The following is a 57671-nucleotide window of genomic DNA, read 5'->3' as shown; positions in this document are numbered from 1 at the left end:
CATGCCCTGGCCGATGAACGGCGGGGTGAGGTGGGCGGCATCGCCGAGCAAGAAGATCCGGCCCGCGCGCCAGCGGTCAGCGAGCTGTGCGCGGAAGGTGTAGTCGGCTATCCGGACCAGTTCCAGTTCCGCGATCGGAACGGTGCCGGTCCACGGGCGGATCAGTCCGTGCAGCCGATCGATGTCGCGGTAGTCGTCAGCGGTTTCACCCGGACGAAGCCGGAATTCCCATCGGTGCCTGGTCTTTCCGATGCGCATGTAGGTGGCGGCGCGAACCGGGTCGCAGACCTGATGTACGCCTTCCCACTGCCCGAGTTCGACGCTGGTGGCCACGTCGACGACCAGCCACCGCTGCTCGAAGTTCAGGTCCCGCATGGTGGCGCCGATCGAGGATCGGACCAGGCTGTTGGCGCCGTCGCAGCCCAGGACGTACCGCGCCAGGACGGATTCCGCCGCGCCGGTCGTCCGGTCGGTGAAGTCGACGGTCACGCCGTCGGTTTCCTGCGTCACCGCGGTGACCTCGACGTCGCCGCGGACGGTGACCGCCGCGTTCCGCCGCACAGCGGAACGGAGGATCGCCTCTAGCTCCGGTTGGTCGAACATGTTCGCGTCCGGATACCCGTTGCGGCCGCGCGCCGGATCGCGGTGGAATTCGGCCAGCACCCGCATGTTCCGGTCCAGCAGACGCAGGCCGAGGGCCGGCCGGGATATGGCGTCGAATTCGTCACTGACGCCCAACCGGTCCAGAATCCGGCGGATCTCACCGTCCAAGTGCACCGCGCGCGGCTGCGGGTAGACGCCCTCCCACCGCTCCAGCACCAAGGACTCGACACCGTACTGGGCGAGCAACGTGGCCGCGGTGAGGCCGGTCGGGCCCGCGCCGACGATCACCACCGGGACATGCGCGGAACGCATCACACCGCTCCCAACACGGTCATCAGGTAGCCGACCGCGATCAGTCCGGTGACAACGGCAGGCGCGAATTGTCGCACCGCGTCACCGGTACGCCGATGAATGACGACGGCTCCGGTCATCAGCAGCACCAGCCCGATTCCGGCCGCCACGCCGACGGGCCACCAGACGATGCCGATCAGAAGACCAAGTGCGGCCGCTATCTCGAGACCGCCGATCTTCCGGTAGGCGGAGACGGAGAACCCGGCATGCGCGGCACGCTCTCGCATCGACCCGACCGCCGACACCTTCGACACCCCGACCAGCAGGAAGAACGCCGCCAGCACGACAGCGAGCACGATCGACGCGACATTCATCGGCGCACCGCGATTCGCCACTCGATCGGGTACCGGGCGAGGATGGCGGCTACGGCGGTCTCGTCACCGATGTCGTCGAGTTCGACGGTCGCGACGATCGCACCGTCCTCGACAGCCGCGCCGATGCTGTGCACTCCGGTGATGCCGGTCAGGGCGTCGAGGAGTTCCCGGCGGGTGGCGTCGGCGCGTAACCCGAGTTTGTAGGGTTTGCCGACGTCGGTGACCGGCAGCGCGTCGAGGACCGTGACCGTCTTCGGCGCGGCCGCGCGTTCGGGTACGTGCTGGTTGGCCCAGTCGAGCAGAACGGCTTCGGTGACGTCGGCGCCGGGTGCGAGTGTCACGTAGGCGACGGGCACTTCACCGGCGTGGAGATCAGGGCGGCCGACCGCGCCTGCCGCGGTGACCTGGGGATGGGCGAGCAGGGCGTCTTCGATGGTCGCGGGGTCGATGTTGTGCCCGCCGCGAATGATGAGGTCCTTGGCGCGGCCGTGGAGATGGACGAAGCCGTCGGAGTCGATGTGGGCGAGGTCGCCGGTGTCGAGCCAGCCGTCGACGAGTTTGCCCATACCGTCGAGGACATACCGCTGATCGGCGCGGTCGGTCACATAGCCTGCGAAGACAGTCGGGCCGCTGATGGCCAGGACACCGGTGGCACCGGCGGGTAGGTCGGTCCAGGTGCCCTCCTCGTCGATGCGCACCGTTTTCACCTGCTGGTAGGGCATCCGCTGGCCGACCGATCCCGGTCGCGGCAGGTCGGGGAAGCTGCGCGCGCTGGCGCAGGTCGCTTCGGTGAGGCCGTAGCCCTCGACCAGGGTGATTCCGGTGTGCGTCTGAAAGTTGTCCCGGACGGCGGCGGGCAGTGGCGAGGCGCCCACCATGGCGTACCGGAGGCTGGAGATGTCGGCGTCGACCGGGCATTGCGCCAGCACCGCGTACACCGTCGGCACCGCGCTCATCGCGGCGATCCGGTAATGGGCGACGATTTTCCAGAACTCGCCATAGATCGCGAAGTCCCGGTATCCGAGCGGTCCGGCCCAGACCACGGATTGGCCCTTGAACAACGGCGCGAGCAGCGTGACGACCAGGGCGTTGACGTGGAACAGCGGCAGGGCCGCGAACACCACGGCATCGTTGTCGAGCAGGGAGTTCACGGCGATCATCCACGCGTTGGCGACTTCGTTGGCGTGGGTGTGCGCGGCCAGCTTCGGCACACCGGTGGTGCCCCCGGTATGGAACAGCGCGGCAAGATCGGACGCGCGCGGCGGCTGCCCGGCGAATGCGGCCGGATCGTGGGCCGCGGCCAGTTGGTCGAGGTAGCCGACGCGCACACCATCGAGCGGTGCCAGCGGCTGCGGCTCCCCAGCTGCGGTCGGGCGCAGCACCAGCACCGCGTCCAGCAGGCCGTCGGCGGCCAGCGCCCGCGCGGAATCCCACATGGGCTCAGCCAATTCGGGCCCGGCGGTGATGAGGACGCGCGCGCCGGTGCGTTGGAGCAGTTCGGCGATGTGCCGCCGGGACAGGCCCCCGTTGACCGGGGCGGCGATCCCGGCCAGCTGGGCGGCGAGGGTCGCCGCGATCAGCTCGGCGCAGTTGGGTGCGATCAGGGCCACCGCGTCGCCGCGCCGAACACCGAGCTCGTGCAGCAGGTTCGCGTACCGGTGTACCTGTGCCAGCAGCTGGGCAAAGGTGTGCCGCAGGGGTTCTCGCCACCGCGCCGCCTCCGGCAAGACCGTGACGGCGGTGCGCTCCTGCCACGACTGCGCGGCTCGTACCAGCAGGGCATAGGTCGATTCCGGCAGTCCGCGCCGCGCCAGCGGCACCGATTCGATCTCGGCCAGATCGCTCGGCTGCGCGTAGCGCGGCCATAGCAGCTCCTCGGCCGGGGTGCTGATCGTCAGGTTGTCGGTCACCGGTACCTCACCGTGGTGCGCTGGCGGCCCAAGTCGATGGCGCCGTCATTGGTGGCGATCGTGGCCTCGATGACGTCGCCGTCGTGCAGATACTTCGGGTTCTTGGCCTGGCCTTTGAAAAAGAGGTTCCACTTCACCGTCGCAGGGAGCAGATTCGCCATGAACTGGACCGGTTTCGGCGGAGCGCTCAACGCGGTGCCGATCGGTGTTCCGGTGAGCAGGAGATCACCGACGGCCATGTGCTGGAATCGGGTCAACGCCCGCAAGGTCTCCAGCGGCCGGTAGATCATGTCCGCAACCGTCATGTCCTGGCGCACCTCCCCGTTGACCCACAATCGCAATCGCAGGTCGGTGAACCGCTTCAGCTCATCGGCTTCCAACAGCACCAGCGCGGGACCGACCGGGGTGAACGTCGGATACGACTTCGCTTCGTAGAACTGGGTTTTCGGCAATTGCACATCACGCGCGGAGATGTCGTTGGTGACGACGAGACCGGCGATGTAGTCGGCGAGGTTGTCCGGGGTGATCTCCGATCCGACCGGCATTTCCCGGCCGAACACCAGGCCGATCTCCACCTCGTAATCCAGCAGCCGCACATGCGCGGGCCGGATGACGTCGTCGTGCGGACCGCTGATCGACCCCGACGCCTTCCGGAAGAACGTCAGCGGCACCGTCTCCGGGTCCATGCCCGAATCCTCGACGTGCGAGGCGAAATTCGTCATCTGCGCGACCACCCGGCAGGGCGCGGTCACGGGCGAGACGAGCGACAGCGCATCGACCGGCACGACCTCGCCGCTCGTGGCGGCCGCGACGACCGCATGACGGTCTGCGAGCAGCTGTGCTGTGGTGGTCGCCGCGGTGTCGACCTTCGCGGCGCCCGCGGGTGTGGCCACCCACCAGGCGTCGCTGGTACGGAGAACGGAAATGCTCATGAACTGGCTACTTTCAACAGGCCGCGCAGGCGACGGAGATCGAATTCGTTGTCTTCGCGCAGCGCGTCGACCAGCGCGCGCAGCTCGCGAAGCGATTCCCGGCCCGGTTTCAGGCCGAGGAAGTCTCTGCTGGCCGGCGGCCCCCACTGGGCCAGGCCGGAGGCGGTGAACGGCGCCCAGCCGGGTTCCAGCGTGCAGTCGAACATGTCGCCGTCGCTGAAGTGCTCGACCAGGAACCCGTCCGGGTCACGCCAGTAGTCGAAGATCTGGCTGCCCTGGATGTGCCTGCCGATCCCCCACGACCGGAAATAACCGTGGTCACGCAGATATTCGCCACCCGCGGCCAGCGCGTCGAGGTCGGCGACCTGATAGGCCGAGTGCACATACCGGTTGGCCGGGCCGAGCACCAACGCCAGTGTGTGATGGTCGGCGGGCGTCCGGCCGCGGTCGCAGCGGATGAAGCTCATCACCGGCCCGCGCTCCCGCTGCCCCGGGTAGTAGAGGAAGTCGCTGACGATCAGACCCAAATGCCGCAGATACCAGTCGAGGGTTTCTCGGTACTTGGTGGTCTGCACCACCACATGTCCCAGACGTTGCACCCGCGCCGGTTCGCGGGGCGGCCGCTGCGTGGCGTTTACCCGGGCCACGCCGTGTCCGCAGTTGAGGGTGTGCGGAACCTGTTCGGGCAAGGCGGTCAACGTGTGGGTGTCGGCGACGACCCGCACACGCAAGCCGCTCGGATCGGTCAGATCGACGGCCGACCCGCCCAGGCTGTCGGGCAAGCGCACCACAGTGCTTCCACCGGCCTCCGCCAACCGGAGCAGGTCGGCGGTGTCCGCCGCCCGGAAGGCCGGGCCGACGAACCTCGATCGCGGTCCCCGCCGGATGAGCACGCATGGCGCTTCGGCCTCGGTGCCTCGCAGGTGCAGTTCGGTCGGCGTGCGCAGCGACGTCGCGAAGCCGAAGGCGTGGGCGAAGACCTCGGCGCGCTCGAGGGCCGGTTTCTCGAACTCCAGCCACGCCAGATCGTGCACCTTCACGATCGGATCGGGCGCTCGCCCCGGATGTTCGCCGGCCAGGGCGCCGTGCTCACTGTGCAGGCCGGTGTGCGGGTCGTGATGGTCGATCATCGACCACTCCCTCCATGTGACTGACGATATCGTCATATACGACGCAATGTTCAGTCAAGTGGTTCTGAAGAATTCGTCATCACTGAAGTGCGGCGTTACCATGTGCGGGGACGACCAGGGAGAGGTGAGCAGGCATGACCGAACAGGCCGGCGCGGAACCCAACCGGCTGGAGCGCCGCAAGGCACGCACTCGCGCCGCCCTGCTCAGCGCGGCCCAGTCGTTCATCGCGGCCGGGAAACTGAACGCGCCGATCTTGGAGATCACCCAGGCCGCCGATGTCGGCATGGGGTCGTTCTACAACCACTTCCAAAGCCGAGAGGACCTGTTCCGGGCCGCGGTCGAAGAGGCGCTCGACCAGCACGGCGCCGTGCTCGACACCCTCATGGAGGGCATGGACGACCCGGCCCGGATCTTCGCGCAGAGCTTCCGGCTGACCGGGCGCATGCATCGGCGAAACCCCATCCTCAGCAAGGTTCTGCTCAACAACGGAATCGCCCTGACCGCCTCGGACAGGGGGTTGGCACCGCGCGCTCGCCGTGACATCGAGGCCGCCGCCCGCGCAGGTCGATTCCACGTCAGCGACCCGGAACTGGCCATGACGATCGTGGCCGGCGCCGCGCTGTGCCTGGGGCAATTACTGCACGATCAACCAGAACGAGACGATGCCGCAGCGTCCGACCAGGTCACCGAGGACCTTTTGCGGATGTTCGGCATCCCGGCCGATGAGGCGCGCGAGATCTGTCATCTCCCGCTGCCTTCCCTCGGCATCGAGCCGCGCGGCGACAGCGCCGCATAACTGATAAAGGGCGTCAACTCACGCGTGCGCGGCCTCGCGCGTGAACTCGTACTCCAGTTCCGCGCCCTCGATGTCGAGATCCGGCACATAACGTCCGAACCAGCGCGGGTGGTACCACATACCACTTCCGACCAGGGCCATGACGGCGGGCACCAGCGTGAGCCGGACGACGAAGGCATCGAGGACGACGCCGACCGCCAGCGTGAACGCCAGTGGCTTGACGATCGGATTGTCGACCCAGGTGAAGGCCACGAAGACGGCCCACATGATCAGCGCGGCGGCACTCACCACCCGGGCCGAATGCGCGACCCCGTTCTGCACCGACCCGACTGCATCCCCGGTACGGCTGTATTCCTCCTTGATCCGGGATACCACGAAGATCTGGTAATCGCTGGAGAGCCCGAAGATGATCGCGAGGATGACGATGGGCAGGAAGCTCAGCGTCGGCGCCTCGGTCACGTCGAAAAGGGCCGCTCCCCAACCCCATTGGAAAACCGCGACCTGAATGCCGAGCGCGGCGAAGACCGAGAGGATGAATCCGACGATCGAGGACAACGGCACCAGCACGGTGCGGAAGGCAATGGTCAACAGCACAAGCGCCAAGCCGACCACGACCAACAGGAAGATCGGCAGCGCGTCGGCCAGTCGGTCGGAGGTGTCGATGTTCGCGGCGGTGGTGCCGCCGATCAGGAAGGTGGCCCCCGTGTTCGCCGTGATGCGGTCGCGGTTGTCCCGCAGCCGGGTGACCAGATCCGAGGTGGCCTGATCGGCCGGACCGGTCTTCGGCACGGCCTGGATCAGCAGCAGCCGGTCACCGCTGCCAGCGGGCTGGACCGCGGCGACGTCGGGTTCGGCTTGCAACCGTTGCGTCAACGTCTGGCCCACGTCCGGACCGGTAGCGTTGGACAGGTCGGTCACCACCAGCAGCGGGCCGTTGAAACCAGGACCGAATGAGCGGCTGACCAGGTCGTAGGCCTTGCGGGCAGTGCTCGACTCCGGTTGCGACTCGCCACTGGGCAGCCCGAGATCCATCCGAGTGACCGGAGCCGCCAGGGCGACCAACGCCGCGATCCCGAGGACGAGTAGCGGCACCCGGAAGCGCGTGAGGAATCGGCCCCAGGCGTGCCCCATCGTCTGCTCCGGTTCGTAGGCGGCGATCCGCGCCACCTCTTCCGGTCGTCCCGGATGCAGCGGGGGCGAAATGAATCGAGCGACCGTGGCACCGGCGAATCCGAGCAGCGCGGGCAGCAGTGTCAGGGCGACCAGCATCGCCACCAGCACGGCGCCAGCCGCCGTCAACCCCATGACCGTCAGGAACGGAATACCGGCGACCGAAAGCCCGCACAGCGCGATGATCACGGTCACCGCCGCGAACACGACCGAGCTTCCCGCCGTTCCGACCGCCAGCGGTATCGACTCCTCCGCGGGCATTCCGAGCACGATGTTGTGCCGATGCCGGGACAGGATGAACAGCGCGTAGTCGATCCCGCACGACAGCCCCAGCATCAACGCCAGCGACGTCGCCGCCGCGGGCACGTCGACGAAGGCCGCCACACCGAGGATTCCGGTCAGCCCGATGGCCACGCCCACCAACGCCGTGACGATCGGCAGTCCTGCGGCGACAACCGCCCCGAACGTGACGAGCAGGATGACGAAGGCCGCGACGATACCGAAGAGCTCCGGCGTTTCCGGTACCTCAGCGGTGAAGCCGGGGTACACCGCTCCGGAGAATTCCACATCCATGCCCGCGTCCCGCGCCGGGGCGGCGATGCGGTCCACCTGGTCCAGCGTCTCCTCGGTGACATCCCCCGCCGCCACCGCGAACTGCACGCTGCCCAACGCGACCCGCTGATCGGGCGCGACCGCCTTGGCCTCGAACGGGTCGACCACCGTGGCAACCTGCGGCAACCCCCGCAGCCCGGCCACGACCTGCTCCATCTCAGCGCTCGCCTGCGGGTCGGTGACCTTCGCCAGACCCGGTGTGGCGAACACCACCTGCATCTGGGCTCCGCCGTACGCGGGCATCCGCTGCTTCAACAGGGAAACCGCATCCTGCGACTCGGTGTTCGGGATGGTGAAGTCGTCGGTGGTCTTGCCGCCCGTCACCGCGGCGAATCCGATCGCACACGCGAGCAGCACCAGCCACACCGCCAGCACCCACCAGCGCCGAAGGGCCACCAGGCGACCAAGAGCGAACAGATACCGAGACATGCGGGTCCTCTCATCGAGCAACCAACGACACATCGGCGAAACCGGATCACGACCGCTGCGACCACGATAAATGCCCTCGCCAGACGGTACGGCCACAACGCTCGAATCGTGCTCCCGACCGGGATCACCGTGGACCGACGTGGCCCGACGACCCGCTGACCTCGCTTGCCGATCCGATCACCGACAACCGCGGCACCCTGCCGTTTTGACCATGTCAACCGCGAGAAGGTACCGTTTTCCAGGCGTCTGTGCGCGCCGACCCGTGACGAACGGTGACGGGGCCTTAGCTCAATTGGCAGAGCACTGCCTTTGCAAGGCAGGGGTTAGGGGTTCGATTCCCCTAGGCTCCACCAATGGGAGGCGAGTGCTCGTGAAGAGCACTCGCCTTTTTTGGTTCCGCGTGTTTGTGGGGGTGCAAACCCCACGCCCCGCCCGGAGGGCTTCGCCCCCGGACCCCCAGGCTTGTGGTTGCGTTGGGCGGTCGTGGTGGAAAGCCGCCGCTCACCGTGCCAGTGGGGCTCCGCCCGGGGCCGATTCCGGACACCACGAACATCAGGTCGACCGCGACGCTGGAGGCATGTTGGGCCATTTCTGCGCTGTCCGCGAGCGGACGCAGTATGGCGGTAGTGATCACCACCGCGCTGCACAGCAAATGTGATCGGACACGACCGGCCGTCTCCATTGGACGCCGACTGACACGTGCTCGGCGACGGCTGGATCCCCTGGCTCGCATATCCGGCAGCGAAGACACTTCAATAGCCGATGCGCGCGCCGGGAGCCCTTTCGGTAATTCCCGATAGGGCTGGCGTTGCCGCGTACACGGCAACCTCATACATCCGGCCCCGGAAATACGTTGGCCCACAGTTTTTCACAACGATCGTTCTATCGATGGCCTCGCCTTGGGTCCCCGGACGCGATCGCCTCAGCCACCCCTGCCCTCCTGCTGAACCCCCATCCCAAGCGCCATCCCAAGCCCCCTTATCAACCCTTCCAATCGACCAATGGTCCGGCATCCCCGGCTCGTCACTATGCCCAGGGGCCGGAATAGCTTGCCGGACTCGGGCTCGATATCGGATGCGGCTGAGAGCGTTCTTATGCCATATCCATGAATACCGGCATGAGCGTTGGAGTGAAAACCGACCGTTTGAATCTAAAAAGGTAAGCGAAATACCCATGGACATCGAAACTTCGGAGCGCGAAGATATTCATGATGCCGTTTGTCGGGGAAACGGTCAACCTGTAAATCGGCAGGATGATTGGAAGTCCAATGATAATCAGAAAGTTGGTGGCGACCGCACTCATAGCCATCGCATCCACCGGGATCGCTACCGTTACGGCTCAGGGACAAGGCCGAGTGGCAGGAGAGGATATCACTGCCACTTTGTCGGACGGCCCCATCGCCTACACCACGACGCTGGCGGCTGACCACTCGAGCGCCACGATCAATCTGGCGTCCGGGAAGTTCGTCCCGGCTCCCGACGCGATCAATGTGATCGCGGATAACGGTGCACTCGTCGGCTCGATCCCGACGACACTGCGCATGGAGACCGGGCAAGCCTTCGCCCTCACGCCGACGCTCGACAGCACGGGCACGGTCCTTACGATGACACCGGCGAGTGGCGCACCGTCACCCGCGGCGGTCAACATGCCACCTGAGGTGCAGAGCCTGGTGCAGGATGCCCTGTTCGTCGGGCTCTTCGTGGGCGCGGCAATCGGCTGCGCGATCGGCGTTCTCATCGGAATCTGGTTCTTCCTGGTGGGCGCCGTGATCGGTTGCGCGATCGGCGCTGCCATTGGTGCAACGATCGGCTTCTTCTTCTTCCCGATCTGAGTGATCTGAGGAGGAATCGAATCGAGGTGGTCAACACGGCCGAGCGGTCGACGAGATCGCTCGGCCTTCGTATGCCCGCACCGCTCCCGGGCAGTCACCCCTACTGGCGCTGAGTCGCGGGAAGGGCGGTGTCGGGGTGCCCGAGAATCAGAACAGGTGCGTGGCCGAGCCGCCCGCCGGGCGCGCGGTGAGTTCCGATCATGGACGGAAGACCGCCCGGATGCAGCCGTCCTGCTTGTTCTTGAAGATGTCGTAGCCGTGGACGGCGTCCTCGAGCGGCATGTCGTGGGTGATGAGGTAGGAGGGGTCGAGGTCGCCTTGCTGGATGTAGTCGAACATGCGTGGCACGTACCGTTGGCCGTGTTGCTGCGCGGTGCGGATGGTGAGGCCCTTGTTGGTCACCACACCCATCGGAAACTTGTCGGTCAAGCCGTAGACGCCGAGCACCGCGACGATCCCGCCTTTCCGGCAGGCGAGAATCGCCTGGCGTAGCGGGATGGCTCGGTCGGTTTCGAGCCGGAGGAGTTGTTTGGTGCGATCGTAGAGCTGCTGCAGCCCGGTGCCGTGTGCTTCCATGCCGACTGCCTCGATGCAGGCGTCCGGGCCGCGGCCACCGGTCATCTCACGCAGCGTCTCCTGGACGCTGTCGACCGCGGTGTAGTCGAGCGTCTCCGCCCCGAACTGCTTGCGCGCCATTGCCAATCGTTCCGGGAACCGATCGATGACGATGACCCGTTCGGCGCCGAGAAGCCGCGCGGTGTGCCCGGCCATCAAACCGACGGCTCCGCTGCCCCACACCGCGATGGTGTCGCCGGGTGAGATGTCGCAGAAATCGGCGCCCATCAGGCCGGTCGGTACGGCGTCGGACAGGAACAGAGCCTGCTCATCAGTGATGTCGTCGGGGATGGGGAAGCAGTTGACGTCGCCGAAGGGCACCCGGATGTAGTGGGCGTGCGATCCTTGATAGCCGCCGAAAGGGTGGGTGTATCCGTAGATCCCCCCGCTGGGGTACCCGAGGATGGGCTGTTGCAAGTGGGCGTTCGGGTTCGTCGTATCACAGGCCGACCACAGATCGTGCTCGCAATACCAGCACGATCCACATCCGATGAACGACGGAACGACGACCCGGTCACCGGACTGCCGTGCGCTGACCTCGGGACCGACCTCGACCACCTCGCCCATGAACTCGTGGCCGATCACGTCGCCTTCACGCATGCCCGGCAGATACCCATCGATGAAATGCAGGTCCGAACCGCACGTAGTGGTCAATCGGACCCGCACGATGACGTCGTGGGGATTGATCAGCGTGGGATCGTCGACTGTTTCGACCGCGAGTTCGTTGACACCGTTCCAGCACAGCGCGCGCATGTCGTCTCCTGTTCAGCGCGCGGATGCCCGCGCGCTCGGGTTGCGTTCGATGGTGGGCATCTCGCCGGTCTGCAAGAGTGCGCGGGCACGGTAGAGCGCGGCGAACGCGGCTGCTCCGGTGAGGATGTCGGGTATCGGTGTCCGCGCCCGGATCGTCACCTCGGTGCCGAGGCCGCGGGGCGCGTCCCGGAATGTCAGCTGAATCTGCGGGCCACCGCGCGTGCGGTCACCCTCACCCGTCGTGCCGACGAAACGCAAGCCGTCGTCCTCTTCCACGAGCGTGGTGTTCCACTCGACGGAGTCGTCGGCGCCAGGGCGCAGAATCCACTCGTAACGCGAGGGAGCCGACGACCGGACCTCGGCGATGCCGCCGAGCACCTGCGACAGCCTGTCAGGGTCACGCCAGAACTGTTCGACCTCGGTCCGGGGTCGGCCGATCGTCACCGTCTGACTGTTCCCGCCATGGGACACCGAACCGGCAACCTTCCCGACGAGGTCGGTCAGCTGCTCTTTGGCCTTATCGATGTAGTGCACGAGAGCTCCCTTCGTCTGATCTCGGCGTTACCCGAATACGGCGACCGGAAGCACCCCATTGCACACGCGTTCGCACCAGCGGTCCGGCTCCGTCGACCTGACCCAGCCGGATCGTGGTATGCGTTCACCATGGTTTCCACCGGCTTGCGGGTTGCGCCCGCTCGGCCGGGCCTCCACCGCCAGGAACTCACCCGTACGGTCGGATCGGAAGACCGCGACAGTCGGCCTCGTGGTTGCTCGGCACTCGGCCAGTCGCCGCCCGAGCCGTTCAGAGATTCCGCAGCTGAGCGGCGAGTTCTTCCTTGCTCATGCTCGAGGCCCCGGGGATGCCCGCATTCCGGGCCTGCTGCTGTAGCTCCCGCGCGGTCTCCTCGCCCGGTCGGTCGCCGAGATGCTGGGCGCGGCTCGCCGCGAACGCGCGGCCGAGCTCCGCTCGCCGCCTGTCGTCGAGCTGGTCGCGCATCTGCGGCAGTACTGTCGACTCCTCTTCCTGAATGTGGCTGACGACCGCTTCGGCGAGTTCGGCCAGCACCGAGTCGAACTCCCGTGACTCCGGGTCGGTCTCGGTCAGCCGGAGCAAGAGCTGCTCGACCTGCGCGTGCTCCTGCTGGCTGTGCGCTATCTCCTCGACTTCACCGACGTCGTCCTTCGCGACGGGGTACACCTCGGTTTCCTCGGCCCGACTATGCGCGACCAGTGACGCGGCCAGCACTGGAACCAGCAGCGGGCGCTTGTCCTGGTGCTGCTTCAGCTCGTCGAACAACCGCTCCGTCTCGCGGTGATCCTGCATGATGAGATCGACGACATCGTTCACGACTGCCTCCTCACAGGAACTCACTGGGGGGTGCTGAATACCCCAGCGGACCGTATTCACGCACCGGCCGCACCGCGCCTGTCGGGGACTTGTCCAACCGGATCGGTCAGCCGATGCTCCCTCTGAAGCGATGCGACGGTGGAGCGCCGCCGTGGCCCGCATCGATGGGAATCGGCGATGCTGCTGTGCGGAATGCGTTGTGGCGCAGGCACTATTGCTGTATCTCGGCGGTCTTGTGCTCGACGGTTGCGGGGGCGGCGAGACCGGCCATCGGGTCGATGGGCGCCGCCCAGCGCTCGGCGGATCCATGGCGATCGGAGTTTGTGAGGAGCGGCGAGCGCCCTCGTCACCATAATGAACCCGGCTTACCGGGCAATGGAGCCGCAGAAGGAGGAATTCACCTCGGGAAATAGGGTGGGCCTAGGAGGACTTGAACCTCCGACCTCTTCGTTATCAGCGAAGCGCTCTAACCGCCTGAGCTATAGGCCCATGTTGTTCGACTCGGATCGCCGAGCCGAGAGCAAAGACTACCGGACATGACCTAAATGAACCAAAACGGCTGGTAGGGGGCTCGCGGTGGACTGGGGCACGACCCGGCGGGCGCTGACCGGCAGGGATTGCGAACCCTGGTACGGGCGCGGATGCCGAGAACTCCCGGTGGTCGACACCCGATCGCCCGTCTTTCCAGCACCGGGATTGCAGGCATGGTCAGCGTACCCGTGCCCGGAGACGATGTCCGACACCAAAACGGCCGGTACCCGCCCTCGAGGGCGGGTACCGGCCGTTCGGAAGAACCGGACTAGTCGGGGTCGGCCAGGGTCACCTGGATGCCGCCGACGAGGTCGCAGCACTGGTTGTAGATGAAAGTGCCGACCGTGCCGAGCGCGGTGAACAGGACGACGTTGATCAGGCCGATCACGCCCGCGTAGCCGAAGACGGTGCCGGCGTCGATCAACCCCACCGAGCCGCTGTCCTGGGACACCATGTCGGTGAACGTGTTGTTGAGCCGTTCCCACACGCCCATGCCCTCGAGCACGATGTACAGCAGGCCGACCGCCAGCATCCACACGAAGAACATCGCCACGCTGATCACCAGCGAGATCTTCAGCGTCGACCAGGGATCGATGCGACGGATCTGCACGGTGGCCCGCAGCGGCTGACCGGAAGCGACCGCGGCGACCGCGACCGGAACCGCGGGCGAGACCGGCCCCGACTGCGGACCGGTGGCTTCGGTCTGCGGCAGCGGATGGCGGATCTCGGACAGGTCGGGCATGTCTTTGATCAACTCCGGGCGCGCGATGCTGCGGGTGGGTCCGTCGATGCCGACGGACTTCACCATCGCCGCTTCCTTGCGTGCCGCCTTGGCCGCCAGATCCGCGGTGGTGCGCGCATTGGACATGCTGTTGCCGAGCCCGACCGACCCGCCGCCGGAATTCGGGCGGCCGGTGACCGGCGCCTGGCCAGGGCGGTACAGGTTGGACTGCGGCTCCCGCTGCGGAAGCTGCTGCGACCAGCCGCCGTCCTGGTACGGCGACTGCTGCTTGCCACCGTTGCCTGCTGGGCCCCCGGCCTGCTTGTCCCCGCCCTCGGGCGCGGACTGCTCGGCCTTGGTGTTCATCCGCGCCGTCTTCTGATCGAAGTGGTCCTGGCCGTCGCCGCCGGGCGCCTTGTCCGCCATCCCCTGCTGTGCCGGGAAATCACCCTGCTTGATCTCCTGCGGCTGGGCATTCGACTGGTTGGCGCCGGGCTGGTTACCCGGCTGCGGCTGCCCACCGGGCTGCGGACCCGGTTGGCCCTGGTGACCACCCGGTTGTCCACCACCGGGGTGGCCGCCCGGCTGGCCGCCTCCTTGCTGGCCGCCACCGGGCTGACCGTTCTCGGCCGAGGCGACCGGCCGTGGGATCGGCCGCGGCGGGATCGGGGACGGTGCGATCCGCTCGGTCACACCGTTCGTCTGGTGCCGCTCGTCATTCGGCTGATTCGGAGTGGTCAATGGGAATCCTTAGATCCGTTCGTTGCCGCCGCTATTGGATTACTTCTCAGAAGAACCGGTGTCGCCGCCGCCGGCGACCTGATCGGGATCGGGCTCGTCGGCATTGCGCGCGATCGCAAGCAAGGTATCGCCCTCCGCGAGGTTCATCAATCGCACGCCCTTGGTCTGCCGTCCAGCCTTACGAACCTGCTTCGCCGCCGTCCGGATGACGCCGCCCCCGGAGGTGATCGCGTACAACTCATCCTCGTCGTCGACGATGAGCGCCCCGACCAGGGTGCCACGTTTCGCGTCGAACTGGATGGTCAATACGCCTTTACCGCCGCGACCCTGCGGGGTGTACTCCTCGATCGCGGTCCGCTTCGCATATCCGCCGGACGTCGCGACCAGCAGATATGTGCCATCGCGAACCACATTGAGGGACAACAGCTCATCGCTGTCGTTGAACCGCATGCCCTGCACGCCCGAGGTGGCGCGGCCCATCGGACGCAACGCCTCGTCGGTGGCCGAGAAGCGAATGGACTGGCCGAGCGCCGAGACCAGCAGCAGGTCGTCGTCGGCCGAGCAGAGCACGGCGCCGACCAATTCGTCCTCGTCGCGCAGATTGACCGCGACGATGCCGCCGCTGCGGTTGGAGTCGAAGTCGGTCAGCTTCGACTTCTTCACCAGACCGTTCTTGGTGGCCAGCACCAGGTACGGAGCATCGTTGTAGGACTTGATCTGGATGATCTGGGCGATCTTCTCGTCCGGCTGGAACGCCAGCAGGTTCGCCACGTGCTGCCCGCGCGCGGTGCGGTTGGCCTCGGGCAGTTCATACGCCTTGGCGCGGTAGACGCGGCCCTTGTTCGTGAAGAACAGCAACCAGTCGTGCGTCGAGGTGATGAAGAAGTGCTTGACGATGTCGTCCTGTTTGAGACCGGCGCCTTGCACACCCTTGCCGCCGCGCTTCTGGCTCCGATAGAGATCGGTCTTGGTGCGCTTGGCGTAGCCGGTCTCGGTGATCGTGACGACCACGTCTTCGCGGGCGATGAGATCCTCGTCGGCCACGTCGCCGTCGGCCGCGATGATCTTGGTGCGCCGCTCGTCGCCGTACTTGTCGACGATTTCCTGCAGTTCGTCGCGGACGATCGCGCGCTGGCGCTCCGGCTTCTCCAGGATGTCCTTGAGATCGGCGATCTCCAGCTCGATCTTGGCCAGCTCGTCGACGATCTTCTGCCGCTCCAACGCCGAGAGGCGCCGCAGCTGCATATCGAGAATCGCGGTGGCCTGGATCTCGTCGATGTCCAGCAGGCGCATGAGGCCGGTGCGCGCGGTCTCGGTGTCGGCCGAGCGGCGGATCAGTGCGATGACCTCGTCCAGCGCGTCCAGCGCCTTGACCAGACCGCGCAGGATGTGGGCCCGTTCCTCGGCCTTGCGCAGCAGGTAGCGGGTGCGCCGCACGATCACGTCGAGCTGGTGGTTGACGTAATGGCGGATCATCTGGTCCAGCCGCAGGGTGCGCGGCACCCCGTCGACGATGGACAGCATGTTCGCACCGAAGCTGGTCTGCAGCTGGGTGTGCTTGTAGAGGTTGTTCAGCACCACCTTGGCCACGGCGTCGCGCTTGACGGTGACCACGATGCGCAGGCCCGCGCGGTCGGAGGACTCGTCGTGGATGTCGGAGATGCCCGCGATCTTGCCGTCGCGCACCTGTTCGGCGATCGAGGAGATCAGATTGTCCGGGTTGACCTGGTAGGGCAGCTCCGTGATGACGATCGTGGTGCGGCCCTTGTTGTCTTCCTCGATCTCGACCACACCGCGCATGCGGATGGAGCCGCGCCCGGTGGAGTAGGCGTCCTGGATGCCCTGGGTGCCCACGATCAGGCCCTCGGTCGGGAAATCCGGGCCCTTGACCCGCTCCATGCACGCGGCGAGCGTGGCTTCCTCGTCGGCGTCGTGGTTGTCCAACGCCCAGTAGATCGCCTCGGCGACCTCGTTGAGATTGTGCGGCGGGATATTGGTCGCCATACCGACCGCGATGCCGCCCGAGCCGTTGATCAGCAGGTTCGGCACCCGGGACGGCAGAACCACCGGCTCCTGTGAGCGGCCGTCGTAGTTCGGCACGAAATCGACCGTCTCGTGGTCGATTTCGCGCAGCATCTCCATGGCGATGGGCGTGAGACGGCACTCGGTGTACCGCATGGCGGCCGGGCCGTCGTTGCCGCGCGAACCGAAGTTGCCCTGCGGATCCACCAGCGGGTAGCGCAGCGACCACGGCTGGGCCATGCGCACCAGGGTGTCGTAGATCGGGACGTCGCCGTGCGGGTGGTAGTTACCCATGGTCTCGGCGACCGGGCGCGCGGACTTCACATAGCCGCGGTCGGGCCGATACCCGTTGTCGTACATCGCGTAGAGGATGCGCCGGTGCACCGGCTTCAGGCCGTCGCGCACGTCGGGCAGCGCTCGGCCGACGATCACGCTCATCGCGTAATCGATGTAGCTGTTCTGCATCTCCTGCTGGATGTCGACCGGTTCGATGCGCTCGCCGCCGGTCGGAGGCAGGGTGGTGTCGGTCATGAGGTCTCCTGTGTCTTGCGAATGCTCCCGCACCCCGTCGGCGTCATGAGCGCTGCGCGATGGTCTCGTGCGGAATCGTGGGATCGCGCGTCACGGCGCGCGTGCTGACTCACAGATCGAGGAAGCGGACGTCCTTGGCGTTGCGCGTGATGAAACTGCGCCGCGCCTCGACGTCTTCGCCCATCAGCACGCTGAACAGCTCGTCGGCGGCCGCCGCGTCGTCCAACGTCACTTGACGCAACAGCCGCACCGACGGATCCATGGTGGTCTCCCACAGCTCCTTGGGGTTCATCTCACCGAGACCCTTGTAGCGCTGCACGCCGTCGTCCTTGTTGATCTTCTTGCCCGCGGCGAGACCGGCCTCGAGCAGACCGTCGCGCTCGCGATCGGAGTAGGCGAACTCCGGGTCGCTGCGCTGCCACTTGAGCTTGTACAGCGGCGGCTGCGCCAGATACACGTGACCGTGTTCGACCAGCGGGCGCATGAACCGGAACAGCAGCGTGAGCAGCAGCGTCGAGATGTGCTGGCCGTCGACGTCGGCGTCGGCCATCAGCACGATCTTGTGATACCGCAGCTTGCTGATGTCGAACTCGTCGTGGATGCCGGTGCCGAACGCGGTGATGATGGACTGGACCTCGTTGTTCTTGAGGACCTTGTCGATGCGCGCCTTCTCGACGTTGATGATCTTGCCTCGGATCGGCAGGATCGCCTGGTACATCGAGTCGCGACCGGACTTGGCCGAGCCGCCCGCGGAGTCACCCTCGACGATGTAGATCTCGGACTTGTGCGGGTCCTTGGACCGGCAGTCGGCCAGCTTGCCGGGCAGACCGCCCAGGTCGGTGGCCGACTTGCGGCGCACCAGCTCGCGCGCTTTGCGCGCGGCGACGCGGGCCTGCGCCGAGGACACCGCCTTGTTCACGATGGTCTTCGCGTCGGCTGGGTTGGCTTCGAACCAGTGGGTGAGGTGCTCATTGCAGGTGCGCTGCACGAACGACTTCACCTCGGTGTTGCCGAGCTTGGTCTTGGTCTGGCCCTCGAACTGCGGCTCGCCGACCTTGACGCTCACGATGGCGGCCAGGCCCTCCCGGATGTCGTCACCGGTGAGGTTGCCGTCCTTCTCCTTGATGAGCTTCTTGTCCTTCGCGTACTTGTTGACCACCGTGGTCAACGCCGCGCGGAAGCCCTCTTCGTGCGTGCCGCCCTCGTGGGTGTTGATGGTGTTGGCGAAAGTGTGCACCGACTCCGAGTAACCGGAGTTCCACTGCATCGCGACCTCGAGCTCGTGGCCGGTGCCCTTGCCGGTGAACCCGACGACCGAGTTGTGGATCGGCTGCTTGGTCCGGTTGATGTGGCGGACGAAGTCCTCCAGTCCGCCCGGGTAGTGGTAGGTCCTGGTCTTGACCTTGTGCTCGGCCGCGGCGCCGTTCTGGTCGGCGTGCTTGGGCGCCTCGGCGGTCTCGCTGACCACCTCGTCGATGACCTCGGAGTCGCTGACGCGCTCGTCGGTGAGCTTGATGGTCAGTCCTTTGTTCAGGAACGCCATCTCCTGCAGCCTGCGGGCCACCGTCTCGAAGTTGTAGGTTGTGGTCTCGAAGACCTCCGGGTCCGCCCAGAAGCGGATGGTGGTGCCGGTCTTCTTGGTCGGTTCGCCCTGCACCAGCTTGCCGGGAGTGGCGTCCTTGTAGGTCTGGCTCCAGTGGTAGCCGTCGCGGTCGATCTCCGCCTCCAGGCGGGTCGACAGCGCGTTGACCACGGAGATGCCGACGCCGTGCAAACCGCCGGACACCGCGTAGGAATCCGAGTCGAACTTGCCGCCGGCATGCAGCTGGGTCATGACGACCTCGATGGTGGGCACGCCTTGGGCGTGCATCGCGACCGGGATGCCGCGGCCGTCGTCGACCACTTCGACGCCGCCGTCGGCCAGCAGGGTGACCTCGACCTTCGTCGCGTACCCGGCCATCGCCTCGTCGACGGAGTTGTCGACGACCTCCCAGATCAGGTGGTGCAGACCGCGCTCGCCGGTGGAGCCGATGTACATGCCCGGACGCTTGCGAACCGCCTCGAGCCCCTCGAGAACCGTGATGGAGGAGGCACCATAGTCCTGCTTCCCGGTCGCCTTGGTCGAACCCGATGCGGTGGAGTCTTTGGCAGCCACTGGTCGGTAGCTCTCCTTACTTGCTGATCCCGGCATACATCGATCGGACAGCACACGTGGGGCCCTGGTGGTATCTGATCGAAAATTAGGGTCCACGCGCGGACTGTGCGAAACGCGCCGAAGGTATCGCCGCTAGTTACGTCACCATCCTACTGGTACACCCAACTTACAACGCACATCCGACACCCCTGACGGCTCCGTGAATGCGAGAAAACGGATTCCGCCGACTCGGTTCCGCCTTCCGATGGTTTTGATCCATCAGGCGTCGGCTGAGAGATGCGTTGGACGCTGCGGACTTCGGGCTGCGGGCGATCAGCGAGCGGCGCCGACCCGATCCACGAAGGCGGCCGTGTGGCGTGCCAGCTCCGCCGGATGTGAGATCGGCGACCAATGCCGTGCCGAGATCTCGGCGCGGGTCAGGTTCGACACCCACCGATCGGCCTCGGCATTGACCACCGGCCGCACCGCCCGGTCGCCGGTGGCGACGATCAGCTGCACCGGCACCTGGATCGGACGGGGCCGCGGATGGCGCAAGTGCGCGCGGATGTTCGCGCGGTAGAGCTTCAGGTTATTGATCATATCGGTGCGCAACGTCGGCGCGGTCTCCACCAACGCGGGATCCAAGCCATCGAAGAAGCCGAGGAAGCGCGGCCAATGGTTGGACAGCACCCGAAGCACCGGATTCGGCAGTCCCGGGATCTGGAAAGCGACGGTGTAAGCCGAGGCGATGGCTTGGGCGAGCGAGCCGCGCAGCCGTGCCGGGGTGACGGGGCCGCGCAGATAAGCGCCGAGGAAATCCAGGTTCGGGCCGGACACCGAAGTGAACGACGCGATCACCGACGCGGCGTCCGGAGCGGCCACCAACTCCCAACCGACCACCGATCCCCAGTCGTGGCCGAGCACGTGGACCCGTTGCCCCGGGGCGACGGCGTCGATCACCGCACGGACATCGGCCGCGAGCTCTTCGATCCGGTAGGCCGCGACATCCGCGGGCGCCGAGCTGTCACCCGCACCGCGATTGTCCAAGGCGATCACTCGATGGCGGCCTGTGAGCAACGCGGCCACCCGGCTCCACAGCACGTGGGTGTCGGGCCAGCCGTGGATCAACAGGACCGGTATCCCGTCGGGATTACCGCATTCATACACCGCGAGTTCGATGTCGCCGCGGTGGACGGTTCGGGTCGCTGTCACGGGAAACGGGCCAATGGAGGTGGTGATCGTCATCGAAAAACCTTCCGCCCGGAGGTGTTCGATCCGACGCGACAGGTTCCGGGCACGACATCGGGCCGAGGCGTTCCACGTGAAACGCCTGTCGATGTAACCGTAACACCGGGTACCAGATACTGCCCAACTATCCGTACGTGTCGCGTGGTCCTCGGCCTTTGATATGGCGTTCGCCCTTCCGCCAGCTCGGTGCGGCAGGGCCGGAGATCTTCACGGAGGTCACCACGCCTTGGCCGACAGCGGCGTTGATCTTCGCCAGAATCTGGCTCTGCAGCATCCGCAATTGCGTAGCCCACGCGGTCGACTCGGCCGCGATACTCAGCACCCCGTCCTTCAGCGCGACCGGGGTGGCGTGCGCGGCGATGTCCTCACCGACGACCCCCGCCCACCGGCCGAACACCATGCCTTCGGCCACCTTGTTCGACCAGCCACGGCTCTTGGCGATCGAGCCGGCCAGCTTGGACAGGGGTTGGGGATCGCGATCGTCCGGCCGGGCGCCGGACCAGCCGGTGCGCCTGCGGGCGCCGGTCCGCAGCCTGCGCTGCGGCGAGGCACGACCCTGGCCGACAGACTTACCGCTGGCCCGTGCCGCGGCCCGCGCCTCCTCGAGCGCACGCCGGGCCAGGTCGATTCCGCGTAGCTCGGGTTCGCGGCCTGCGGATTCGGCGGATCCGGGCTCGGCGGGCTGATCGCTCATCGGCCCTCTCCCCTCGCACGCATTCGGTTGTCCCCAGTTTCGATCATGTTGTCCCCAGGCTTTGCCAGATGTTGCCAGCTACCCGAACACTCGCGCGGCCAGCACGCAGAGAGCCGGTCAAATGACCTGTTCGCCGCCCATTCGAGGGGATTTTCGCGTCGATGCTTCTAATTGCTCGACTGTTGCTGCATCCACGTTCGCTGCGGTGAGCGACGTCGGCCAGCCGAGTTTTCCACAGGTGTTGGGGAATCGACCTCAGCTGTCGACAACGCGGGCGGTAGTCCCGACGACTGGTCACTGTAGTGGATCGAAGCCATAAACGCCGAAGCGCGGATAGCGCGTGCCCCGGCCCGGCATCCGGTTCCACGTCGTTCACCGCTCGCCGCCGCAACCGTGGCCGCCACCGCAGGCCGTCTCCTCGGCGACAAGGCGCGAGACGCGTCCGTCGGGGCCCCCGGTGGTCTCGACATGCAGCGGCACGGCGGCGAGTTCGGCGGGTACGTCCTCCGGTACGGCTGCCGTGATCAGCACCTGCTCGGCCCCCTCCGCGACCGCGGCGAGCGCGGCGCGGCGACGGCGGTCGAGTTCGGCGAAGACGTCATCGAGCAGCAGCACCGGTTCGGCGCCGGTGGCGCGCAACAGATCGAACGCCCCCAACCGCAAGGCCAGCGCGAACGACCACGACTCGCCATGGCTGGCGAACCCCTTCGCGGGCGAGTCACCGAGCATCAGCTCCAGCTCGTCGCGATGCGGGCCCACCAGGCACACTCCGCGCTCGAGTTCCTTCGGACGCGCCGCGGCCAGCTCGCGCAGGATGATCGCCTCGAGCGCCTCGGTGTCCTCCGGGCGCGGTGATCTTGCCGGATCCAGGAACTCCTGCGGCAGCGCCGCACTGCGATAGGCGATCGACGCAGGCCGTGACTCCGGAGCGATCGAGGCGTAGGACTGCGCGACGTACGGAGCCAGGTCGTGCACCAGGCGCAGCCGTTGGGCGAGCAGCACCGAGGCGTGTACGGCCAGGTGCCCGTCCCATACGTCCAGCGTGCTCAGGTCCGCCTTCGACCTCGCCTGTCGCCCAGCGGTTTTCAGTAACGCCGACCGCTGGCGCAGCACCCGGTCGTAATCGCTGCGCACTGCGGCCAGTCTGGGCAGGCGTGCTGTGCACAACTCGTCCATGAAGCGGCGGCGCTCACCGGGATCCCCGCGCACCAGCGCGAGGTCCTCCGGCGCGAACAGCACTGTGTGCAGGATGCCGAGGATTTCGCGGGTCCGGCGGACCGGTGAACGGTTGATCTGCGCCCGGTTGGCGCTGCCCTGGTTCAGCTCGACATCGATGCGCAATTCGCGGCCCGCGTTGACCACAGTGGCGCCGATCCGGGCCCGCTCGGTGCCGGTCCGGATCAACGGCGCTTCCGTGGCGACGCGATGCGACCCGAGCGTGGCCAGGTAGCCGATCGCCTCGAGCAGGTTGGTCTTGCCGTTGCCGTTCGATCCCAAGAAAACCGTCCGGCCTGGGGATAATTCCAGTTCCACGTGCTCCCAGGAGCGGAAGTCACGCAGTGACAGTGCCCGGATGAACATCCGCTATCGCGCCCCTGCCTGGGCAGAAGCGGCCATTTCTGCCGGTCGGTCCGGCATCGGCACAGCCGCCGATCCCCACGTCACATGCCACAGCCCTGTGGAACACCTGTGGATAGAATGCGCGGCCACCCGCAGCGCGACCGCGTTCTGCGACGTCGCTGGTGGTTGTCCAGCGCGATGGCCGCTAGCCTGCACCGGATCACGCGGCGCGGATCCGCGCGGTACCCGATCATGCACCGGCCATCAGCCCGGCAGCCGGACCGGCATCAGCAGATAGATGTACGGGCTGGACAGCGCCGCGAACGTTCCGGAGTCGAGCACCTCGGGCTCCTCTTCGGCAGCGGGCAGCAGCACGGCGGGCCTGCTCGGCGTGGTGAAGCCGAAGGTGACCCGGTCGGCGTGCAGCGCGGACAAGCCGTCGATGAGGTAGCCGGGGTTGAACGCGATGGTGAGCGACTCGCCGCGGAAGTCCGCCTCCAACCATTCCTCGGCGCGTCCGGCGTCGTCGCCGCCTGCCGACAGCAGCAAACCGTCGGTGGAGAACTCCAGCCGCACCTGGGCACCGCGCTCGGCGACCAGTGCGACGCGCTTGATCGCGTCGGTCAGCGCGGCGACCGCCAGGGTGGCGATCGAGGTGTGCTCCTTGGGGAGCAACTGGCGGAACTTGGGGAATTCCGCGTCGAGCAGGCGGGTGGTGGTGCGGCGGCCCGCGTTCACGATGCCGAGCAGGCCGTCCGATCCCGCCCCGGTGCCCAGCGACAACTGGACCGGGGCGTCGGACGGTCCGAGCGTCTTGGCGGCCTCCGACAGCGTCCTGGCCGGGATGAGCACCGAAGTCTCGATGTCGGGGCGCGCGGGCTGCCATTCGATGTGCCGTACGGCCAGGCGGAACCGGTCGGTCGCCGCGAGGACGACCTGTGAGCCTTCGATCTCCACCCGGATTCCGGTGAGCATGGGCAGGGTGTCGTCGCGCCCGGCGGCAACGGCGACCTGTCCGACGGCCTCGGCGAAGACCTCGACGCTCAATTCACCGGTCTGCTGCGGCACCTCGGGCAGCTGTGGATAGTCCTCGACCGGCATGGTGGGCAGGGAGAACTTCGCGCTGCCACAGGTGATCAGCACCCGGGTGCCGTCCACCGAGACGTCGACCGGCTTGTTGGACAACGCCTTGGTGATGTCGGCCAGCAGGCGGCCGGAGACGAGCACCTGGCCCGGACCCGCGACCTCCGCCGCGACGCGCACCTGCGCGGACACTTCATAGTCGAAGCCGGAGACGGTCAGCCCGTCCTCGTCGGCGACCAGCAGCACGCCACCGAGCACCGGAACCGGAGGCCGGGACGGAAGACTGCGCGCCACCCAGGCGACGGAGTCGGCGAAATCCTCACGGGCGACCCGAAACTTCATGCTTGCAAGCTCCATCGCCCGATCTGTCCTCTCCCGGTTCCGTGATCTGTTGTCGGCTCGTCAGTGTCGGTGCTCGAAAGGGTCCTGCCGAATCGGCCGCCTTCGCAGTCTGGCACAGGCGACCGACATCAAACCGTACCCGCGTGGGAGACGAGCACCTAGCCCGACCCTCCGGCGGTGCGTGCGGTCGGCGCCGTGGGGGGCTGCCGAGTGGGTCGAGCAGAGGCGAGCGTGTCGCGTGTCCGGACGGCGGCCGTCGTTCGTTCATCCGCGGGGATGGTGGCGCGGTGCGCGGGACCGTGTGCATGGACACCGGTCGGCTCTCTTCTCCATGCCGGAGACGTGTTGGCGCCGAAGCCTCGTCGCTCGACCGACTTTCCACACACCCTGTTTTGAAGAGAGATCTCTGATGAGAAGAACCGAAGTAGTAGTAGGGGCTGTGGATTCTGTGGACTGCGGGCGAATCCACTGGTCAGCGGGCGTGGTGCCGTGGGGATGACCGCTGGGTGTCTCGAGGATGAACACGGGGCGTCTGTGGAGGTTCACCGGTTGTCCCAGATTCATCCTCGAGCGCTCCTCGAGTTGTTCCACCAGATTCACCCGGTTGTTCACACATGTGCACGAAACCGTGGACAGCTCGAGGATTCCTCGAGGACTCCACACGGACTCCTCGAGGAATCCACAAGGCTGAACCGGACACCGCGCTGGTCACAGGCTGTGCGCTACCGCGGCTGGGGAAACTGTTGAATTCGGCCTGTGAGCCGACAGTTGAGGACCCTGGTCCTCGCCTGTGCACGAATCGGTGGACAAACCGGGGGATTCCTCGAGGACTCCACAAGGATTCCTCGAGGAATCCACAACCCACAAAAAAGCACCGCCCCAGGTCAGGGGCGGTGCTCAGCTGTGTATGGACCTCAGCGCGAGCGCTGTTTGATCCGGGCTGTGAGTTCTTGGACCTGGTCGTAGACGCGGCGCCGCTCGGTCATCTCCTTGCGCACCTTCTTCTCCGCGTACATCACCGTGGTGTGGTCGCGACCGAACGCCTGGCCGATCTTCGGCAGCGACAGATCGGTCAGTTCGCGGCACAGGTACATGGCGATCTGCCTGGCCTGGGCCAGCGGCCGAGCCTTGCCGGGACCGGTGAGTTCTTCCAAGGTGGTGTTGAAGTACTCCGCGGTGACGGCCATGATCGTCGCCGCGTTGATCTCCAGCGCCGCGGTGTCCGGCATGAGATCGCGCAGCACCACCTCGGCCAGCGGCAAATCCAGCGGCTGACCGTTCAACGAGGCGAACGCGGTCACCCGGATGAGCGCCCCTTCCAGCTCACGGATGTTGCGCTCGACCCGGCTGGCGATCAGCTCCAGTACGTCGTGCGGCACATCGAGCCGGTCCATCCGCGCCTTTTTGCGCAGGATCGCGATCCGCGTCTCCAGTTCCGGCGGCTGCACGTCGGTGATCAATCCCCACTCGAACCGGGTCCGCAGCCGCTCCTCCAGGGTGGCCAGTTGCTTCGGTGGACGGTCCGAGGAGACGACGATCTGCTTGTTCGCGTTGTGCAGAGTGTTGAAGGTGTGGAAGAACTCCTCCTGGATGCCTTCCTTGCCCTCGATGAACTGGATGTCGTCGACCAGAAGGATGTCGGTCTCGCGGTAGCGGCGCTTGAACGCGACCTTCCGGTCGTCGCGCAGGCTGTTGATGAAGTCGTTGGTGAATTCCTCGGTCGAGACGTACTTGACCCGCATGCCAGGAAACAGCCGCTGCGCGTAATGGCCCGCCGCGTGCAGCAAGTGCGTCTTGCCCAATCCTGAAGCGCCCCAGACGAATAGCGGGTTGTACGCGCGCGCGGGGGCTTCGGCGATAGCAACGGCGGCGGCGTGCGCGAAACGGTTCGACGCGCCGATGACGAAGGTTTCGAACGTGTACTTCGCGTTCAGGCTGGCCGAGGAGGTCGCGGGAGCGGACGACTCGGGCGATTTGGTGAAGTAGGTCGGCCAGGAGTTGCGGACGTTCACCACGGGCTCGTCGTCATGATCGCCCCGCGGGTTGTCCCCCACCGGCTCGCGCACCGGATCGTGGGCCAGTCCGGTATCGGTCTCGGCGGCTTCGCGTACCGAGGCACGGATCGGGCCGCGCAGCGGAGCCGGTTCGGGATTGAACAGCGACTCCTGGCCCGGCGGTATGGCCGACTCCCGGCGCGGCGGAAGTCCGGTCTCGCGCCGCGGCGCGGCGTCCGGCGCGGACACTCCGGGCAGTTCGGCCATGGTCGAGTACTCCCCGCGCGCCGGGTAGTCGGCGTGGGGGTACTCCGGCTGGCGGTACTCCTCCCCCGGCGCAAAGTCCTGTCCGTATTCGGGTCGGGAGAAGTCGGAGCCATCGTCGTAAGGCGACGCAGGCGCGTAGTCGGCGGACTGTGCGTAGCGCGGCGCGGGGTATGCGTCGCGGCCCGGGAAGTCGGAACCCGGATAGGTGGCCGGACCGCGCCCGACGTCGCGGGCTCGGTCGGGCCTGCTCGTCATCCTGGCATGCCGTGGTGTGTTGCTCTGCCGGTCGACCGTCGGGCTGGTCGGCGCGGCGATGCGAACGCCGAGCCCTTCCACTTGGGGACCGAGTCGACGGGCCAGCGAGCGGAGGATCGGCTCGCGCAGATCGCGTTCGATGGCCTCCTGGGCCAGCGACGAGGGCACCGAGAGCAGAGCGAACCCCTGTGCGACCGTCAGCGGCTTGACCAGCTTCAGCCAGGCCTGCTGTGCTCGGGTCACCGGAGGGATGGCGCCGTCCGGTGAGCCGGTGGTCAGTTCGGTGACAACCTCGGGCCACACCGTGGCCAACACGTTCTGCTCGTCGTCCATGCAGTTTCCTCCCCGGAAGTAGGTCGATAGGAGCAGACGGCCGGGGCACGCGGGGAGAGTGCGGTGCGACCATGCTGGGGTCGGGCCCGTGATCCTGCGTACGTCCGTAACCGGTTCGGACGCTGTCCGGGTCCCCCATCCGGGCAGCGGCGTGGCACCGTCGGCCCTACGAATATGCCACTCCAGGGGTCTTTCCACACAATTATCCACAGATGTGGAGAACCCTGGGGAAGTGCGAATCGCGCGCACGCGCGACGGTGACAACGCTGCGACCTGCGGTTCTGCAGCAATCGCCTGGCTACGTACCCTGGTGACCGAGGTTCCCCATGGCTAGGGGTGTGGACGAACTCACGGTCAGCGCCGGAACGACCGACTCGACGCGACCGATTCTGCCTGGTCGCGGGCGGCGGCTCGCAGGCAGGGGGCGAGTTTGACCCGCCCCGGACCGATCAGTACCCTCGTACAGTCACCCCTTGGTGCGGTGGCGGTCTTGTGCTGACCGCGTTTAGGTCGTGATCGACCGACTGTGCGCCAGGACCGACGCGCGCCGATGATGACCAGACCTGCGATTCATTCGCGCACTACACGTATCACCGACAAGCTTCGGGCGCTACCTGGCGCCCGCCTACTCGAGGAGTGTTGACCGTGGCCAAGGGCAAGCGGACGTTCCAGCCGAACAACCGTCGTCGGGCGCGGGTGCACGGCTTCCGTCTCCGGATGCGCACCCGTGCGGGTCGCGCCATCGTCTCGGCGCGTCGCCGCAAGGGCCGCGCTTCCCTTACTGCCTGATCCTCGCTCGCGGACGCTCGGGTGTTGCCTGAGCCGTATCGGTTGCATCATCGTGCCGACTTCTCCCGGACGGTGCGCCGCGGCCAGCGAATCGGGAGGCGAGATCTGGTCGTGCACGCGCTGCTAGGCGAGTATGACGGAGTCGTGGGCGTGAATGAACGACACGATCAGATCCCGGACGACAAGCTGGTTCGCGCGGGTGGACCGCGCTTCGGGTTGATTGTCAGCAAGGCGGTGGGCAACGCGGTGATTCGACATCGCGTTGCTCGCCGCCTGCGTCATATGTGCGCCCAGGTGCTCGCCGAGGTGCCAACGGGAACCGACATCGTGATCCGGGTACTTCCGGGTGCCGCCACGGCGTCCTCGGAAGACCTGCTCCGTCAGCTGCGCGGGGCCCTGCGCAAGCTCGGCGGCGGTGCCGACGCAGAAGCGCGGACGGGGAGTCCGACATGAGCATGCGCGCGACGATCACCAAACTGCCCGCACACGCGCTGATCTTTCTGATCGAGCTGTATCGGACCTACGTCTCCCCCACCCGCATGCCGGTGTGCCGATTCACCCCGACGTGCAGCGAGTACGCGGCTACCGCGCTGCGCACCCGCGGCCTGTTCATCGGGCTCGTACTGACGGTCGTGCGCTTGGCCAAATGCGCACCCTGGCACCCTGGTGGGTGGGACCCCGTCCCGGAGCGGAAGCGAAGCACCCTTCGCGCCGAGCCCGTGGACGAGGCAGCTGCCGACGCGGCGTCGCAGGAACCGAGCGTGCCTGCCGAGCCGCGGTCGCGGCCGAACGCTTGTAAGGGATCACCGCACGCGGTGATCGGCGACACGAACGACGGGAGTGCATAGAACCGTGCTCGACTTCATCTATTACCCGGTGTCCTGGATCCTCTGGTTCTGGCATCGGGTCTTCGGGTTCGCGTTCGGCGCGGACAACGGTCTCACCTGGGCACTGTCGGTGGTGTTCTTGGTGTTCACCTTGCGCCTGGTGCTCTACAAGCCGTTCGTCAAGCAGGTGCGCACCACCAAGCAGATGCAGGAGCTGCAGCCCCAGATCAAGGAGCTGCAGAAGAAGTACAAGAACGACCGCCAGAAGATGGCGGTCGAGATGCAGAAGCTGCAGAAAGAGAACGGCTTCAACCCGCTGATGGGCTGCCTGCCGGTCCTCGCTCAGGTGCCGGTCTTCCTCGGGCTGTTCCACGTGCTGCGGTCGTTCAACCGGACCGGGCACGGCTTCGGCCAGCTCGGCATGACACCCGAGCAGAACGCGAACACCGCGAACTACGTCTTCAGCGCCGCCGACGTCCAGTCGTTCCTGAGTGCCCGCATCTTCGGCGCGCCGATCTCGGCGTTCATCACCACGCCGATCAACGAGTTGCAGGCGTTCGCCGACTACGGCGGCGTGCCGAGCCGTTTGAGCATCGCGCTCGTGGCGATCCCGCTGATGGTCATCGCCGGTCTCGCGACCCACTTCAACGCGCGCGCCTCGGTCGCGCGGCAGACGCCGGAAGCCGCGGCCAACCCGCAGGCGGCGATGATGAACAAGCTCGCGCTGTGGGTTTTCCCGCTCGGCGTGCTCGTCGGTGGTCCTTTCCTCCCGATCGCCATCCTGCTGTACTGGGTCTCCAACAACATTTGGACCTACGGGCAGCAGCACCTCGTCTTCGGCCGGATGGCGAAGGAAGAGGAAGCCAAGAAGCTCGCGAAGCTGGAACAGCGCGCGCAGAACGCGCCGAAGCCGGGCGCCAAACCGGTCAACGTGAAGAAGAAGCCGACGCCGTCCGCTGACGCCGCCGGGACGGACGAGACCGCCGCGGCCCCGTCGACGAACGGCACCGCCAAACCGGCGAAGCAGGCCGCGAGCCAACGCCGGGCGGGTGGCCAGAAGCGGTCGCCGAACCGGGGCAGGGCAAACCAGAAGCGTAGGCGCTGACCTCACAATCGGTGGGCCGTGGGTCCATCTCTATCACTGAGCAACCCCTTGATCGCGAATACCGCCCGGCGGCGATTGCCCGGCGCGCGCGATGAGCAGATGAAGGAAATCAAATGACTGTTGAGACCGACGGAGGGGACGCCACAGTGGCGACGACGATGGTGAACGCCGGGTCGGATGCCGGCGATGTCGAGAACGACACCGAGGAAGCTCTCATCGAGGAAGGCGAGATCGCCGGCGACTACCTCGAGCAGTTGCTCGACGTCCTCGACTTCGACGGTGACATCGATCTCGACGTGGAAGGCGACCGCGCCGTCGTGAGCATCGACGGCGGCCGTGACCTGACCAAGCTCGTCGGACGCAACGGTGAAGTGCTCGACGCTTTGCAGGAATTGACTCGGTTGGCCGTTCAGCAGGCGACGGGTGTGCGGAGTCGGCTGATGCTGGACGTGGCAGGGTGGCGGGCCAAGCGCAGGTCGGAGCTGAGCGAGCTCGGTACCGCTGCCGCGCAGCGGGTGCTGGAATCCGGTCAGCCCGAGTCGCTGGCGCCTATGACCCCGTTCGAGCGCAAGATCGTGCATGACGCGGTGGCCGCGGTGGAGGGTGTCAGCAGCGAGAGTGAAGGTGTCGAGCCGAACCGCCATGTGGTGGTCGTTCCCGCCTGAGTGCCGCGAAGGCTGAGAGCCGTAAGTCCGCGAAGGCGAGCCAGCCGAGTGTTCCGCGGCCGGATGGGTAGTGGTTGGATAGGGCCTCTGGTCTTCGGACCGGGGGCCTTATTCGTGTCCGGCGCCCGATTGCTCGCTCGTTGATCGATTCGAGTTCGGAAGGATGTTTCACGTGGAACGAGATCTCGGTGGAACCGCCGCGGTGCCCGCGGAGCTGGAACCACCTGCGTCGGCGGCAACCGTCTTCGGCGATCGACTCGGTCTCGCGCAGCGATATTGCGCGGCGCTCGCGACGGCGGGCGTGGAGCGCGGGCTGATCGGTCCGCGCGAGGTGCCGCGGCTCTGGGATCGCCACATCCTGAATTGCGCGGTGCTCGGTGAGTTGATCGCCGAGGGCGCGTCCGTGGTCGACATCGGCAGCGGTGCCGGGCTCCCCGGGATTCCGCTTGCGATCGCTCGGCCGGACCTCCGGATCACGTTGGTCGAACCGCTCCTGCGCCGCACCATCTTCCTGAGCGAGTTCATCGAATCGGCCGGATTGGATGTGACCGTGGTCCGGGGGCGGGCGGAACAGTCGGGCGTAATGAAGGAAGCCGGCGGGGCGGACGTCGTCACGTCCCGCGCGGTTGCCCCGCTCGGCAAGTTGGCCCAGTGGTCGCTTCCCCTCCTCCGCGACCACGGGCACATGCTGGCGCTGAAGGGAGCCAGCGCGGCCGAGGAACTCGAACGCGACGGCGACGCCTTGGCGCGGGCCGGCGCCGGTAATGCGGTCGTGCTCGCGTGCGGTGTCGGATTTGTGTCCACGCCGACGATGGTGATCAGCGCTGAACGACTCCCCCGCGCCGAGCGCACGTCCCGGCGGCGCGCTGAACGCGCAGGCGCCAAAGCGGCTCGCAGCGGCGCGACGGAACGCGTCCGCACCAAGCGTGCCGCTCGGAAAGCCCAGTGAGGGTCGGTCGTGCGGGATGGCCGCGCGCGTTCTATTCCACCCCTTAAGCCCCGCGTCCCAGCGCGCTCGATTGCGGCGTGGGCATTCCAATTCCCATGGTGCGGGGTAGTTTCGTCACCCTGACGGAACTGAGCCGATCGTTGTCGAGCAACCGGCTGCTCTGAGTGAGTAGAGGAGCTCGTACCAGAGTGCGCCGCACCAGTTGATTGATCCTGTCCAAGGTCGATCACCGTAGCCGTTCTCCGTGCTGCGGCGGTCCACGGAGTTCAAGAGTCGTGCCGGGATGCGTCGATGAGTCCCTGGCAATGTTTCACGTGAATCGAAACTGATTCGCGGCTGATGGCAGGACCGATCCAAGAATGGGCATGGGGTGGTGCCCACTAGCCCGGGCGGCGGCTGAATCGCGGCAAGCGTGATCCCCGTGCCGATCCCCATGTGGTCGGGGCGGAACTCGGGAGTGCGCCGAGGAATGTTCACTGCGATTGGACGCGGTAGTGCCTGACGGACCTGATCCAGTCCGCAACGGGCACCACGCTTCTTGAATCCGTGGCCGGGGATTCGGCTGCTGCCACCCCGATTGGTGCGGTAGGCGAACGCGTGCGGGGTAACCGTGCGCGTGCGAGGTGGCGGACGTGTGCGGGGGTGGCGGAGTGTGCGGGGGTGGCGGAGTGTGCGGGGGTGGCGGAGTGTGCGGGGGTGGCGGAGTGTGCGGGGGTGGCGGATCTCGTCGAGCCCAGGTATCCCTGTCTATCCCGTAGTTCGGCGGGACCGGCTTATTCGTGAGCTGGATCCAGACACCTGCCGTGGCGGAGTTGCGGCAAGCACGAACAGTTGCCGCCCATGATCCTCTCCCCTGTGCCCGGTATTCGATTGACGCATGGGCTCTGCATGATTCACGTGAAACATTGCTTCAAGCGAAGCGGCCAGGCCGAACCGGTCGACCTGAACCGTGGCCCGGGTGCGATGCGCTGAGCCACGGCGGATTCTCGACGATCGCCCTGTACTCGCTGCCTACCCCAACGGTTTCGATCCACCGGGCGATGTTTCATGTGAAACACCGGCCGTGGCGGCGAAAATCGTGCGGATTTGCGTGTCGCTGTGCGCGTCGCCGCGATTCAACTTTCGTATCCCGCTCAGTGCTGGCAAGCTAGTGTGCGTCGGGCGTGAGCGTAGGTGCTGCGGAGGATCTGGTTGTTACAGCGGCGAGAGCTCCGCTCGGTCGATCGGGCGCCGCGAACCCGGTCGTGCATCGTGTTCGATCCGACTAAAGGCTGTTGCAACACGACGTCGACCTGTCCGTCGCGCGCACGTGTTCTGAAGTTTCTCGGGTTAGGAGCTGTCTATGTCGAGCGGTCCGGCGAATGTTTCACGGGAAACGACGTCGCGCGTGCCGGGGATGCTGGACTCCAGCAATTTCGACGCGGAGGCGTTCGGAAGCACACCGTTCGGGCACATCTCGCCGAGCGAGACCCCGATAGCCGCTGAAGCCCAACGTGCGAGTCAGGTCCTCCATCCAGGAAAGGCGACTGTGCCGAAACCGCAAGAGCAGCGCATCATCACGATCGCCAATCAGAAAGGTGGCGTCGGAAAGACGACCACCGCGGTGAATCTGGCGGCCGCCCTGGCGCATCAGGGGATGACCGTTCTGGTGATCGATCTGGATCCGCAGGGAAACGCCAGTACCGCCCTGGGGATCGAGCATCATTCCGGTGTCCCGTCCAGCTACGAGCTGCTCATCGGCGAAGTGTCGGTCCGGGACGCCATTCAAACCAGCCCGCACAGTGAACGTCTGCTCTGCATCCCGGCGACCATCGACCTGGCGGGCGCCGAGATCGAACTCGTTTCGATGGTGGCCAGGGAAGGTCGCCTGAAAGCCGCCATCCAGGAGGCGAATATCGCCGGGTACGACATCGATTACGTGATGATCGACTGCCCACCCTCGCTGGGCCTGCTGACGGTCAACGCGCTGGTCGCTGCGAAGGAGGTGCTGATTCCCATTCAGTGCGAGTACTACGCGCTGGAAGGCGTTGGGCAGCTTCTGCGCAATATCGGGCTGGTGCAGGCGCATCTGAATCCGGAACTGCATGTCTCGACCGTGATTCTCACGATGTACGACGGCCGCACGAAGCTGGCCGATCAGGTCGCCGAGGAGGTCCGCGGACACTTCGGCGATGTCGTGCTGCGCTCGGTGATTCCGCGCAGCGTGAAGGTGTCGGAGGCGCCGGGCTACGGCATGACGGTGCTCGATTATGATCCAGGCTCCCGGGGTGCGATGAGCTACCTGGATGCCGGACGCGAGATGGCAGCCCGAGCGATGGCGCCGCGTGCTGCCGCGACGAAGTCGGCGGAGTGACTCGGTCGGCCGGGTCGATACTCGGCGAAGTCCGGTTGGTGGCGGAACGAGGAAGGGGTCGGTAGACCGATGAGTCAGGCGAAGAAGGGTGGACTCGGGCGCGGTCTCGCCGCGCTGATCCCGACGGCACCGGCGGCCACGCCGGGGGTCGGCGGCTCCGCTGCGGGCGTCATCGGTCTCGATCCGATCGGGCCGCCGCCCGCTACGACCTACCTGCACCGGGTCCCCGATCCCGCCGACGACAATGCCGAGCTGGTGGTCGGCGGCGCGATCTATCGTGAGATCCCCCCGGATCAGATCGAGCCGAACCCGAAGCAGCCGCGCACCGTCTTCGAAGAAGAGGCGCTGGCCGAGCTGGTGCATTCGATCCGCGAGTTCGGCTTGATGCAACCGATCGTGGTGCGTCGGCTCGAGCCGGGTGTCGACCGCTATCAGATCGTCATGGGTGAGCGGCGCTGGCGGGCATGCCAGGAGGCCGGTCTGGCCGCCATTCCCGCGATCGTCCGCGAAACCGCGGACGAGGCGATGCTGCGCGATGCCCTCCTGGAGAACATCCACCGGGTACAGCTGAATCCTTTGGAAGAGGCGGCGGCCTACCAGCAGCTGCTGGAGGAATTCGGCGTGACCCACGAGGAATTGGCTGCGCGAATCGGTCGCTCCCGCCCCGTCGTGACGAATATGATCCGTCTACTGAAGTTGCCGATCCCGGTGCAGCGCCGGGTCGCGGCGGGCGTACTGTCCGCCGGGCACGCGCGGGCACTGCTTGGTCTCGAAGCGGGTGCGGACGCCCAAGAGGTGCTCGCCGCCCGTATCGTCGCCGAGGGACTCTCGGTCCGGGCTACCGAGGAAGCCGTCACGCTGGCGAACCGAGATCCGGACGCCGCGGCGCCCTCCCCGGTTGCCCGGCGGAAGCCGATCCAGATGCCGCGTTTGCAGGATGTGGCCGATCGGCTGGCTGGCTCGTTCGACACCCGAGTGACCGTGAGTATGGGTAAGCGCAAAGGCAAGATCGTCGTCGAGTTCGGGTCGGTCGATGACCTCGAGCGGATCGTCGCCCTGATGGAGCAGAACACCCCTGATGACGGGGCATCGCTGCTCAGTGACAGAAGTGACTAAATTTAACTTGTGATTTCCATAGGTGCGGGCCTCCGGCCGAAACGTCACTGTGACGGCATGGCTCCGCGCGGCCTCGGAGCGCGTGCTGCTCCGTGGCAGAGCAGCACAAGTTCTTCGGACCAACAGCACAGCGACATGGAATGAGGCGGGTTCCCTTTGATCGCTTATTCTTGCTGGCGAGCAAATATTGATGCGGCGTGAGCGAGCGCAGCGGGCGAACAATGGACACAGCCGAGCCCTCGCTCGTGCCGGAGCCGAGCGTCAGCGAGGCGCAGGTATGAGCGAGCGCAGCGAGCAAGCCATGCCCCAGCGCGCAACGCGCACGCCGGAGGCGAGCGCCAGCGAGGTGGAGGCGTGAGCGTGGATGAATCGGACAGCTGGAGGCTGAGCAGAGCGGTGTCGACCAGCGTCACAGCACTTACCCTCGGCGGACTGGAAAAGCTTCCCGCGCATGCGCGGCGCTGCGTTTTCTGGGAGATCGATCCCGCGGTGGCCGAGGACTCGCGCAATTTCAGCGATCCGGTGTTCGAGAAGGAAGCGTGGCTGTCCACGGTCATGCTGGAGTGGGGTTCGTGCGGACAGGTGGCGAACGTCGACGGCAACGTCGCCGGCTGCGCCCTGTACGCCCCGCCGAGCGCGGTGCCGCGAGCCACCCTCTTCCCCACTTCTCCGGTCAGCCCGGACGCCATCCTGCTGACCACGCTGCGGGCCGAATTTCCCTATCAGGATGCCGATATCGCCCATCAATTGATCCAGGCGGTGGTGGCGGATCTGGTGCGCCGCGGTGTGCGCGCGCTGGAGGCATTCGGCATTCGTACCGATCCGTCCACGCAGGCGCTGTCGGAGCGATTCGGTTCGATGACGCTGATGGAGCGGATCGTCGCACCGATCAATGGTTCGGGCGGGTCCGGTGCGTCCACCGAATGCTCGCCGGAGACCTGCATGATCGATGCCGACTTCCTAGAGGAAGTCGGTTTCGAGGTCGTCGCCCCGCACCACCGGTTCCCGCGGCTGCGATTGGAGCTGGACTCCGATCACGGCTGGAAGGAAGACGTCGAACGAGCGCTGGACCAGCTGCTCGCGGCGGCCTCGATGACCGTGCCGACCCGCATCGGGGCGCGCTGACCCGGAACAGCGAAGCGCCCCCTGTCGATCGAAAGCTTGGATTCCAGGGGTCGTCGCAACACTGCCTGGATTTCAGGTGGTGAGTAGATCACGAAGACGCTCGGCTGGGGTATCCCAGCCGAGCGTTTTGCGTGGCCGGTCGTTGAGTTCCTGGGCGACGTGTTCGAGGTCTTCGGGACCGTGGACACTCAGATCGGAGCCTTTCGGAAGTATTGGCGCAGTAGGCCGTTGGTGTTTTCGTTCGATCCGCGCTGCCAGGGGCTGGCGGGGTCGCAGAAGTAGACGGCCATATCGGTGGCCATGGAGAACTGCTTGTGTCGGGCCATTTCACAGCCTTGGTCCCAGGTGAGCGAGCCGCGCAGGTGCGCGGGCAGCGTGGAGATGGTGCGGATGAGCTGGTCGCGGACGGCTTCGGCGTGATGACCGGCGGGCAGGTGGAGCAGCATCGTGTAGCGGGTCGAGCGTTCCACCAGCGTGCCGATTGCGGAGTTGTGCCCTGCGCCGACGATCAGGTCCCCTTCCCAGTGGCCGGGCACCGCCCGGTCGTCGACCTCAGCGGGCCGGTCACTGATCATGATCATCTTGTCGACGAATCTGGGGGTCCGCCGATTCACTGCCTGGCGAGGCCGGCGGCCGGGTCCGCCCGGACCGCAGCGCGGCGACCAGCTCGCGTTTGAGTCCGCCGCGCGCTTGGCAGTAGAGAGCCTGGTAGATCGTTTCGTGGCTCACCCGCATGCTCTCGTCGTCGGGATAGTCCTTGCGGAGCCGGTGAGAGATCTGTTCCGGCGACCGCCACCGGGACAGGCCATCGGCAACAGCCTGCCGCAACAACTCGTTGCTCACCAGTCTCGACGCCTTCGGGCGCGCCCGCGAGGCACTGGCCTGCTCATGCGCCCGGTAAGGCAGGTAAACCGTTGACCAGGTGGGCCCAGATCTCCCGCGACACCGTCGACTTGTGCTTGCTGATCCGGGCCGCGATCGCGGTCACCGTCTGTTTGGTGCCAACCCGTCGGCGATATCGAGCCGGTTCTGCAACGACAGATAGCGATCGCTGATCGCCGCGCGAGCGGCATCATCCAGGGCCTTGACCACCGGACGTTTGTAGTCGACCCCGGTCCGGTAGTTGATCACAGTGCCGTCGGGACGCACTCGCGCGTTGCCTGTCCGGCGGATTCCCAGCCGCCAGTCCCTCGCGGTCCGGTAGTTCACACCGACCTCGGCCGCGGCCTCCCTCATCGACATCCCTGCCGCGAGCAGTTCCAGAAACCGCCGCTTGGCCTCGGGTTTTTCCCGCCGTCCGGGGTGTTTGGCGGGCCGCCGCGCTCAACAGCCCGTCGGCCACCAGAATTCGACGAGCCACCGAGAACGCCACCCCGGCAGTCTTCGCGGCGCGGTTCACCGATCCCGTCTGGTCGAACACCCGCCGGATCAGCACCGGATCCACCGGCCGCGACGGTCCGCGAGGCTTGCCCAGCTCCACACCCTCAGCCCGCAAGATCCGGTAGGCACGCCCCCGCAAAATACCCAGCGCCGCAGCGGCTTCGGTCACAGCAACCCGGCACTGATCAACCGGACCAGATGGCCACCGAACCGGGCCACATCCTCCGAAAACGACACGGTCGCCGCAACCTCTCACATCGAGAGTGTTACGACGACCGCGTGAACCCAAGAGAAGGACAGGGGGCGCTTGACGTTTCAGGGCAGGTGAACTACATCCGGTCCGCCGCGGCCAGCTCCTCGGCCAGCAGTTCGGCGAAAGTGTATGTGCCGGTGGGCTGATCGTCCTGACCGAGCAGATACAGCCGCTTCACCGAGATCAGGATCGCTTCGGCGATCACATCCCGCATACGTGGGTTGGTGAGTACGGAGGCGTCGTATTCATTTGTCAGATAACCGATGTCGACCTGCACGGTCGGCATCTTGGTGAGGCGCAAGAGATCCCAGGTGCGCGCATGGGTCCGGCAGTCCTGCAACGACGTTCGCGCGACGACCTCACGCTGAATGAAACCGGCGAGTACCTGGCCGATCATCGACACCGAGCCGTGCGAGTTGCCGAAGTAGAACCCGGCGACGCCGTTCGCGAGCGGACTCGGATTGGTGGCGCAGCGCAGCGAGATCATCAGATCGGCGTCGAAGGCGTTCGAGGTATCGGCGCGCTGGGCGTCGGTCGGGTTGGCCCCCCACGGACGCGAGAGGAAGGTCTCCATGCCGGTGGCGGCCATCCGGCCTTCCAAGCGGCTGGCCAAGTCCCATAGGATTTCCGACTCGTAGACATCGCCGTACTCGGTGGGCACCGCGCAACCTTTGTCCGGACCGCCGAGACCCGGGTCGATGACGATCCGTTTGCCGGTCAACTGGGGGCCCGCCCGGTGCACCACTTCTTCCTCGGCGATGCGATGCGGATTGCCTCCGGTCACCCTGGCGCCGAGCAGGTCCAGCGAGCGAAGTGTGTCGGGACCGCAGATGCCGTCCGCCGACAGTCCGATCTCACGCTGGAAGGCCGTCAGCGCGTCGTGGGTGTGCGGTCCGAAATACCCGTCGACGCGGTGCACGTAGAAGCCGAGGTCCTGCAGCCTGCGCTGGAGGGTGGCCACGTCGTCGCCGTACAGCGGCGCGGAGAGCTGATAGATCAGCGTGCGGGCGCCGAGCCGGTACGAAGCCTCCTTCAGCGCCCGATAGGTCGCCGGTCCGACCACGCCGTCGACGAGTAACCCGCGGTGCTGCTGGAAGGCGCGGACCGCAGAGTCGAGGTGATGGTCGAAGGAGACTTCGGTGTCTTTCCAGTACTCGCGCGCGTCCGAGTGATCGGTACCGACGTGCGCATGTAGGAACCCGAGACTTGCCAGGGTGCTCCGAACCTCTGCTACGGCTGGACCGGAATCGCCGTGACGAAGTCGGTGCATGCGTGAGAGCCCTTTCCTTCCGTCAACCCGCGGGTACCCACTCATGCGATGGGATACACCTTCGCACGACCGGAGCGTCGGTCGATTGTCTCAGACCCGGACCGGGTTGCGACAATTCCCCGGGTCCAGGCATCCTACGGCGCGTTCTCGTTTCGCGTCGTCAGATGACGTCTTCGAGTTCGCGCAAAAGAGCCGCTTTGCCCTTCGCTCCGACGATCTGTTTGACCGGCTTACCGCCGCGGAACAGCATCATAGTGGGCAGCGAGAGGATCTGATAATCGCGGGCGGTGCTCGGGTTGGCGTCCACGTCCAGCTTCGCGATGGTCAACTTGTCCGCATGCGTGCCCGCGATCTCCTCCAGGACGGGGGCGACCATTTTGCACGGCCCACACCAGTCGGCCCAGAAATCGACGAGGACGGGCTTGTCACTGAGCAGCACGTCGTCGGCGAAGGACGCGTCGGTGACGGTGACCGTCTTGGCGGACTCGGACATGAATTTCTCCTTGGAATACGGCGAGACGGAAGATCAGTTGGCGGGGACGGCGACCGACTCGCCCGCGTGGTCGAGGGTGTTCGTGGTGATATCACCCTGCTCGGCCAGCCAGCGTTCGGCGTCGATGGCCGCCCGGCAGCCGGTGCCCGCGGCGGTGATCGCCTGGCGGTAGGTGTGGTCGACGAGATCGCCCGCGGCGAAGACGCCGGGGATGTCGGTGGCGGTGGTGGGGTGCTGCACCAGCACGTATCCCTCGTCGTCCAGCGCGACCTGCCCCTTGACCAGCTCGCTGCGCGGGTCGTGGCCGATCGCGACGAACAGGCCGGTGGCGGGCAGTTCGGAGGTCTCGCCGGTGCGGGTGTCGCGCAGCGTCAGGTGGGTGACGCTGTTGTCGCCGTGCACCTCGCTCACCTCGGCATTGAGCACGAACTTGATCTTGTCGTTCGCCTTCGCGCGCTCCAGCATGATGCGCGAGGCGCGGAACTCCTCGCGGCGGTGCACGATGGTGACGCTGGAGGCGAACTTGGTCAGGAAGGTGGCCTCCTCCATCGCGGAGTCGCCGCCGCCGACCACGACGATGTCCTGGCCTTTGAAGAAGAAGCCGTCGCAGGTGGCGCAGGCGCTGACACCCCGTCCGAGCAACCGCTGCTCGCCCGGGACGTTGAGATACCGCGCGGCCGAACCCATGGCGAGGATCACGGCGTAGGCCTCGTAGACCTCCGTGCCGACGGTGACCTTCTTGACCGGGCCGGTGAGGTCCACCGCGTCGACGTCCTCGGTGCGGATTTCCGCGCCGAACCGCTTGGCCTGCTCGCGCATCTCCTCCATGAGGTCCGGGCCCATGATGCCGTCGCGGAAGCCGGGGAAGTTCTCCACCTCGGTGGTGGTCATCAGCGCACCGCCGAACTGGGTCCCTTCGAACAGCAGCGGCTCGAGCTCGGCCCGGCCCGCGTACACAGCGGCCGTGTAGCCGGCAGGTCCGGAGCCGATGATGATCAGGTCGCGAACGCTCATGGGGCCCTTCCGGGAGTTTCAGTGGACGTATCGGCCGACGACAGGGACGTGTCGGTCAACAACAGGGTAATGGCTGTTGTTCCCGCGTTGTCCGGGTCACATGGTGCGTGTGCCCGATATCGCACCGTCAGCCGATGTCCTGCACTGCCCTGCGTTGTGGATCGCCTGTGCCGCAACCGGTCCCGACGACAAGCGCGGTGATCGAGGGTGGACGCGGGCCGCTGAGCAGGATGAGGACCGCGTTGCGGCCTTGAAATGTGATGTCGGTGGAGCCGAGAACGGTCCGTTCGAGTCCGTTGGCTTGGACGCAGCGGTTCAGAGCGGCCGGGTTGGCGAGGGAGCCGGTGACGGTGTGGCGGCCGAGGGCGGAGAGCGCGACGGTGGCGGTGAGTTCCTCGCCGAGATCGTCGTTTCCAGGGGTGGGTTGAGCGATGGGTGGTGTGGGATCGTCACCGCCGCGCAGCGTCGAGACGACGGCGCCCACACCGGTGACAGCGAGGATCGCCGCGGCCGCCGCGGCCGACCAACGGAATCTGCCACGGCGGCGGTCGTCGAGCGGGACCGGTTGGGCCAGCGGGGATTCCGAAGCCGTTGGCTCCCCATCGGATTCGTCTGTCGGCACGGAATGGATCGCGCCGTCCCGGGCAGCTGGGCCCTCGGGTGGGTCCAGTTCGTCGACGAACTGCGTGAGCCGGGCCGCGACGTCGGCGGGCATGGGGTGGATGATGCGTTCGTCACAGCCCAGGGCACGCAGCTCGGCGCTGACCTCGTCGAGTGACCGCAGGTAACGCAGCGCCTGTGGGTCGCGGGAGACCGCGGGCCACAACTGCGCACGCTGCTGGGGCGCCACGTTGTCGGCGTGCAGGTCGGCGAGCAACTCGGCCGTGAACGCAGGCCGCGGCACCCGGGTCGCCATCGCACCTCCGTTGCTCGCCTCTGACATCACGGCAATCCCCTCGCTGATGGGACCGTCTCTACATCGTCTCGTAGCCCGTCACTGTTAATGACGCAGCCGAGCTAGCTGCGGTTCCCCGGATCACGCAGAAATTCCAACCGCTGCTGCAACCGCTGCCGCGCCCGCGCGCACCGGCTTTTGATCGTTCCCTCCGCGACTCCGAGCAACGCGGCCGCTTCGGCCACGCTATACCCCTCCACATCGACGGCGACCAACGCGGTGCGCTGCTCCGGTGGCAGCGAGAACAGCGCGCGATCGATCACCATCGACATCTCCAGCTCGGCCATCGCATCGCGGTCGTCCTTCGGTTCGGGCATGGTGTCGGCGGTGAGTGAGAGCGCGCGGCGGGTCTTGTTGCGCCGGATCCGATCCAGGCAGGCGTTCACCACGATCGCGTGCAGCCAGCTGCGGACCTCGGCCTCACCGCGGAACGACCCGGCCGTGCGATGCGCCGACAACAGCGCGTCCTGCAACGAGTCCGCCGCGTCCTCCCGGGTGTAGGAGGTGCGCAACGCCGTCTGCCAGAGGTGATCGTTATGCCTGCGCAGCAGCTCGGCGAACGCGTGCCGCTGGCCGCCCACGTGTGCCCGCAACAACTCGACATCGGTGTACTCATCGGGGATGAACGAGCGCTCGCGGTACGCCACCGGACGCGGCGTCCGCACGGCGACCTCGATGCGGTCGCCACACCCCTCGTTCAATTCGGACGACAATGCCAACCCCTTGGACAGCGCTCACGGCGGCAACGGGCATGGTTGACCATCGCCGAGAATTTCGCAGCATCCGGGATCGAGAGCATCAGAACCCGGGAAGCTCCCCTGCTGAGAGCGCTCGAAGATCATATCGTCCGTCACGATTTGGCAGCAACCAAGAGATCGGGCGCAAATCGGAGGATCACGCGCCACCCAGCATGCGCGCGGATGGCTGACACGAAGGAATACGTGCCGCGTGGAGTCGGGTTAAGGCGCTGCGTCGAAACGAATGTCGGCGATCGCGCTTTGGAACTGGCCGCCGGAGTTCCCCAGTCCGGTGATCCAGACGAGCACATAGCGGGCGGCTTGGTCGGCGCGCACCGGGATGTCGGTGACGCCGTCGTCCAGCCGGGCGGAACCGATCAACTGCGTCTGGTCGAGCGTCGGCGAGCCGGTGGGCGACGTGCGAATCTCCACCGACGTGCCCGCGCTGGGCGAATTGATCGAGACATTCGTGAGCTTGGCCGGGGTGGGCAGCGTGGCCAGCAGCCCGACGCCCTTCTTGAGCGCCGGGAACTGCTGGAAGTACTGATCCGTGCGCCACTGGGTGTCCGGGTCGTTGTCCAGCACCGCCTGGACGTGGGCGACCCCGTCGGGGGTGCCCTCCGGAGAGAACACCGTCACGCCGGTCACCGGGACCGGCACGCCGGTCGATGTGAGGTTGGGGCCGGCCGCCGCGGGAGTCGGCGCGGGCTGACTGTTGGTGGTCAGCCCGATATTGCGCTGCTCGTTCAGCGGCGCCTCCGAGGCGCTCGGCGCGAACACACTGACCATCCACCAGATGACGATGCCGACCACCAGCGCGGCGAGGATGCCGAGCCCGACCATGATCCACATCATGCGCTGCGAGCGTTCGCGTTCCGCCGCGAGCAGTTCCGGATCGGCGAGCGAGTCGTCGATGTTGGCGGGCGCACGCTGACCGAGTCGAAGCACCGGGATGAAATCGGTCTTCTGGTCGACCACCGACGCCTGCTCGAGCACGTGCTGGACCGTGGCGGCGGTGCGTACGCCCTTGTTCGATTCCAGTGAGCGCACGGCGACCGCCGAGATCTCGAACGGCACTTCCGGGCGGATCTGCCGCGGTTCGATGGGGGTGCCGTCCGGTCCGAAGTCGGCCAGCCGCAAGCCGCCGACCGTGGCCGCGGCGCCGCTGACGCCGCCGGAGCGGATCGGCCAGCGCGCGGTGATCAGCGCGTAGAGCATCGCGCCGAGACCGCGCACGTCGGACTGCGCGTCCGAATCGGACAGCGTGCCGGGGAAGGCGAGCACCGCGTCACCGGACGCGCTGATGCGCACCCGGTCCGGGTGGTCGATGGACAGCGACCCACCGCCGCGATGGGCCAGCTCGGCCGCCGACGCGAGCGCACGGATGGCGCGCGCGGCACCGATCGGCGAGGGCACCGTCTCGGCCATCTCACGCAGGGATCGGCCCGGCGTCCACTCCGCGACGACGATGCCGCCGGAGCTGCCGCGCACCACGTCCAGCACGCGGGCGAGGCCGGGCGAATTGATCCGGCCGAGGCGCAGCGTGCGGGACAGGATCGCCTGGGGGCCGTCGTGGCCGGAGTTGTCGGTCGCCTTCTGGTCGGCGTCGACGAAGGTCAACGCGACCTCACGGTCGAGTTTGATGTCCAGCGCCTGCCAGAACTTCAGGCCGCGGGCACCGCCGTGGCTGGCCAGCAGCCGGTAGCGCCCACCGGCGACGGAGGCGCCCGGGATCAGCTTCGGGCCGCGCGGAACGCGACGGACGCCGAGGTTTTCCCCACCCATCGGCGGCATCTCCGGCGAGCCGATCGGGATCATCCCGGTGTCGTACATCGGATCGCGCGGCGGCAGCTGGTTCTCCTGCGGTCTCGCCGCGCCCTGTTCCGGCGGAGCCGTGCCCGGCTCCTTGTTCGCGTACGCGGGATCCAACGGCTCCCCCGCGGTCGGCGGTACATCGGTGGACAGTCCGCCGGACGTGGTCGCAGAAGAATCGGCGGCCGGGACGCCGCCCACCGCGTCGTCGCTCACCCTCGGTCCTCCTTCGCCCTGGTTTGTCGAGGTTCCGGCGAATTCGCCACTTGTGCTTCTCTGCCGAACAGGGTACGGGAACTCACCCACGCCGGTGCGGTCAACGGCTTCCGCTCTGATTACGGGCAGCACCATGGTCTGGGCATCCATGTACGGGTCGAAGCGCGGGTAGGCCAGATACGGGTCGGGCCTGCGGAGCACCTGCGTGACGTACGGATCTTCGACCGGGCTCTCCAGGTCGAGATCCGGCGCGGGCGGGGTCCAGCCGAGGCGCCGCGAGATGGCCACCGTGATGGCGACGATCTCCGGAATCCCGGCGAGTCGCATCAGGCCGAAAGCCACCGCGAACATGACGATCGCGGTGATCGCCACCCGGATCAGCGAGCCGGGACCGTCGAAGGCCGCGGTCAGCCGGTCCAGCCCGAGTACCCGGTCCACGATCCACATCACCGCGCCGCCGGCGAGCGAGGCCAGCACCACCCGGGTCACCGTGCGGCCGACGTTGCTCATTCGGAGATCGCCGAGGCTGCGATGCAGCAGGAAGCCGCCGACCACGGCGCCGACCGCGAAGCCGAGGCCGTTGGCGACGCCGAGCGCGATCACCACGTGCTCGGCGTCGGTGACCACCGGAGCCAGCGCCGAGAAGACGATTTTCGCGGTGGTGATGCCGAGAATGATCCAGGTCGGAATCCACGCCTGTTCCCTGGCATAGAACACGCGCAGGTGGATGAGCACCAAGGAATACGGGATCAGCGCGAACGCCGACCAGCTGACCGCGAGGCCGAGGCGCTCGGCGTCGGAGCCGAAGTTGCCGTAGCCGTACAGCGCCTGACCGACTTGCGGGCCGGCCAGCGTGAGGAAGGTGACCACCGGAACCAGCGCGATCATGGTCAGCCTGGTCGCGGCGGAGAGGTCGTCCACCACCGCGGGCGTGTCGTCGGCCGCGGCGTTGCGGCTCAGCCGCGGCATGATCGCCGTGAGCACCGTGACACCGAGCACGCCGTAGGGCAGTTGCAGCAGCAGCCATGCGTTGTTGTAGATCGCCGGGCCGGCCGCGTCGGCATGCGAGGAGATCCGCGTGGCGAAAATGAAGCCGGCTTGGCTGATCAGGACGTACAGGACGATGGCGGCGCCCATGCCGCCGAACTGCTTGAGCCGGGCGTCGATCCCCCACAGCGGACGCAGGTCGATGCCCGCCCTGCGGATCGCCGGGATCAGGGTGACCGCCTGTACCACTACGCCGCTGAGGACGCCGACGCCGAGCACGAGCAGCTTGGGATCGCTCATCCGGACCGGGTCCAGGGTGATTTCGCCCGGCATCAGCACGTACAAGCCGAGCACGGCGAGCACGACCAGATTGTTCAGCACGGGCGCCCACGCGCCGGGCTTGAACATCTGCCTGGTGTTCAAGATCGCCGTGAGCAGCGCCGACATGCCGTAGAACAGGATCGCCGGCAGCAGCAGGAAGGCCAGCGCCGTCGTGAGAGCGGTGTTCACCTGGCCGTCGTCGGACAGGAAGACGTGCGTGGTCAGCACCGGCGCCGCCGCCGTCGCCAACAGCGCCGCGGTGGCCAGCACCACGAAGGCCGCGGTCACCAGGCGCCGGACGAAGGCGGCCCCGCGGTCGGGGTCCTCCTGCTCCGCGCGCACCAGCGTCGGTACGACGATCGCGGTGAGCACCGCGCCGAGCACCAACTCCGCGATCATGTTCGGGATCTGGCTGGCGACGGTGAACGCGCTGGCGATGGCGGGGCCGAGCACGGTCAGCAGCAACAGCTGCTTGCCGAACCCGGTGATCCGGCTGATCAGCGTCGCGAACGCGATCGATCCCGAGTCGCTGAGCAGCCTGGAACTCGAACTCTGCTTCGAGTCCTGGTCCTTCGGCGGCTCGGCGGTAGCGGTGGCGGGCCACTCCCTGGTCCGGGGGCGGTCCGGCTCGGCGGGCTCGTGCCGGACCGGCGCGGGTGGCCGCTGCCGCTGTGGTGGCGGGAACTGCTGCGGCTGTTGCGGGCCGTAGCGGGGCGGTGGCACTCGGCCGGGCTCGGGCGCGGCGGCCGGGATCGGTCCGGATCGGGGTGGGCGCGGCGCGGCCGGGATGGGGCCCGGCTGCGGCGGACGCGGCGCGGCCGGAATCGCACCCGAGTGTGGTGAGCGTGGCCCGGCGGGCGGAGCCGGCGGCGCGGGCCGCGGCGCACCCATCGGGAGGGGTCCGGACTGCCCAGGCCCTGGACGTGCGGGACTCGGCGGCACCGGGCGCCATTGGTCGGCGGGACCGGCCGGTTGTCCGGGGCTGGGCCGCTGTACGAATCCGGACACTTGTGCGGAACCGGGCGGACGTCCGGCCGGCGGAGGTTGCGCCGGGTATTGCCGTTGGGCCGGGGGCGGCCCGTCGGAGTGTGGCGGCGGAGGAACGGGCGGCCGTTGCGGTCGCGGCTGGGGTGCGGGCGGCGGTGGTGGCATGCGCTGCACCGGCCTGGGCTGCGGCGCGGCCGAGGGATGACTGATCTGCGGTACCTCCGGCTGGCCGCCGTTCTGGCTGCCGTTCATGTCGGGACCGGCCTCCGGATACGGCGGACGGCGTTCCCACGGTGCGGCCGGCGCTCGGCGGGCCGGTGGCCCGTCGAGCCGCTCACCAGGTCCAGGGCGATGAGCCGATATGTCATCGTCGCTCATCATGCCTCCTGTACCAGCCGGGATATCCGCACCCCCATCGGTGTGGTGCGCCGCGGCTTGCCACACCGGTTCACCGTGATCGGTGAACGTTCTGCCCATCGTGCCCCTCCGGTCAGCGCCGGCGCGGGAACACTTCGATTGTCCTCCACCGTGCCACACGACACCGTGGGATACCACATCGACGCAGGTAGAAGCGGTTTGCGAGGGGCCGTCGCCGCGGGATCCCTCACCGCGTCTCCTGGAGCTGCTCCTGCTCCCGCAGCATCCGGCTGCGTGCGCGCCGGTACCGGTTGACCCGGCGCCTGGTGCCGGGATCGAAGCCCTCGTCCGCCGGGTCGGGCTGCCCACGGAACCGGCGCCACAAACGGCGGCCGGCCAACAGGAGCAACAGGAGTCCGGCGCATCCGGTAATTATCGCCAGAGCCTGACCGTAGGCGTTCGAACGCACCGAGACTTGCGTGGGATTGCCGAGTGCGATCCCCTCCGATGTGGTGAGCGAGATGGGAATGACCAGGTTGCGGCTGTCGCTGACCTCGGTCGGAATCTGGAACGATCGGGACCCGTTCGCCGGAAGCTGCTGCTCGCCCGGATCGGTGATCTCCGTCTCCGCAGGCGCCTCGATCCGGAACCTGACCCGGATGGCCACCGGCAGATCATTGCGTGCGACCAGCAGCAACGGACTCTGCTCGGACGCGAGCGTGTACACCCCGCCCGGCGGCAGCACGGTGACCGAGCGGTACAGGCGGTCCATCGTCCGGATGGTCTGGTCCAGCCTGCGCTGGGCGAAGGTGTCCGGCTGCGCGGAGTCGTCGGCGCGCCGGTCCGAGAGGCTCAGCGCGCGGATCAGGTCGTCCCGCAGCGGCGTCAGGAAAGCGTGCGGCGTCGGCTCGGCCTCCGGCACGTCCACCAATGCGCGCATCATCTCGGTGATCCGGCGACCCTGGTCGCGCACGGGCAGCACGAACCGGTCCGGCACCGCGTCGTGCGCGGCCTGGGGCAGATAGTCCAGCTCGTAAGGCTGTGGGTCCGGCGGCAGCGCGACCAAGTCATGGAACGGACGCGCGGTGGCCAGGTTGCCGCGCAGCAGCGTGTCCACCTGGCGCAACAGCGCGGTCGCTTCGTCCCGGTTCGGGCCCCACTGCTGCGGCGGCACGAGCAGCAGGGAGCGCGGCCGGTTCGCCTCCGGATTCAGCGCGGTCCAGGAGATAGCACCCAGTGCGTCCTGCAATCGCGCCGCACGCGAATCATTGGTGACGTCGTAGCGGACCCGGGACGGAGTGAACGGCGGCGTGGGTGGGTTGGAGCCGACCGCGGCCAATGCGGTCGCGGACCAGATGTCGAAGGTCACCGCGTGCAGCGCTGGGTCGGCGACCGGAGCCGGCGCGGCCGACGGAGTTCCATTGGCGCCCGCCGGTGGAGTCGGCGCGGCCGGTGGCAGCGCGGTGATCGCGGGCAGCCGGACCACTTCCGGGCTCGCCGAGTCCGCGACCGGGGAAACCGAGTTCGAATCGGCGGTTGTCTTGCCGCTTTCGCTGGTCGACTGCGCCCAGTCGGCGGCGCCATGGGGAACGGTGGCCGTCGAGGCGAGCACGGCGGTTCCGAAACCGTGGTTGCGCAACAGGAGGCCCGCACTCGCGTCGATGCTTCCGGAATCCGGCAGGCTGACACCACGCACCGAGCGGGTGGACAGGATCGAGTCGACGATGTCGGCGGGCTCGGTGATCGCGCGCGCGGATAGCGCCGGGTCGTTGACCGCGGCCAGCGTCGAGAGATCGACTTGGGCGAACGGCAGCGCCACCGTGCACATCGACCCGGCCAGCGCGCGCAACCGATCCAACCAGATCTGCGCGTTCTCGGCGCCCGCGCCGGCCCTGGTCGCGCCATCGGGGTCGGACGGGCTCGCCAGCACGCGATAGCCCCTGGTCATCGACCGCACCGTGAGCAGCAGATCGGGATCGACGGCCAGGCATACCGCCGAAGCCAGGGTGCTGTCCCGGCCGGCGCCCCCGCCGATCACCCCCTCCAGCGCGGCCAGCAGTTGGTCGAGACGACCGCCTTTGCCGAGCGAAGCGGCCAGTTCGTCGTCGGTGAGTTCCACTTTGCCGTCGACACTGCCCGGATGGCCCGCGACCTGCCTCGGCCGGTCGGCCAGCGGCCACAGCAGCGTCGTCGCCACGGGCGCGTCGGTGGGCGAGGGTATCGCCGGGGCCGCGGGGCCGGAGCCGTCTTCACCCGGAGCGGGCGGCACTCCGAGTACCGGTAACAGGAACCTGGCATCGTCGAGCCTGGCCTGGGTGCCGTAGGCGGGTTCGCCGTTCACGTTCAGCAGCAGCGGATAGATGCCCGGTTCGGTGATGCGCAGCGACGACGACGTGCCGCTTTCCGAGCGCAACGGGATGCTGAGGGTGAACTGCTTGCGCTGCCCTGGATTGAGCCGCAGCGCGACGTCCTCGAACTCGCCGTTGACGTCGTAATTGACCTCATCGAGGCGCAAGGTGGCGCGCAACCCGCTCGGCGCGGTGATCGCCGCCGCTCGCTGGATCCGGATGCTGACATCGTCCACCCAGCGGTCGCCGATGTTGGTGACCGTGCCCGATACCGTGAGCACCGAGTCGCTGGCGGTGGTCACCGTTGTCGGCGACACCGAATCCAGCGAGAGCTTCAGGAACTTAGGGTTCGACGAGGTACCGGACCCGGTGGGTTGCGCCACGGCCGTCGTATCCAGCAGCGGCAGCGCCGTCACGGGACCGAGGATGGTCAGGACCGCCACGAAGATCCGGAACAGTCCACGCGTCATCGCTTGCCGGTCTCCATCCGGTCGATCAGCTTGTTCGCCATCTCGGCCAGTCGCCGCTCATCGGCGTAGGCAAGCCGAGAATCCAGCTCGGTCAATGGAACCCACGCGACCTGGGTGACTTCCACGTCGGCGTCGGACAGTTCACCACCGACCGAACGCAGCAGATAATGATGCACCGTTTTGTGTACCCGCCGACCGTCGGTCACGAACCAGTAATCGATGCTGCCGAGTTCGGCGACCACGACACCATTGATGCCGGTCTCCTCGGCGACCTCCCGGATCGCGGTTTGCTCCGCGGTCTCCCCTTCTTCGATATGTCCCTTGGGCAGCGACCACAGTAGCCGCCCGCGGCGGTCGGTGCGGCCGATGAGGGCCGCGCTGCGGTTCTCCCGCGGACCGTCCAGGCCGTCGACGACGAGCCCGCCCGCCGAAGTCTCCCGCACCGTGCGCATCCGCGGTTTCGCGGCATTGGCGGCCGAACCGCGGCGCCGAGACTGGCGGCGTCGACTGTTCGCACGATCGGCCGGAGACACCTGGCAATCCTACTGTGTTGATTTTGCAGCGCCTGCGGCGCTGCGTTTTCGCGGCCCCTGTAAGGCTCGCGTCCGAGCGACCGTCGCTGGCGACTTCGTCGCGGATGCGGCGGCCACTCGGACGCGAGCGGGGCCGCGAACGGGCAATGCTCGGTCTCGCTGCGCTCGAAAACGGAGGTTGGGCCGGTGTGGTTGCGGTGGGCGGCGACCGAGACATCTGGATGTTCACGGAACGTTGTCGCATCTGTCAGTCGCAGGCGTGCCGAGCACAGTCTGTCACGGTGGTATGCGTGGGCGTGCGCCGTAATACGCGTTGTCGCGGCTCGGTAAGCTGCTCATTCGTGGTTTCGCCCAAGTCCGAGGACGCTGCGCTGGATAGACGTACCCGATTGCTGGCCGCCGCGGCGGTGACGCTGGGGAGGCTGTCGGATGTGCTGACGCCGCTGGGCGAGATGTTCGCCGCCGGGGGGCATGAGTTGTACCTGGTCGGCGGCAGTGTGCGGGACGCGGTGCTCGGCAGACTGGGGACCGATCTGGATTTCACCACCGACGCGCGGCCGGAGGTGGTACAGGGCATGGTGCGCGGCTGGGCCGACCATGTGTGGGACACCGGCGGTCTGGCGTTCGGCACGGTCAGCGCGGCAAAAGGCGCCGAGCAACTGGAGATCACCACATTCCGCGCGGACAGCTACGACCGCGTGTCCCGCAACCCCCAGGTGACCTTCGGCGACTCGCTCGAGGACGATCTGGTGCGCCGGGATTTCACGGTGAACGCGATGGCGGTCCGGATCGGCGCGGACGGCGCGCTGGAGTTCGTCGATCCGCTCGGCGGGATGGACGCCCTGCTCGCAGGGGTGCTCGATACGCCTGCGGCGCCGGAGGATTCGTTCAACGACGACCCGCTGCGCATGCTGCGCGCCGCGCGGTTCGTCTCCCAGCTCGGCTTCGAGCTGCACCCGCGGGTTCGGGCCGCGATCACCGCGATGGCCGGGGAGATCGACCGGATCACCGCGGAGCGGGTGCGCGTCGAGCTGGACAAGCTGATCGCGGGCGCGCACCCGATCGACGGCATCAACGTCATGTGCGAGACCGGGCTGGCCCAGCGGGTGCTGCCCGAGGTCCCCGCGATGAAGCTGGAAATCGACGAGCATCATCAGCACAAGGATGTCTACTGGCATTCCCTCACGGTGCTGGAGCAGGCCATCGACCAGGAAGAAGGCGACCCCGACCTGGTGCTGCGCTGGGCCGCGCTGCTGCACGACATCGGCAAGCCCGATACCAAGCGCAACGAGCCGGGTGGCGGTGTCAGTTTCCACCACCACGAGGTGGTCGGCGCCAAGATGGTGCGCAAACGGATGCGGGCGCTGAAGTACCCGAAGCAGTTCACCGAAGACGTGGCCAGGCTGGTGTTCCTGCACCTGCGCTTCCACGGCTACGGCAAAGGCCAGTGGACCGATTCGGCGGTCCGGCGCTACGTCACCGACGCCGGCGATCTGCTCCCCCGCCTGCACAAACTCGTCCGCGCCGACTGCACCACCCGCAACAAGCGCAGGGCGGCCGCGCTGCGCGCCACCTATGACGAGCTGGAGGCGCGGATCGAACATCTGCGGCAGCAGGAGGACCTGGCCAAGGTCCGCCCGGACCTGGACGGCAACGCGATCATGGAGCTGCTCGGCCTGCCGCCCGGCCCTGACGTCGGCCGGGCCTGGCGTCATCTGAAGGAACTGCGCCTCGACCACGGGCCGCTCACGCGTGAGGAGGCCGAGTCGGCACTGCTGGAGTGGTGGAAAACGCAGAGCTGACAGGTCAGAACACGATCAGGGTGGTGCCGGCGAGGATCGCGGAGCGGATCTGCGCGAGATCGAACGAACCGGTGATCTCGGGTAGTTCGACGCGGAACCGGATTACCTCGCCTGCCCTGGTGGCATGCACGATCCGGGCGCCGTTGGGCAGCTGCTCGAGCAGCACGGCGGGAACGCCGATCAGCCTGCGCGGGATCGGAACGCCGAACCAGCTCGCCCTGCGCACGGCGATGTCCAGCCGATTGTCCGTGACGGACGCTTCGATCAGCGCCGTGACCGCTCGCCTGCGGTGCCTGGCCCGGACGAAGCCGGTTCCGTGCAGGTCGAGGGTCCAGCCCAGCGGCTGGGTGTTGAGCCACCCGATCAGCGCCGCGGCGGTGATCGTGCCGTCCAGGTCGAGTCGGGCGGCGCGGACCTTGGTCGGCACGCCCGGAATCAAGCGGACGCCGTGTGCGATGACGGTCACGTCGTCGATCGAATGGTCGTCCCAGCGCAGCCCGGACAACACCGTCTTGGTCTGGAAGTGCGCACCGCGGCGGCGCACCTTCAGCACCTGCAAGGTGGCCCGCAGGTCGTGACCCAGCAGTGTCGCGCTGACCTCCTGTCCGCCGAACCGGCTCAGGATGCCCTCGCTGAGCATCGTCATCAGCACATCGGGCAGCAGCGCCGTGACGGTCCCGGAGCCGAGGTCGGCGACCGGATCCAGCCACGCGGTGCTCAGCGCGACCCACTGCTCCAGCCAGGATTGATCGAATAAGCGCTTGCCGAGATCGACAGCCCGTGACGGCGACCAGGACTTCGGATCGAAATACGTGGCCATGATTGGACCGAGCGTACTTGGCGATCGCGCTGTGCGACGGCTTACGCGTGTCGTGTCACTGTCCTCGAGCCGCCGCGATACCACCGGAAAGCGGTCGACATCCGTATCCGCCGCCGCCCGGAGTTTCGATGACCAGCACATCGCCGGGTTCCAGCCGCGCCGAATCCGCGCCGCGCAGGAGTACGACCGTCCCGTCGCCGCGTTCGACCTTGTTGACGCCCAAGGCCCCCGGTTCACCGCCCGCCATACCGTACGGCGGGACGCTGCGATGACTCGACAGGGTGGAGACCGTCACCGGTTCGGTGAACCGGAGGCGACGCACCGCACCGTCCCCGCCGTGCCAGCGACCGGCGCCTCCGCTACCCGCGCGCACCGAGAATTCCTCCAACAGCACGGGCATGCGCCACTCGAGGACCTCGGGGTCGGTGAGCCGTGAGTTCGTCATGTGGGTCTGCACGACGCTGGCGCCGTCGAAGCCGTCGCCGGCACCGGAACCGGAACCGATGGTCTCGTAGTACTGACTGTGGTCGTTGCCGAACGTGACGTTGTTCATCGTGCCCGAGCCTTCGGCCTGCACGCCGAGTGCCGCGTACAACGCGCCAGTGATGGCCTGTGACGTCTCGACATTGCCCGCGACGACGGCGGCAGGAGGTTCGGGCGCCAGCATGGACCCGGGCGGCACAATGATCCGCAGCGGCCGCAGGCAGCCGTCGTTGAGCGGGATGTCGGCGGCCACCAGAGTGCGGAAGACGTACAGGACAGCCGCGTTGGCCACGGCGTAGGGCGCGTTGAAGTTACCGGACAACTGCGCCGACGTGCCGGTGAAATCGATAGTGGCGCAGCGATTGTCGCGGTCCACAGTGATCCGTACCCGAATCGTGGCGCCGAGGTCGGTCCGGTAGGTGTACTCGCCGTCGTCGAGCGCGTCGATGACGCGGCGCACCGATTCTTCGGCGTTGTCCTGGACGTGGCGCATGTAGGCCTCGACGACATCCAACCCGAAGTGCTCGATCATCTTCCCGACTTCTTCGACGCCCTTGGCGTTGGCGGCGATCTGCGCCCGCAGGTCGGCGAGGTTGGTGGCCGGGTTGCGCGACGGGTACGGTGCTTCGGTCAGCAGCCGGTAGGTCTCCTCCTCCCGGAACTTGCCGTTCTCGACGAGCAGCCAGTTGTCGAAGACGACGCCTTCCTCCTCGATGCGGTGGCTGTTCGCCGGCATGGAACCTGGTGTGATGCCGCCGATTTCGGCGTGATGGCCGCGGGAAGCGACGTAGAACAGGATCCGGCTGCCCGCCTGGTCGAACACCGGTGTGATGACGGTGATGTCCGGCAGATGGGTGCCGCCGTGGTAGGGGTCGTTGACGGCGTAGGCGTCTCCCGGGCGCATGCTCTGCTGGTCTTGCGCTCCAGACCGGTTCGTTCCAGTTCGCCGCCGGATGACCTCCTTGACGCTGGTGCCCATGGAGCCGAGATGGACCGGAATGTGCGGTGCGTTGGCGACGAGATTGCCGTCAGGGTCGAAAAGCGCGCACGAGAAGTCCAGGCGCTCTTTGATATTGACCGATTGTGCGGTCGACTCCAGACGCGCGCCCATTTGCTCGGCGATGGACATGAACAGGTTGTTGAACACCTCCAGCATGACCGGGTCCGCCTCGGTACCCGCCTCCGGTCCAGCAACCACGGCTACCCGCCGCATGATCAGGTGCCCGATGTCGTTCACGGCCGCCTGCCAGCCCTCATCGACGACGGTGGTGGCGTTGGCTTCGGTGATCACGGCGGGCCCCGGTATGGCCGCACCGGACGTCAGCTGCGCGCGTCGATAGAGTGACACCTCGCGCCAGGCACCGCCGGTGTGCAAGCGAATCTTCTCCGGCCCTGTTCGGTTAACGGTGGACGTTCCGTTCCCGGCGGATTGTGCGAGACCGGACAGTTCCGGTGGTTCGGTCAGGCCGGTCGCTTCGACGGACAGGGCCTCGACGACGATGGGGCGGTCCATCGTGAAGGAGTATGTTGCCCGGTGGCGTGCTTCGAAATCCCTGGTCATCCTGGATGGTTCGGTGAGCTGAACGGCCAGGGCGGTGTCGGTGCCGTCGTAGCGCAGCTGGGCTCGCCGCCACACCCGGATGCGCTGCTCGGGTATCCCCTCGGCGGCCAGCTCGGTGCGCGCTGCGGCCTCGAGCGCGTCGGCGGTATCGGTGACCCGCGGCATCGACTCGGGTGCCAGCGGCAATTCCACGGACTGTTCACGCATGGCAGTCGTGTCGGCCAGCCCGATCCCGAGTGCCGACAGCACGCCGGCCATGGGCGGGACGAGGACGGTCCTGATGCCGAGGGAATCGGCTACCGCGCAGGCGAGCTGACCTCCCGCCCCGCCGAACGTGGTCAGCGTGTATCGGGTGACATCGTGGCCCTTCTGCACCGAGATCCGTTTGACGGCGGCCGCGATATTGGCGACGGCGATTTGCAGATAACCCTCGGCGACCTGCTCCGGGGTGCGATCGTCCCCGGTGCGCTCGGCTATCTCGGCGGCCAGCTCGGCGAACCGGGTACGCACCAGCTCATCATCGAGCGGCTGGTCGCCATCCGGGCCGAAGACGCGTGGGAAATAGGCCGACTGAATACGGCCGAGCATGACGTTGGCGTCGGTCACGGTCAGCGGTCCGCCACCGCGATAACAGGCTGGTCCCGGCACCGCGCCCGCGGAGTCGGGACCGACCCGGTAGCGGCTGCCGTCGAAATGCAGGATCGAGCCCCCACCGGCCGCGACGGTGTGGATATCCAGCATCGGGGCGCGCAGCCGCACGCCCGCGAGCTGCGTGGTGAACACCCGCTCGTACTCACCGGCGAAGTGCGAGACATCCGTTGAGGTCCCGCCCATGTCGAAGCCGATGACCCGGTCGAACCCTGCGAGCTCGGACATCCGCACCATGCCGACGATGCCGCCGGCCGGTCCGGACAGAATCGCGTCTTTGCCCCGGAACTTTCCCGCTTCGGTAAGTCCTCCATTGGACTGCATGAACATCAGCCGCACGCCTTGGAGCTGGTCGGCGACCTGTTGAATGTAGCGGTCCAGCACCGGCGAAAGATAGGCGTCCACCACGGTGGTGTCCCCGCGTGGCACCAGCTTCATCAGGGGGCTCACCTCACTGGACAGCGAGATCTGCGGGAATCCGATCCCGGTGGCGACTCGGCCGATCGCCTGTTCGTGCGCGGGATGGAGGTGGCTGTGCATGCAGACCACCGCGACGGCGCGAATGCCGTCGTCGTAGGCCCGTCGCAGTTCGGTGGCGAGGGCGTCCAGGTCCGGTGGCCTCAGCACCGTGCCGTCGGCCATGATTCGTTCGTCCACCTCGATCACTCGCTCGTGCAACAGTTCCGGCAGCACGATCTGGCGGGCGAAGATGTGCGGACGGTTTTGGTAGGCGATCCGCAAGGCATCGCGGAAGCCGCGGGTGATCACGAGAACTGTTCGCTCGCCTTTGCGTTCCAGCAGGGCGTTGGTGGCCACCGTGGTACCCATGCGGACCGAGTCGGTGTGGCGTTCCGTGTCCAGGTTGGCACCGAGGATCGCACGGATACCGGCCACCGCTGGATCGGCGTACCGCGCCGGGTTCTCCGAGAGGAGCTTGTGCGTGACGAGTATGCCGTCCGGCCGCCGCGCCACCACATCGGTGAAGGTGCCGCCTCGGTCGATCCAGAATTGCCAGCCTGGTGCGCCGGGGGCGGATGTCGTCGCGTCCGTCTCGGTCACCGGAGTCTCCCGTCCTGAACACAGCAACGCCGGTCGTTCATACCGCGCACGATACCAACGCCGATCCGTGCGTTGACCAGCGTCATCGCGGTGTATGGCGGACGATGACGCCGCCGTCAGCGTGGCGAATCCAGCCGAGCGTGCATGAGATACACGTTGTAGCTGTCCCACGCCGAGAGCGTGAAGTACAGATCCTCGCTGGTCGACCACGGATGGATGAACCCGCCGTAGGACTTCGGGTAGTCGGCGGTGGACACCAGCGGGATCGCGTCCGTCCACGCGCCCTGCGGGCTCGACGCGGTGCGCAGCACGATCGCGCCGCGGGCCGAATCCAGGTACACCATCTGCCACCGTTCGGTCTCCCGGTCGTAGCGCACCGACACCTCACTGGCCATGCCGAGCACCAGCGGGGTGGCTTGGTTCTCGGCCGCGGGCGCCCAGCTGCCGCCCACCCAGTACTGATAGGCGGATTTGTTGAGCACCTGGTGCTTCGGCACCCTGGCCAGCCCGATCACGCCGATGCGTCCGTTCGGGGTGCCGAACATGTAGACGTAGTCGCCCTGCGGCACCATCGCCGCCACCTGGAATCTGCCCAGGCCGAAGAAGTTCTCCCACTTGGCATGCTGGTCTTTCTTCCAGGTGCGCCCGTAATCGTCGGAGTAGGCGATGCCGCCGTAGTTGGTCCACCACAAGCCCGGAATGCGGCTCCACCGATTCACCGACATGTAGCTCAGGTACTGCCGGTTCCCGACGGCGAACCCCGAGGTCGGGATGGTGGTCGTCTCCCAGTTCTTGATCTTGCGACTGCCCAGGATCTCCGCGGCGTGACAGCGGCTGTCCTGCGCGAAGGTATCCAGGGTCAGGCCGTCGGAGAGGTCGCGGTCGGCGCTGAAGCCGATCACGTTGCTGCGCCAGTCCTGGTCGTCGTTGCCCGCGCCACCACCGCCCCAGCCCTTGCCGAAGGTGTCGCCGAAGACGACGGCGA

40 protein-coding genes, 2 tRNA genes and 1 pseudogene (1 of these 43 running past the window's edge) are annotated in these 57671 nt (G+C 67.1%); 13 read left to right on the top strand and 30 right to left on the bottom strand.

The features are described from left to right. The 5 genes in view from mhpA to ON34_RS28400 are tightly spaced (each overlapping or abutting the next) and all read right to left on the bottom strand, a layout consistent with a single transcriptional unit that may run on beyond the window. Positions 1 to 915: the 5' portion of a bifunctional 3-(3-hydroxy-phenyl)propionate/3-hydroxycinnamic acid hydroxylase MhpA gene (mhpA, locus tag ON34_RS28420; protein WP_040785177.1), read on the bottom strand. The gene continues 588 nt to the left of window position 1, outside the view; only the first 915 of its 1503 coding nucleotides appear in the window; the start codon lies at positions 913 to 915; its stop codon lies off the left edge, out of view. Next, positions 915 to 1268, bottom strand: coding sequence for a DoxX family protein (locus ON34_RS28415; RefSeq protein ID WP_040785174.1), 354 nt, complete (start codon positions 1266 to 1268; stop codon positions 915 to 917). Before ON34_RS28415 ends, mhpA begins: the two co-directional genes overlap by 1 nt. Continuing rightward, positions 1265 to 3178: an acyl-CoA synthetase gene (locus ON34_RS28410; RefSeq protein ID WP_245548236.1), complete on the bottom strand. Its 1914-nt coding sequence runs from the start codon at positions 3176 to 3178 to the stop codon at positions 1265 to 1267. The genes ON34_RS28415 and ON34_RS28410 overlap by 4 nt, the downstream gene beginning before the upstream one ends. Continuing rightward, on the bottom strand, positions 3175 to 4110 hold the full coding sequence (locus ON34_RS28405) for a fumarylacetoacetate hydrolase family protein (RefSeq protein WP_040785173.1): 936 nt from the start codon (positions 4108 to 4110) through the stop codon (positions 3175 to 3177). Before ON34_RS28405 ends, ON34_RS28410 begins: the two co-directional genes overlap by 4 nt. Further along, positions 4107 to 5240 (bottom strand): VOC family protein, encoded by a 1134-nt coding sequence (locus ON34_RS28400; protein WP_040785171.1) that lies wholly within the window; start codon positions 5238 to 5240, stop codon positions 4107 to 4109. Before ON34_RS28400 ends, ON34_RS28405 begins: the two co-directional genes overlap by 4 nt. A 134-nt stretch (positions 5241 to 5374) precedes the next feature. On the opposite strand from ON34_RS28400, the gene ON34_RS28395 reads away from it, so the two are divergent. After that, positions 5375 to 6037, top strand: coding sequence for a TetR/AcrR family transcriptional regulator (locus tag ON34_RS28395; protein ID WP_040785169.1), 663 nt, complete (start codon positions 5375 to 5377; stop codon positions 6035 to 6037). An 18-nt stretch (positions 6038 to 6055) separates the two neighbouring features. On the opposite strand, the gene ON34_RS28390 is transcribed toward ON34_RS28395, so the two are convergent. Then, a complete protein-coding gene (locus ON34_RS28390) occupies positions 6056 to 8248 on the bottom strand; it encodes an MMPL family transporter (protein WP_040785167.1) in 2193 nt (730 codons plus the stop codon). 277 nt (positions 8249 to 8525) lie between these two features. Between ON34_RS28390 and ON34_RS28385 the strand changes: the two genes are divergently transcribed. After that, positions 8526 to 8601, top strand: a tRNA-Ala gene (locus tag ON34_RS28385). A 1001-nt stretch (positions 8602 to 9602) separates the two neighbouring features. Then, complete coding sequence (locus tag ON34_RS28380; RefSeq protein ID WP_245548235.1) at positions 9603 to 10079, top strand: DUF8020 domain-containing protein; 477 nt, start codon at positions 9603 to 9605, stop codon at positions 10077 to 10079. Between the two features lie 198 nt (positions 10080 to 10277). Here the strand turns inward: ON34_RS28380 and ON34_RS28375 are convergent, their stop codons facing one another. From ON34_RS28375 to dnaA, 12 genes are all read right to left on the bottom strand, one after another. Continuing rightward, complete coding sequence (locus ON34_RS28375) at positions 10278 to 11447, bottom strand: zinc-dependent alcohol dehydrogenase (RefSeq protein ID WP_040785163.1); 1170 nt, start codon at positions 11445 to 11447, stop codon at positions 10278 to 10280. A gap of 12 nt (positions 11448 to 11459) precedes the next feature. Next, complete coding sequence (locus tag ON34_RS28370; protein ID WP_040785160.1) at positions 11460 to 11981, bottom strand: SRPBCC family protein; 522 nt, start codon at positions 11979 to 11981, stop codon at positions 11460 to 11462. A gap of 268 nt (positions 11982 to 12249) precedes the next feature. Beyond that, the gene (locus ON34_RS28365; RefSeq protein WP_218003938.1) at positions 12250 to 12795 is read right to left on the bottom strand and encodes a hemerythrin domain-containing protein; all 546 of its coding nucleotides are present in this window, start codon (positions 12793 to 12795) and stop codon (positions 12250 to 12252) included. Positions 12796 to 13210: 415 nt separating this feature from the next. Beyond that, positions 13211 to 13284 (bottom strand) — tRNA-Ile (locus tag ON34_RS28360). A 310-nt stretch (positions 13285 to 13594) separates the two neighbouring features. Further along, complete coding sequence (locus ON34_RS28355) at positions 13595 to 14788, bottom strand: DUF3566 domain-containing protein (RefSeq protein ID WP_040785157.1); 1194 nt, start codon at positions 14786 to 14788, stop codon at positions 13595 to 13597. A 39-nt stretch (positions 14789 to 14827) separates the two neighbouring features. After that, on the bottom strand, positions 14828 to 17341 hold the full coding sequence (gene gyrA / locus ON34_RS28350) for a DNA gyrase subunit A (RefSeq protein WP_040785155.1): 2514 nt from the start codon (positions 17339 to 17341) through the stop codon (positions 14828 to 14830). A gap of 109 nt (positions 17342 to 17450) precedes the next feature. Next, complete coding sequence (gene gyrB, locus ON34_RS28345; RefSeq protein WP_373291985.1) at positions 17451 to 19532, bottom strand: DNA topoisomerase (ATP-hydrolyzing) subunit B; 2082 nt, start codon at positions 19530 to 19532, stop codon at positions 17451 to 17453. A 276-nt stretch (positions 19533 to 19808) separates the two neighbouring features. Further along, complete coding sequence (locus ON34_RS28340; protein ID WP_051023254.1) at positions 19809 to 20720, bottom strand: alpha/beta fold hydrolase; 912 nt, start codon at positions 20718 to 20720, stop codon at positions 19809 to 19811. Positions 20721 to 20847: 127 nt separating this feature from the next. Next, on the bottom strand, positions 20848 to 21417 hold the full coding sequence (locus tag ON34_RS28335; RefSeq protein ID WP_040785150.1) for a DUF721 family protein: 570 nt from the start codon (positions 21415 to 21417) through the stop codon (positions 20848 to 20850). A gap of 372 nt (positions 21418 to 21789) precedes the next feature. After that, positions 21790 to 22998 (bottom strand): DNA replication/repair protein RecF, encoded by a 1209-nt coding sequence (gene recF / locus ON34_RS28330; RefSeq protein WP_040785147.1) that lies wholly within the window; start codon positions 22996 to 22998, stop codon positions 21790 to 21792. A gap of 243 nt (positions 22999 to 23241) precedes the next feature. Then, on the bottom strand, positions 23242 to 24417 hold the full coding sequence (dnaN, locus tag ON34_RS28325; protein WP_040785145.1) for a DNA polymerase III subunit beta: 1176 nt from the start codon (positions 24415 to 24417) through the stop codon (positions 23242 to 23244). Positions 24418 to 25316: 899 nt separating this feature from the next. Further along, positions 25317 to 27251 carry a chromosomal replication initiator protein DnaA gene (gene dnaA / locus ON34_RS28320; RefSeq protein WP_040785143.1) on the bottom strand — a complete coding sequence of 645 codons (1935 nt, stop codon included), beginning with the start codon at positions 27249 to 27251 and terminating at the stop codon, positions 25317 to 25319. Between the two features lie 645 nt (positions 27252 to 27896). Between dnaA and rpmH the strand changes: the two genes are divergently transcribed. From rpmH to ON34_RS28280, 9 genes are all read left to right on the top strand, one after another. Continuing rightward, positions 27897 to 28040: a 50S ribosomal protein L34 gene (gene rpmH, locus ON34_RS35020; protein ID WP_006550910.1), complete on the top strand. Its 144-nt coding sequence runs from the start codon at positions 27897 to 27899 to the stop codon at positions 28038 to 28040. Between the two features lie 21 nt (positions 28041 to 28061). Then, entirely contained in the window at positions 28062 to 28493 is a 432-nt protein-coding gene (gene rnpA, locus ON34_RS28315; protein WP_040785139.1) for a ribonuclease P protein component, read from the top strand. Next, positions 28490 to 28888, top strand: coding sequence for a membrane protein insertion efficiency factor YidD (gene yidD / locus ON34_RS28310; RefSeq protein ID WP_040785137.1), 399 nt, complete (start codon positions 28490 to 28492; stop codon positions 28886 to 28888). The genes rnpA and yidD overlap by 4 nt, the downstream gene beginning before the upstream one ends. Before the next feature lie 4 nt (positions 28889 to 28892). Further along, entirely contained in the window at positions 28893 to 29972 is a 1080-nt protein-coding gene (yidC, locus tag ON34_RS28305) for a membrane protein insertase YidC (RefSeq protein WP_040785134.1), read from the top strand. 158 nt (positions 29973 to 30130) lie between these two features. Then, positions 30131 to 30637, top strand: coding sequence for a Jag family protein (locus tag ON34_RS28300; RefSeq protein ID WP_051023253.1), 507 nt, complete (start codon positions 30131 to 30133; stop codon positions 30635 to 30637). A gap of 163 nt (positions 30638 to 30800) precedes the next feature. Continuing rightward, complete coding sequence (rsmG, locus tag ON34_RS28295) at positions 30801 to 31586, top strand: 16S rRNA (guanine(527)-N(7))-methyltransferase RsmG (RefSeq protein WP_083889846.1); 786 nt, start codon at positions 30801 to 30803, stop codon at positions 31584 to 31586. Positions 31587 to 32982: 1396 nt separating this feature from the next. Continuing rightward, positions 32983 to 33939 carry a ParA family protein gene (locus ON34_RS28290; protein WP_245548237.1) on the top strand — a complete coding sequence of 319 codons (957 nt, stop codon included), beginning with the start codon at positions 32983 to 32985 and terminating at the stop codon, positions 33937 to 33939. Positions 33940 to 34008: 69 nt separating this feature from the next. Further along, positions 34009 to 35055, top strand: a complete 1047-nt coding sequence (locus ON34_RS28285) for a ParB/RepB/Spo0J family partition protein (protein WP_051023252.1) — start codon at positions 34009 to 34011, stop codon at positions 35053 to 35055. A gap of 396 nt (positions 35056 to 35451) precedes the next feature. Next, positions 35452 to 36180, top strand: coding sequence for a GNAT family N-acetyltransferase (locus ON34_RS28280; protein ID WP_040785128.1), 729 nt, complete (start codon positions 35452 to 35454; stop codon positions 36178 to 36180). A gap of 72 nt (positions 36181 to 36252) precedes the next feature. On the opposite strand, the pseudogene ON34_RS28275 reads toward ON34_RS28280, so the two are convergent. From ON34_RS28275 to ON34_RS28235, 9 genes and pseudogenes are all read right to left on the bottom strand, one after another. Continuing rightward, positions 36253 to 37422, bottom strand: a pseudogene (locus tag ON34_RS28275) (IS30 family transposase). Between the two features lie 467 nt (positions 37423 to 37889). Further along, the gene (locus ON34_RS28270; RefSeq protein WP_040785126.1) at positions 37890 to 39083 is read right to left on the bottom strand and encodes an N-acetylmuramoyl-L-alanine amidase; all 1194 of its coding nucleotides are present in this window, start codon (positions 39081 to 39083) and stop codon (positions 37890 to 37892) included. Positions 39084 to 39243: 160 nt separating this feature from the next. Then, entirely contained in the window at positions 39244 to 39576 is a 333-nt protein-coding gene (gene trxA, locus ON34_RS28265) for a thioredoxin (RefSeq protein ID WP_040785123.1), read from the bottom strand. Positions 39577 to 39609: 33 nt separating this feature from the next. Continuing rightward, positions 39610 to 40590, bottom strand: a complete 981-nt coding sequence (gene trxB, locus ON34_RS28260; RefSeq protein WP_040785121.1) for a thioredoxin-disulfide reductase — start codon at positions 40588 to 40590, stop codon at positions 39610 to 39612. 127 nt (positions 40591 to 40717) lie between these two features. After that, positions 40718 to 41506, bottom strand: coding sequence for an RsmA family anti-sigma factor (locus ON34_RS28255; RefSeq protein ID WP_040785120.1), 789 nt, complete (start codon positions 41504 to 41506; stop codon positions 40718 to 40720). Between the two features lie 101 nt (positions 41507 to 41607). Continuing rightward, the gene (gene sigM, locus ON34_RS28250) at positions 41608 to 42210 is read right to left on the bottom strand and encodes an RNA polymerase sigma factor SigM (RefSeq protein WP_083889850.1); all 603 of its coding nucleotides are present in this window, start codon (positions 42208 to 42210) and stop codon (positions 41608 to 41610) included. Positions 42211 to 42504: 294 nt separating this feature from the next. Next, the gene (locus ON34_RS28245; RefSeq protein WP_083889845.1) at positions 42505 to 46341 is read right to left on the bottom strand and encodes a murein biosynthesis integral membrane protein MurJ; all 3837 of its coding nucleotides are present in this window, start codon (positions 46339 to 46341) and stop codon (positions 42505 to 42507) included. Positions 46342 to 47209: 868 nt separating this feature from the next. Further along, the gene (locus tag ON34_RS28240; RefSeq protein WP_040785118.1) at positions 47210 to 49780 is read right to left on the bottom strand and encodes a DUF6049 family protein; all 2571 of its coding nucleotides are present in this window, start codon (positions 49778 to 49780) and stop codon (positions 47210 to 47212) included. Further along, positions 49777 to 50313 (bottom strand): NUDIX hydrolase, encoded by a 537-nt coding sequence (locus tag ON34_RS28235; RefSeq protein ID WP_040785115.1) that lies wholly within the window; start codon positions 50311 to 50313, stop codon positions 49777 to 49779. The genes ON34_RS28240 and ON34_RS28235 overlap by 4 nt, the downstream gene beginning before the upstream one ends. Positions 50314 to 50654: 341 nt before the next feature. Between ON34_RS28235 and ON34_RS28230 the strand changes: the two genes are divergently transcribed. Next, the gene (locus ON34_RS28230; RefSeq protein WP_040785113.1) at positions 50655 to 52115 is read left to right on the top strand and encodes a CCA tRNA nucleotidyltransferase; all 1461 of its coding nucleotides are present in this window, start codon (positions 50655 to 50657) and stop codon (positions 52113 to 52115) included. Between the two features lie 4 nt (positions 52116 to 52119). Here ON34_RS28230 and ON34_RS28225 read toward each other — a convergent pair whose 3' ends face one another. The 3 genes from ON34_RS28225 to ON34_RS28215 form a co-directional block, all read right to left on the bottom strand. After that, positions 52120 to 52935: a hypothetical protein gene (locus tag ON34_RS28225; protein WP_040785111.1), complete on the bottom strand. Its 816-nt coding sequence runs from the start codon at positions 52933 to 52935 to the stop codon at positions 52120 to 52122. Positions 52936 to 52990: 55 nt separating this feature from the next. Continuing rightward, the gene (locus ON34_RS28220) at positions 52991 to 56686 is read right to left on the bottom strand and encodes a hydantoinase B/oxoprolinase family protein (protein ID WP_051023250.1); all 3696 of its coding nucleotides are present in this window, start codon (positions 56684 to 56686) and stop codon (positions 52991 to 52993) included. Between the two features lie 116 nt (positions 56687 to 56802). Next, positions 56803 to 57671, bottom strand: an 869-nt coding sequence (locus tag ON34_RS28215; protein WP_040785110.1) for a glycoside hydrolase family 183 protein, incomplete at its 5' end; no start/stop codon positions are given.

It is taken from the genome of Nocardia pneumoniae NBRC 100136 (assembly GCF_000308755.1).
Classification (GTDB): domain Bacteria; phylum Actinomycetota; class Actinomycetes; order Mycobacteriales; family Mycobacteriaceae; genus Nocardia; species Nocardia pneumoniae.
This window is presented reverse-complemented; position numbering and strand designations above follow the sequence as displayed.

Bases quoted from the DNA above. Each gene is read 5' to 3' on its own strand.
- ON34_RS28415 (WP_040785174.1), bottom strand. From the start codon at position 1,268: ATGAATGTCGCGTCGATCGTGCTCGCTGTCGTGCTGGCGGCGTTCTTC.
- ON34_RS28405 (WP_040785173.1), bottom strand. From the start codon at position 4,110: ATGAGCATTTCCGTTCTCCGTACCAGCGACGCCTGGTGGGTGGCCACA.
- ON34_RS28400 (WP_040785171.1), bottom strand. From the start codon at position 5,240: ATGATCGACCATCACGACCCGCACACCGGCCTGCACAGTGAGCACGGC.
- ON34_RS28395 (WP_040785169.1), top strand. From the start codon at position 5,375: ATGACCGAACAGGCCGGCGCGGAACCCAACCGGCTGGAGCGCCGCAAG.
- ON34_RS28390 (WP_040785167.1), bottom strand. From the start codon at position 8,248: ATGTCTCGGTATCTGTTCGCTCTTGGTCGCCTGGTGGCCCTTCGGCGC.
- ON34_RS28375 (WP_040785163.1), bottom strand. From the start codon at position 11,447: ATGCGCGCGCTGTGCTGGAACGGTGTCAACGAACTCGCGGTCGAAACA.
- gyrA (WP_040785155.1), bottom strand. From the start codon at position 17,341: ATGACCGACACCACCCTGCCTCCGACCGGCGGCGAGCGCATCGAACCG.
- gyrB (WP_373291985.1), bottom strand. From the start codon at position 19,532: ATGCCGGGATCAGCAAGTAAGGAGAGCTACCGACCAGTGGCTGCCAAA.
- ON34_RS28340 (WP_051023254.1), bottom strand. From the start codon at position 20,720: ATGACGATCACCACCTCCATTGGCCCGTTTCCCGTGACAGCGACCCGA.
- ON34_RS28335 (WP_040785150.1), bottom strand. From the start codon at position 21,417: ATGAGCGATCAGCCCGCCGAGCCCGGATCCGCCGAATCCGCAGGCCGC.
- recF (WP_040785147.1), bottom strand. From the start codon at position 22,998: ATGTTCATCCGGGCACTGTCACTGCGTGACTTCCGCTCCTGGGAGCAC.
- dnaN (WP_040785145.1), bottom strand. From the start codon at position 24,417: ATGGAGCTTGCAAGCATGAAGTTTCGGGTCGCCCGTGAGGATTTCGCC.
- dnaA (WP_040785143.1), bottom strand. From the start codon at position 27,251: ATGGACGACGAGCAGAACGTGTTGGCCACGGTGTGGCCCGAGGTTGTC.
- yidD (WP_040785137.1), top strand. From the start codon at position 28,490: ATGAGCATGCGCGCGACGATCACCAAACTGCCCGCACACGCGCTGATC.
- ON34_RS28300 (WP_051023253.1), top strand. From the start codon at position 30,131: ATGGTGAACGCCGGGTCGGATGCCGGCGATGTCGAGAACGACACCGAG.
- rsmG (WP_083889846.1), top strand. From the start codon at position 30,801: ATGTTTCACGTGGAACGAGATCTCGGTGGAACCGCCGCGGTGCCCGCG.
- ON34_RS28290 (WP_245548237.1), top strand. From the start codon at position 32,983: ATGCTGGACTCCAGCAATTTCGACGCGGAGGCGTTCGGAAGCACACCG.
- ON34_RS28285 (WP_051023252.1), top strand. From the start codon at position 34,009: ATGAGTCAGGCGAAGAAGGGTGGACTCGGGCGCGGTCTCGCCGCGCTG.
- ON34_RS28270 (WP_040785126.1), bottom strand. From the start codon at position 39,083: ATGCACCGACTTCGTCACGGCGATTCCGGTCCAGCCGTAGCAGAGGTT.
- trxA (WP_040785123.1), bottom strand. From the start codon at position 39,576: ATGTCCGAGTCCGCCAAGACGGTCACCGTCACCGACGCGTCCTTCGCC.
- trxB (WP_040785121.1), bottom strand. From the start codon at position 40,590: ATGAGCGTTCGCGACCTGATCATCATCGGCTCCGGACCTGCCGGCTAC.
- ON34_RS28255 (WP_040785120.1), bottom strand. From the start codon at position 41,506: ATGGCGACCCGGGTGCCGCGGCCTGCGTTCACGGCCGAGTTGCTCGCC.
- ON34_RS28240 (WP_040785118.1), bottom strand. From the start codon at position 49,780: ATGACGCGTGGACTGTTCCGGATCTTCGTGGCGGTCCTGACCATCCTC.
- ON34_RS28225 (WP_040785111.1), bottom strand. From the start codon at position 52,935: ATGGCCACGTATTTCGATCCGAAGTCCTGGTCGCCGTCACGGGCTGTC.